Source organism: Variovorax sp. YR750 (genome assembly GCF_900109805.1).
Taxonomy (GTDB): Bacteria; Pseudomonadota; Gammaproteobacteria; order Burkholderiales; family Burkholderiaceae_C; genus Variovorax; species Variovorax gossypii.
In genome coordinates, this window is sequence record NZ_FOBJ01000024.1 from 1 (window position 1) to 55,843 (window position 55,843).

Sequence of the window (55,843 nt, forward strand, 5' to 3'; positions counted from 1 at the left end):
TTATGTCGATGCCTGAACATTCCCGCACGTTATTGCACCGGATACCTGGGAGATGTCGGAACTGCGCCGCCATTCGGCCCGATGGATTTCGCAGGCTGGTTCGAGGCTTTCCTGGGCGACCGTTGGTACACCTTCGATGCGCGCAACAACGTACCTCGCATCGGCCGCGTGCTGATTGCGCAGGGACGGGATGCCAGCGACGTGGCGTTGTCCTGCACCTTCGGTCCGGACAAGTTGGACGGCTTCAAGGTCTGGTGCGACGAGATCCAGTGAACAAGAAAAGTGCGCGACGAATTTTCGCTGTCTCACCCAGGCTCTCCGAGCGCGGATGCGGCGGGCTCGCACCCGCCATCTACCTCGGGCCCGCCAGTGACCAGATCGTCGCGCCCAGGCGCATCAGGTCGGTCGCTTCCTGTTGAACGCCCTCGCGCGACATGTCCAAGCGGGCGACTTTCGCCGCGACCAGCGATACCGCCTCGTCTGCGGGAAGTGCCCCGCCAACGCGAGCCATTTCCACGATCTTGAGCATCACGTCCGTCTGGTTCATGGCGCAGACACCTTCCTACTTGGGCTGCTGCTGGCGACAGATGTTTGCACCCGTGGTTGTCAGCTGGAGCGATCCGCCCAGCCATTCGAGCCAAGACCATGAGACCAGATCGTCGATCACAGCCTCATCGATTTCGCCCGCACGCCGGCGATGCAGCAGATCAGCCACGTGGGGCAGATCGGCGCGAAGCGCTTCCTGCCGGGGGAGGGAGAGAAGCGCTTGAGTCATGCCGGTCCTTCATGCGAATGCATGCGGGCCAGCCTAACACTCGAACGCCGCCTGCGAGACACGAAAACCGTCGCCTCCTGAAATCACCTACACTCGTCGCATCGACTGCGGCGTGCTCGTTGCCTCAGTCCTTGATTGACACCTCGCGGCAGTCGCTGGCCGCACAGGCCTCACCTCCCCGACAAGCTGACCAATCCCCGTCGCCCTCGGCAGAGCGTCATTCTCCTCGGCGAGCTTCATCGTCGGTCCGTTCAATAGGGCATCCTGCGGACCGTTCCCGTTTCCTCCACGGATTCACTCCGCGTGCCTGACCAGTCCAGTGCTGGCACGCACACTTGCGCGCGCGCCCCAAAGCAACCGCCCGCTCCATCACATGCAGACTCCACAGGCCCACGAGGTGGGCAGATACCTCGTCACCCCAATGACCAAACTCACCGAGACCGGGCAATACGCCGCCTCGGTTTCCATCCGTCGAGGCATGCATGACCGGGTCTTCCGGCTCATTCCGCGCTTCGACAACGCCACGCATGCGGCGCGCTACGCATTGGCGCAGGGCCGCCACTTCGTGCTGAACAACCAATTGGCCTGAGCGTCTCGCCAATCATTGAAGGAGCGTCGTGGGCAACCCGCGCGCTCAACGTCATGGAGGACATCTGTCAGCGGTCTGCCGCGGTGAGAGTTTCGCGGGTACTCTCTGTCACCGAACTGGCACGCACGGGTTCGGGTGAAAACGACCTTCAAGCTACGGATCTACACGGCTTCCGACGCAAGGGCAGGGCCCGCCTGGACAGGCAGGATGCCTCGATGGACGCTCGCGGCTCTAGCGAGAGCTAGCGCCTCTTCATGACCATTGGCAATGTTCGACCTGGTCTCAAGCCTGGTTAGATCGAACAACCCGGTGCGATCGTCGCACCCTCGATGCCATGGCGTTTCAATGCTTGCGACACGAACCCGGCAGCCTTGGCCTCCTCGATGAATTCGCCCAGCAGGTACGCAGCCAATTGGCCTCGCGCCTTGGGCAAGCCCATGGCTTGCTGTATCAGCATGAAGCGCCCCGGTAACAGGCGCAGGCCCGGTACACGCCTCGCGTCGGATTCCAATTGCTGCCGCACTCCTGCAGCCACGTCGAGATCCATCTCCAGAAACACGTCGACCACCGTCGGCGATGTCGGGGCACGAACAATCTGCGCGTGCTGGAGTTCACGGGTCAGGAACAGATCGTATGCACTGCCTTTGCCGACAGCGACACGAACGCCAGGTTGGTCAACCGACGCGCCATCCAGGATGGTCGAGGCCTCTCGCACGAGGTAGCAGCCCTCGATCAAGACGTAGGGCGCCGTGAAATGGATGCCCTGTCCACGCAACGGGTCGACGGCAAAGAATCCGATGTCCGCCTCCTGACGCTCCACGATGGACACCGCCTTACCTGCGCCGTCCACCACGATCAGTTCCAGGTCGACCTCCAGCCGATTGGCGAGCAGTTGCGCGAGGTCCACCGAGACACCCCGAGCGGGCTGGCCCGCATCCTGGCGAGCCAGGATGGGATTGCCCAGGTTGATGGTTGCGCGCAGCACACCGGTGGGTGCGAGCGCCTCTGCGTCATGTCTCGAATAGCTCACGGCTTCGCCCCCAGGGATTGGAGAAGTTCGCGACTTGTCACCGTTCGCCACGATGCCGTGCGCCTCGGCGCGTGACCGGTCATGCCGACCGGTCGCCCGGCACGAACACTTGCCCGTCCATCAGCCGGCGTGCGCTGCGGCTCATGAGCGCCTTGGTGACGGTCCATGTTCCATTGGCTTCCACCGCCTCCGCCCCCACGGTCAGCGCGCCGGAGGGGTGACCGAAACGGACTTCCCTGCGTTGCCTCTCGCCGAGGACGCGCGCGACGAGCGTGCCGGGGATCGCAGCGGCCACCGCGATCGCCACAGCGCCGGTCCCCGTCATCGCATGGTGCAGTTTGCCCATCGAAAAGATCCGCGCGCAAAGGTCAATGTCCGCAGCCGCGACCTCCTTGCCGCTGGATGCAACATAGCCAGCAGGCGGCGCGACGAACGCGAGCTTTGGCGTATGCGGTCGCTTCTCGGTCGCCTCCGCCGCGGTCTTCGCCAACCCCATGGCCACGGTCGCATGGACCCGGATCGCCTCGCAGCGCGCGAGAAGCACCGCGTTGCCGTTCACGGCCGGCTGCAGTTCCGCGCCCGTCAGCCCCAGGCTCGAGGCGTCCACGAAGATCGTCGGATTGCCTGCATTGATGAGCGTCGCCTCGATGACCCCGACACCGGGGACGTCGACGGCGTCCAGCATGCGCCCCGTGGGAAACATGGCTCCGCCCTCACCATCTTCATCGGCGCCGGGCTCCAGGAATTCGAGCTTGATCTCTGCGGCCGGGAAGGTCACGCCATCGAGCTCGAAGTCGCCCGTCTCCTGAACGGCGCCATTGCGCATCGGGACATGCGCGATGATCTTCTTCTGGATGTTGGCCTGCCAGATGCGAACGACGGCCACGCCGTCGGCAGGCGCATCAACCAGTCCGCTCGCGATCGCGAACGGCCCGACCGCAGAGGTGAGATTGCCGCAGTTGCCGCTCCAGTCCACGACCGGGGACCCGATGGCGACGGCGCCGAAGAGATAGTCGACATCGCAACCGGCTTGCGTGCTCGGGCCGACGATCACGACCTTGCTGGTGCTGGAGGTGGCACCGCCCATGCCGTCGATCTGTTTCTCGTACGGGTCGGGACTGCCGGCGACGCGCAGCATCAACGCATCGCGGGCCGCACCCGGGCGTTGCGCGGTTTCGGGAAGATCGCGCGAGGCGAAGAAGATGCCCTTGCTGGTACCGCCGCGCATGTAGGTGGCACGGATGCCGATCTGGGGAGAAGAAGTGCTCATGGTGTTCCTTGAATGAAAACGATGCAGACCGGACTGCCTGCGCGCGCCAATATGCGATGAGGGGTTGAAGTGCCTGGCTCGATGCCGACGATCGTGTCCGCGTCCTCATTGGCGATCAGGGTGCCGGCGAGGATGCCGGCGCCTTGGGGCATGGCCGAGATGAAGCGCGGCACGCGTCCTTGCGCGTCGAACCACGCGGGTGCATGCAGCGTGTGGCGCGTCTCGTCGATCGCCAGCCGCACCACGCTTCCATGGCCACGGTTCGACACCCAGATCGCGGCGTCGGCAGCGTCCAGGACGATGCCCGACCCCGTGTTCTCGCCCACGAAACTCTCCGGGATGCTGGGAATGCGCTGAACCGGCGTCAGGCGTCCGCTCTCCGCGTCGAAGGCAGCCGAGACGATCTGGCTCGTGAGTTCGAAGACGATCCAGGCACGACAGCCCCCGGCATCGAACACCAGGTGCCGCGGGCCGCTGCCGGGCGGGACCTGCAGCGACGCGGCAAGACGCAGGGCACCTGTGGATTCGTCGAAGGCGAGCGTGTGGATGGCATCGCCCCCCTTGTCCGGAACCAGGAGCCATCGGCCCGAGGGATCGAAGACCACCTGGTGAGGATGCGCGCCTTTCTGCTGCGTCCTGTGGGGGCCCTGTCGGTCGGGCAAAGCGAGGCTGTGCACAACGGCGCCCAGCGAGCCGTCCGGCAGGACCGGCAACGACACCACCGTTGCGCTCGCGTAGTTCGATACCAGCAGCCAGCGCCCTTGTGGACTGAAAGCCAGATGCACGGGGTTGCGCCCCTGCGTGGAGTGCGTGCCCCGAAGCGACAGCGCGCCGTCGAGGCCCACCTGGAAGCTGCTCACGGCAGTGCCGTCGCCGTGCACGCAGTAAAGGTTGCGCCCTTGCTTGTCCGCCAGAAGGTACGACGGGTTGTCCCCTGCGACCACCGTCTGCAGATGCTTCCATGGCCCCTCGGGAGTCACCTCGAAGACCTCGATGCCTTGACCGCGCGCTGCGCGCTCCTGCGTGGTGCGGCAGCCCACGTAGGCACGCAGCGCGCAGGCTTCGCGAGTGGGGTACGGATTCGTCTCCATGTCTTGACCGTTCTTTAGATTGAATTATATGATCACTTTAGACATTCGACAATCAGACCGATTGCCGGGGTCCCACCCCACCAGGAGACAACGAGATGAATCCGATTCGACGCAGGAGCCTCCTGCAGGTGAGCGCTGCGGCGCTGCCGCTTTCCGTGGCCGGGAAATGGGCCTTCGCCCAGGACAGGTTCCCCAGCAAGCCCATCACGCTGATCGTTCCGCAGCCGGCGGGCGGTGATGCGGACGTGGTCTGCCGCAGCCTGCAGAAGAAGATGCAGGACGTTCTGGGGCAACCGGTGGTCATCGACAACCGAGGAGGCGCAGGCGGAAACATCGGCACCGCGCTGGGTGCCAAGGCCGCGTCGGACGGGTACACGCTCACATTCGTGAACCAGGGCACCATGGCGCTGAACCCGTCGCTCTATCCGAATGCCGGGTACAAGGTCGAGAGCCTCGCGCCGGTGACCTGGCTGACGTCCATCGACCTGGTCATCGTGGCCCACCCGTCCGTGCCGGCAGGCAACCTGAAGGAATTCCTCGAGCTCGCGCGCAAGGAGCCGGGCAGGCATACCTACGGCACCGCGGGCAACGGAAGCGCCAACCACCTGGCCGGCGAGATGCTCAAGTCCATGGCCAAGGTCGACATCACGCACGTGCCCTACAAGGGCGGGGGGCCGGCGATCATTGCCTTGCTCGGCGGGGAGATCAGCATTGCCGTCGCCTTCCCATTGGCCGCGCTGCCGCACGTGCGCAGCGGCAAGCTCAAGGCGCTTGCGGTCACGGGAAAACAGCGCGCCAAGGCATTGCCCGACGTGCCGACTGTCGCGGAAAGCGGCGTCAGCGGCTACGAGTTCGTTTCCTGGATGGGCCTTGCCGTGCCAAGGGGAACGCCCGACCCGATCATTCAGACCCTCCATGCGGCAGCGGCCGCCGCCCTGAAGGAGAAGGACGTCACGGATCGGCTGTCCGCGGGCATGACCGAACCGGTGGGCGCGGGCCCCAAGGAATTCGGCGACCTCATCAGCCGGGAAGGGGCGCGATGGTCGAAGATGATCAAGCAGTTCGGCATGAAGATCGACTGATCCTTGCTGGCCTAGACTACGCGGATGCCATCGGTGAACGACACTGCGACCGCCCCCGAACTGACCTCGCTGCAGCAGCGCGTCGCGCGCGAGATCGTCGCGCTCGTGCGGCGCGACAACCGCGTCACCGGCGACCACCTGACCGAGGTGCACATCGCGCAGCACATCGGGACGTCTCGCTCCCCCGTGCAATCGGCGCTGCGCCATCTGGCGCACCTGGGGGTGCTGCAGCAGGACGCCAACCGCGGCTATTTCCTGCGTGTCGACGCCAAGCATTGGGACGGGCCCGTGGCGAGCCTGCTGTCGAGCGACGACCCGCTCTACCTGCGCATCGCCGAGGACCGGCAGTCCAAGGAGCTGCCGGACGAGGTGACGGAGGCCGAGTTGATGCGCCGGTACGGCGTGGCCCGCAGCACGCTGCGCAAGGTCTTGTCGCGCATCTCCGAAGAGGGTTGGATCGAGCAGAGCATGGGCCACGGCTGGCGCTTCCTCGCGATGATCGACTCCCCCGACGCCTACGAGGAGAGCTATCTTTTCCGGCAGTTCATCGAGCCGGGCGGGCTGATCGGGCCCTCGTTCATGCCCGTCGCCCACGAGCTCAAGCAGCTGCGCAATGAGCAGCAGCGGATCGTCGACGGCGGCTACCAGACGATGACGCCCATCGAGCTGTTCGAGGCCAACAGCCATTTCCACGAAACCCTGGCCGAGTGGAGCAACAACCGCTTCGTGCTCCAGTCGGTGCGGCGCATCAACCAGTTGCGCCGTCTCGTGGAGTACCGCCAGGCCTCGCGCCGCGGGGCGCGCCACACGCAGGCCTCCGAGCACCTGGAGATCCTGGATGCCATCGAGAAGCAGGACTTCGTGCTGGCCGCCAGCCTCATGAGGTCTCACCTCGACGGCGCGCGCCGCGGCAAGCTGCGCGGCACCGGCGTGTTTTCCCCATCGTCCTCCTAGCACCCCCGGTCCAGACCTGATCCTGGAAGCCCTCCAGCCTGCCCCTCCCCCGGGGCGGCTGAGCGCCGCTGCGCCCCTGGCGGCGACAGACAAGCAAGAAAAGTTACAGCACCGCGCAGGGTTTACCCGCGCCTTTTATTGGTGAAAGTGATTAGAAAATACAATACAGCGAAATGTGCAGCATCGGATTGCACGCATCGCGGCCCCACTCACCCCACGAGAAGGAGACATCCATGCAGCTTTCGATCCGCAAACTGCTTCGCATCGGCACGCTCGCCGGCGCACTCGTCGCGGCCTTGCCCGCGCTCGCACTGGAGACGGTGCGCTTCATGGCGCCAGGCTCGCCAGGCGGCGGCTACGACCAGACCGCCCGCACCCTCGGCAAGGCCATGCAGGAGGCCGGCGTGGCCAAGAGCGCGATGTACGACAACAAGAATGGCGCGGGCGGAACCCTGGGCCTTGCCCAGTTCGTCAACAGCTCCAAGGGGGACGTCAACGCCCTGTGCGTGATGGGCGCGATCATGGTGACCGGGGTCGTACAGAACAAGCCGCAGATCTCGCTGGCCAACGCCACGCCGATCGCACGGCTCTTCACGGAATACAACGTGATCGCCGTGCGCAAGGACTCGCCCTACCGGAGCTTCAACGACCTGATGGCCGACTTCAAGAAGAACCCTTCCAGCGTGAAGTGGGGTGGCGGCTCGAAGGGTTCGGTCGATCACATCGGCACGGCCGAGCTCGCCGGCGCGGCCGGCATCCCTGTATCGAAGGTCAACTACATCCCGTTCGGCGGAGGCGGAGAAGTCGTCTCCGCAACGCTGGGCGGCCACATCACAGCCATCACGGGCGGCTACGCGGAGCTGTCGAAGTACATCGAGGCGGGCCAGTTCCGTGTGCTCGCCGTCGGCGCCCCCACCCGCATGCCGGGCGTGGACGCCCCCACGCTGAAGGAAGCCGGCTACGACATGCAGATCGGCAACTGGCGTGGTGTCTACGGCGCGGCCAACCTCACCCCCGCCCAGCGCAAGGAACTCACGGACGCCGTCCTTGCAGCGACCCGGACCAAGGGATGGCAGGACGCCGTCAAGGCCAACGCCTGGTCGCCCAGTGTGATCACCGGTGACGAGTTCTCGAAGTTCGTCGACGACGAGCACACGCGCCTGCGCACCGTCATGACCCATGTCGGTCTGATCTGACCCTCTTTGCTCCCCTGCCCCGCCAGGGCCCCACGAAGGAAAACGAATGAACCTGAAACCCGAAATCAAGCAACTCGCCCTGGCGAACCGTTCCGTGCGCTACGTGTCGATCGCCGATGTTCCCGGCGTCGACGAACTGCCTTTTTCGCTGCGCATCCTGCTGGAAAACCTGCTGCGCCAGGCCAGCCGCGGCACCGACACCCAGGCGGAGATCGATGCCCTGCTTGCGCGGCGCCTCGGCAGCGGCCTGAGCTTCTACCCGGTGCGGGTCTTCGGGCAGGACATCCTCGGCCAGGTGATGCTGGTGGACATGGCCGGCATCCGAGACGCCGTGGCCGACGCCGGCGGCGATCCCTCCCGGGTCAGTCCGAAGGTGCCGGTGGACGTGATCATCGACCACTCTCTGCAGGTCGACAGCTGGGCCACGCCGGATGCGCGGCGCATCAATCTCGAGAAAGAGTACGAGCGCAATGGGGAGCGCTTTGCGTTCCTGCGCTGGTGCGCCAGCAGCTTCGAAGGTGTGCGCATCGTGCCGCCAGGCAAGGGCATCATGCATCAGATCCACCTCGAGCACATCGGCAAGGTGGTGTGGACCGAGCAGACCGCCGAGGGCGAGCTCGCGATCCCGGACACCTGCGTGGGAACCGACAGCCACACGCCCATGATCAACGGCCTCGGCGTCCTCGGCTGGGGCGTGGGCGGCATCGAAGCCGAGGCTGTGATGGTCGGCAAGCCGGTCGCACTGGCGCTGCCGGAGGTGGTCGGCATGGAGGTCAGGGGCCGGCTGCGCGAAGGGGTGCTGCCGACCGACCTGGTCCTGGCCATCACGCAACGCATGCGCAGCATGGGTGTGGTGGGCAAGTTCGTCGAGTTCTTCGGCAACGGCCTCGATGCACTCTCGCTCGGCGACCGCGGGATGATCGCGAACATGGCACCGGAATACGGCGCGACCGCCGTGTACTTCCCGATCGACGAACGCACCATGGACTACCTGCGGATGACGGGCCGTGAGAAGGACCAGATCGAACTGGTCGAGGCGTTCGCCAAGGCGCAGAAGCTCTGGCGCAGCGAGGCGACCCCATCTCCGACGTTCGACGCGGTCGTGACACTGGATCTCGACGACATCCGCCCTTGCCTGGCGGGCCCTCGCAATCCGGAAGACCGGCTCGACCTCGACACCGTGCCCAGCGCGTTTCTTCAACACCATCAGGAGATCGCGGGCCGGCCGCTCGATGCAAACCGCGCCGTACCGGTCGATGGCGAGAGTTTCTCCCTGCGCGATGGCGCCGTGCTGATCGCAGCCATCACGAGTTGCACCAACACCGCCAACCCCGTGAACATGATGGCCGCTGGCCTGGTTGCGAGGAAAGCCGTCGCGCTGGGGTTGAAGACGCAACCGTGGGTCAAGACCTCTCTGGTGCCTGGCAGCCACGTCACTGCGGCGGTGCTCGAGAAAGCCGGGCTGCAGGACGCGCTCGACACGCTCGGCTTCAACGTGGCCGGATTCGGCTGCACCACATGCAACGGGGGATCGGGGCCGCTGCCCGACGCACTGGTCGAAGCCATTGAGCGGGACAAGCTGGTGGGTACCGCCGTTCTCTCCGGCAACCGCAACTTCGAAGGTCGCATTCACCCCAATGTGCGCGCGGCCTACCTTGGCTCGCCGGCCCTCGTGGTCATCTACGCCTTGACGGGCTCGCTGACTGTCGACGTGACGAAAGAGCCCATCGGCACAGGCTCCAACGGACAGCCGGTCTACATGCGCGACGTATGGCCGACGGCCGTCGAGATCGCCCATGCGGTCGAAGGGGCCTACGAACCCGGGCTCTTCCGCGAGAAGTACGCCGACCTGTTCGATGGCGGCGAAGCCTGGAACGCCCTGAGCGGCGAGCGCAGCGAGCGCTTTGCCTGGCAAGACGCCAGCACCTACGTGCGCCGCCCGCCCTACTTCGAGAACCTGTCGCTCGAGCCTGCTGCCGTTCAGGACATCGAGGGGATGCGACCTCTGGTCATCCTCGGCGACTCCGTCACCACCGATCACATCTCGCCCTCGGGGGCCATCAGCCTCAGCACACCGGCCGCGGATTTCCTGCTGGCCAAGGGCGTCGAGAAGCGCGACTTCAACAACTACACCACGCGACGCGGCAATCACGACGTGGCGGTCCGGGCTACCTTCGCGAATATCCGGCTGCGCAACCAGATCGTGCCCGGTATCGAGGGCGGCATGACGAAGCTGATGCCCGAGGGCATGCAGATGCGCATCTTCGAAGCGGCCGAGGCGTATCTGCGCCGCGATGTTCCGTTGGCCGTCATCGCCGGCAAGAACTACGGTTGCGGCTCCTCGCGCGACTGGGCCGCCAAGGGCGTGGCCTTGCTGGGTGTGAAGGCCGTCATCGCCGAGAGCTTCGAGCGCATCCACCGCACCAATCTCGTGGGCATGGGCGTCCTGCCGCTGCAGTTCGACCCAGGCACCACGGCGGATTCGCTGGGACTCGATGGCAGCGAACTGATCGATATCCCTGCGCTGGCAGGCAACCTTGGCGTGAGCGGTCGCGTAGAGGCTCTCGTGCATCGCGCGAACGGCACGACCACGACAGTTCCGCTGACCATTCGGCTCGACACCGAGGAAGACGTGGCGTACTGGCGTCACGGCGGCATCCTGCCCCTGGTCTGGCGCGACTACGTCCGCGCAAAGCCCGAGGAACAGGTCTCCCATTCGGCCCGGCCGATCCAGGGCGATGCCGCCGAGCCGCGGCATGAACTGCCGGATGCGATGCCTGCCAGCGACGTTCCCAGCTCGGCACAGGGGTGTCCCTGAGCTAGCCGGCGGGAGCCGGTCTCCCGAGCCATTCATTCCTTCGTTCGCCCTCGTCGCGGCGGCCAGGCAGCCGCCGCGGGGGCGACTGCTGCCCATCGAGCGCCCGTCAAGCAGACAAACGCGTCCCGCCTGGCGCGCCCCGATCCGTCCGGGCCTTCCTCATATCGAGACCACACATGCTGACCATCCTCGCGTATTCCATGATCATCGTCTTCATGGCGCTGCTCATGACGGGGCGCCTCACCGCGCTCATTGCACTGATCGTCGTACCGATCATCTTCGCCCTGATCGGTGGATTCGGGGCGGATGTCGGACCCATGGTGATCAACGGCATCAAGGCCATTGCGCCCACCGGCGTGCTGCTGCTCTTCGCGATCCTCTACTTCGGCCTGATGATCGACGTCGGCCTGTTCGATCCGTTGATCCGGCTCATCGTGCGAATGTCCAAGGGTGATCCGGTGCGCGTCATCATCGGCTCGGCGTTGCTCGCGCTGGTCGTTTCGCTGGACGGCGACGGTTCCACAACCTACCTGCTGTGCGTCACCGCCATGCTGCCGCTGCACCGGCGACTGGGCATCAACCCGCTGATCCTCCCCTGCGTCACGATGATGGGCAACAGCATCATGAACATCGCGCCGTGGGGTGGTCCGACCGCACGCGTCATGAGCGCACTGCACGTCGACGCCTCGCAGGTCTTCGTTCCACTCATCGGGCCGATGGCCATGGCAAGCGCGGCCACGATCGCCGTGGCGTGGTACCTCGGAGTGAGGGAGCGCCGGCGTCTGAAGACGGTCGAGTGGAAGCCGGTGCACGCTGAAGTCTCTGCCCTGGGCGGGGAAGTGAACCTTGACGCCGCGCAAGCACCTCACCAAAGCCGAGCGAAGATGGCTTTCAATCTGGCACTGACCCTGGTGTTGATGGCCTGCCTGACGATGGCCGTGCTCCCGTTGCCCTTGCTCTTCATGGGTGCGTTCGCCATCGCGATCTCGGTCAACTTCCCCGCGATCAAGGACCAGAAGGAACGCATTGCCGAGCACTCGGCAAGCGCCCTTTCGGTGGTGGCCGTGATCTTCGCGGCGGGCGTGTTCACCGGGATCCTCTCCGGCACCAAGATGACCGATGCGATCGCGCACAGCGTCATCAACGCGATTCCCGCTTCGGCCGGCCACTACCTGCCGCTGATCACCGCGTTGCTCAGCGCGCCGATGACGTTCTTCCTTTCCAATGACGCTTTCTATTTCGGGGTCGTGCCGATCCTTGCGGAAGCGGCAAAGGGCTACGGCATTGCGCCCGAAATCATTGCACGCGCATCACTGCTCGGACAACCGGTGCATCAGCTCAGCCCCTTGGTGGCCGCCAACTATGTGCTGATGGGTGTGGCAGGCGTCGAATTCGGTGCGCACCAGAAGTTCACCCTCAGATGGGCATTGCTGCTGGTCGTCGTCATGATCGTCGCTGCCGGGCTCTTCGGCATCGTGCCACTTCTCTAGGCTGCGCTGCGGTTCCATGGAGAGTTCGAGTCCCCAGGGATGACGCATATCTGCGCTTCCTGGGCTTCGGAACAACCAGGCTCTCCTGCTTCATCAACCGCTGCACCACCTTCTCGGAGATCACCACGTCCTGCCTGGTGAGCGAAGCTTGCAGCCTGCGGTCGCCGTAACCGCGATGGTTCGATTCAAGGATGTCGGTGATGGATTTGCGCACCGAGAGGTGCTTACCGCCCACCGCCAGACGCGCCCGATGGTAGAAGAAGGGTAAGCGGCCAGGCGCCCCACCTTGAGAACCGAAGCCAAGCCGGAGACCATGCTGTCCATCTAAGTTAGCTGGACATCATCAATGGACGTCAATTCGAAGCAACGGCGCCGTCACAGCGCAGAGTTCAAGGCGCAAGTTCTCGCCGCTTGCGCAGAGCCAGGAGCATCGGTTGCGGTGGTTGCGCTGTCATTCCAGTTGAACGACAACCTTGTGCATCAATGGCGTCGCGGACGCGGGGCGAGTCCAGCTCCATCGGCGATGTCGACGACGGTTGCCGAGTCAGCACCGCAGTTCATCGCGCTGTCGTTGCCCCCGCTACCACCGCCCTCGGCGCCAGCGATCGTTGCGGTTGCTGCCGTCGCTGCCGAGGAGATCCGTCTTGAGTTCAAGCGCGGCGCGATCGGCGTGAGCGTGTGTGACCCGTCTCGGCGGCTGCAGATTGCGCAGCATGGCTTCGCGAGGTGCTGCGTTGATCCGCATCGACGCGCTGTGGCTATGCACGAAGCCAGTGGACATGCGCTCCGGTGCCGAGCGGCTGCTTTTAGCCAATCACGAACTTGCAAATTTCGCGCGAATACTCTCTGAGAAACGCATTTTTGTCGGGCAGTGGCTCCGTTGTATGTGGAGGGGGAGTGTCCATGAATGAAAAGTGGCCTGCCCCTTCTGTGACGCGGACGTCCACGGAAACCGAGTCGGACATCGCACTCGCCATCCATTCGGTTTGGATCGGAGGAGTGATGCTATCCGCCGAACCTACCCACGTCAGGACTGGAACTCGCACCGCATCAAGTGCTGCGGGCGCGCGGAAGAATCCAGTTGGGGGAGCCAAGAGAGCTAGACGAGTCAATCGACCGTCCGATGCAATCAAAATGCGTCGACCTGGTCCTAACCACATTTGAGCTCCCGCCATGGCGACGAGGGTGGCCGCACCAATCGAATGCCCCACACCTATCACCTTCGCCGAGGGCTCAATGAATGCGTCGAGTGCGAGGGAGAGACGTCTTGCGCGGAGAGTCAGTTCGTCCTCGCTTGGGGTAGTCGAAGCAAGCCGCTCGAAATGCGGCGCCACGATCATGCAGCCAGACTCGGCCAATGCGTTGAGGAGAGTAGCGTGACGTTCTGGCTGGCCGCCCGTGCCCACTGCGAAAAGAACCACAGGAGCACCAGTGGCTGCTTCCTGCACCGACACCTTGAATGAATCACCGCCGTCTTGCAGCGTCTGCGTCAGCATCAAAAGTCAGCTCCTTGTCATATGTGGAATCGACAGGGTCTTGCACGATGCATCGTCATCAAGTTCTTGCCCCGTCTCGACCCGCATTCTGCCGGGCCAACGAACGCCGGTCTGGACAGGCAGCGAGAGCTAGCCTGTCGTTGGCATCGCTGTCAATTGGTCAAGGTGGAATGACTGTTCGCTTACGAAGAAGGAGCTACGTGCAAGACCCAATCCCCAACCGCGCGAGGAGATCTGGCAGGCCGTCGCGCTCTCTCAGGGCGCCAATCAGCAGTGTCTCCGGGTTGGTCAGGAGCTGCAGATCGACGCCCAGGCCTTTTTCAACAGTTCATTGGCCTTGTTCAAGAGGTCCCGCTCATCGAGCGTGGGCAAAGGTGATACTCGACAGCCGCCACCTTCTGCGCCTGCGAATACTTCGGTTCACGGCCCGCGTGGGAATACATGAACGACCTCCTGGCAGCCCAAGTTTTTGTCCGCCCCCCGTGGCCCAGTTTTCAGCGCGAGTCAACATGCGCGGCACACCTCGCAAGGGTTCGATCCTCCCTTCGATCTCGGCGAATTTTCTGAGGGCTATCGAACCCGCTTCGGAACATCGCCAATGATGGTTGCGCGCATCATGTGGCGCTCCGAGGGGTAGTAGTCGGACACCGCGTAGTGCTGGACTGCCCGGTTGTCCCAGAAGACGATGGTGTCCGGCTCCCAGTGCACACGCACCTGGTATTCCGGGATCTTGGCCTGACGCACGAGCAGGTCGAACAGCTCGCGAATCTGGGTCGGTGTATCCATGCCCCAATCCGAGCCCAGAACTGCCCGGTAGTTGGCGATGTGCGTGGTGTGGATTTCGTTCACGTACAGGATCAACTCCCCGGTTTCAGGATGGGTGATGACCACCGGATGTTCCACGGAACGATGTCGATCCCGATATGCGGCTCGTTCGTTCGGATCCATCTTTTTGAACAATGCGACATTGATGTCGTTGACTGCCACCATGCTGTCGATCTTGCGCTTGACCTCCTCCGGCAACCCGGCGTATGCCTGGACCATGTTGCAGAAGATGGTGTCTCCTCCAACTTCCGGGCACTTGATGCAACGAAGAATAGAACCCATCGAGGGTTTCTCGTAGAACGCGGTGTCCGAGTGAAAAAGGTTCTCGGCGCCCTTTTTTTCCTTGGAAGCCTTGAGTTGAACAAGCTCGGGGAATTCCGCGTTGGCGGCCAGCAGCGGATTCTGCGTCTCAAGATCACCGAACTTTCGGGCGAACGCCACATGCTGCGCGGCGGAAACAGGCTGACGCCGGATGACCAGCACCCGGAAGGCCAGCAGCAGTGCGCGAATCCTGGCAATGCCGTCGTCATCGAGATCCGGCACAAACAGATCCTGCAACTCCAACCCGAGCGACGGGGCCAATCGACGGGTCTTCCATCCCGAAGGCAATCCTTCGAGAGCGTGCTTCATGGCCAAACTCGATTCGACAGCTGTCCACCGTGAAGCCATCTCATCTGCAATGTTCAATGACATTTGTGTCTCCTTTCAATCTATTGATGCAGTTCAACGAGCGGAATCTTGGGCTCGGTTCGCGCAGTCTTCTCTTATTCCGCAGTTACTCCCGAAACCTTGATGAACTCCTGCCAGCGCGGAACCTCCGTCTCGAGGAAGTTGCGGAACTCCGAGGGTGATCGAACCGCTTGTCTGCCTCCAACCTGCTCGATCAAGGCCGTGTACTCGTCGGTTTGCAGGACGGCCTGCACTGCGTTCCAGATCTCTGCGATCTTGTCCGGCGCGACACCGCTGGGCGCCAGCAGGCCGACCCATGGCACGACATCGAATCCCGGAAGACCGGATTCGGCGATCGTGGGAATCGACTCGAACTTGGGCAGCCGCTTCGCGCTGCTGATGGCCAAGGCCTTGATGCGGCCGCCTTGCAAGAGCGGTGTCGCGGCAGCCACTCCTTCGAAGGTCACCTGAACCTGGCCTGCGGCAAGGGCCGTCAGGGATGGCGCAGCCCCCTGATAGGGGACGTGCACGAACTTCAGCTTGGTACGCCGAATGAACTCCGTCATGGCGAGATGCGAAACGCTTCCGACGCCCGGTGACGAAAAACTGATCTCCCCTGGATGACTGTTCGCATAGCTGACCAGCGACTCAACCGAATCGATCGGCAGCTTGGAATTGACGAGCAGCAGCAGCGGGGTATCGTAGAGCGTCGCGACCGGCTCGAAGTTCTTCAGTGTGTTGTATCTCACGGCCTTGAAGAGGATCGGATTGATCACCAGCGCCGAAGATGCGGAGAAAGTCAGGGTGTTCAGGTCGCCGGTCGACCTGGCAACGTTGCCCAGCGCGATGCTTCCGCTCTGACCCGGAATATTCTCGACAAAGAAATTGCGCTCCAGCCTCCTGCTCAGGGCGGATGCCAGGTATCGCCCCACCGTATCGACGGATTGACCCGGTGGATAGCCGACAACGATCCGCGCCGAACGCTGAGAAGCGTCGCTCGCCTGAGTCTGCGCCTCCGCCCGGCCGGACATGCCGACAGAGAGCAGGCCCATCGACACAGCAGTCCACAAGGACAGGAATCGAAATTTCATCCGTTGTCTCCTTCGTTGCTCAAAGCGATTGCGCCCGAATCACGTGCACGGATCGCGTGCGTCTGCGCTCATTTCGAGACCGTGAAGCCGGTGGCCTTGACGATGGGGGCCGCGTAGCTGCGTTCCTCTCCCATCATGCGGGTCATCGTTGCGCCAGGCACGGCCGCGGGCTCGAGTCCGATCTGATCCCACCTCGCCTGCACGCTCTGGCCCTGCGTGGCGACCAGCAAAGCCGTCCCTGGCTTCTTGAGCAGCTCGCGGGGCATGCCAATGACGCCAAGCATGCGGATCCGTCCACCGCGGCGCAGCTTGAGTTCGCGGCCCGGGAACGTCCGTGCCCAGCGGGATGTGGCCGGCCATGACATCGGAGGCCAGTGGCGCACAGCCCTTGCAGGCCACCGCAACCATAGGCACGCCGGTGGTCTTGAACATGCTCGCGTGCCGCGATCAGCGAGCGAGGCTCAACCACGGAAAGTTCATGGAGGCGAGTCGCACCCGCACCCGAATGGCTTGTCATGGAACAATCATCGAACTGGCGTGAGGACCTCGTCCAATACCGTTTGACTGGGGCGGACATACGAGAATCGTATGGGTACGATCGAGGCCGCCGAAGCGGTGCCACGCCGCATTCAGGACTACGGTCGCGCGCTGGCGGCCTTTGCGCGCGCCCGTCTTCGCCAACAAGCGGTCGACTCGTCTGAAGGTGCTGGTGCACGACGGCATCGGCATCTGGCTCGCCGCACGCCGGCTGCACCAAGGCCGCTTCACCTGGCCCGGCGGCGACTGTGCAGCGGTTGCCAACGCAGCGATCCAGCGACATCGACGACCTGCTGTCCCACGTGTGGGCTTCGCGCTGGGCCCCTGACTGCCAATGGAGAGGCGTCTGCAGGTTGATACCTACATGACCGTCGATACTGTCCGACTATGACCACGTTGGTTCTTCTCCCGGGCATGGATGGCACAGGCACTCTGTTCGATCCGCTAGTCAATGCGTTGTCTGGTGCCGCGTCATTCAAAGTGGTGGCCTACCCGCCCGCGGCGCCAAACGGATATGGCGCCCTTCAGAACGTCGCTGAAGCGGCTCTCCCGGCGGATGAGTCGATCATCTTGCTAGGCGAGTCATTTTCCGGACCCATCGCCATCTCGCTCGCCGCGAAGCATCCGAACCGAATCAAAGGTGTTGTGCTTTGCTGCACATTCGTGCGAAACCCGCACCCCTTTCTGGCGCTGTTTGGCTTCGTGGCAGCGTTGGCACCGATCAAGCAGTTGCCCTTAACCTTCGCCTGTGCGGCTCTGCTGGGGCGGCGCGCGACGCCGGACCTCCGACGCGCATTGGGCGCAGCACTCGCCATGGTCTCAGGAGCCGCGTTCCGCGCTCGGCTCAAGGCCGTCCTTTCCATAGATGTCTCGGCAGACCTGGCAAGAGTGACAGCCCCGATCCTCTATCTGCGCGCCAGCGAAGATCGACTGATACCGAAGCAAGCAGGCAACCTCATCAAGCACCTTCAACCCTCAACGCAGGTCAGAGAGATCGAGGGGCCGCATTGCCTACTGCAAGCAGCACCTGTAGCGGCGGCCCAAGCCATTCGGGAGTTCATGCGCACTGTCGAGCCACAGCCAGCCATGTCAGGCGCGTGAGCACGTCCTTCAGATAGGCGTAAGGATCGTGACCATCGGGTCTTGCCGAGCGGATCGATCACGACGGTCTTGTCGCGGACCATGGCGCCAGTCCCCTCCTTTGGCGATCAGTTGCTCAGCACCGAAGCCTGCGAGCATCGCCTGACAGTCGATCGTGAAGCTCGCACGATGAAGACGTCGTTCTCAAAAAAGTCCGTGGCGATTCAGAAAGCGACGTGCTCGGGTCCCTTCAGCCCCAGCAGCGCACGCGCCTCGTCCGGCGTTGCGATCTCGTGCCCGAGGCTCTCCAACAGCTGGCGGACCTTGCGTACCTGCTGCGCGTTCGATTCGGCGAGCTGCCCGCGCGAAATCAACAGCGAGTCCTCGAGTCCGACGCGCACGTGCCCACCCATCGTCGCGGCGGCCGTGGCCAGGGGAATCTGGCCACCCCCCGCACCGAGCACCGACCACTGGTACGCATCCCCGAAGAGCTTGTCGGCCGTGCGCTTCATGAAGACCAGGTTCTCGAGGTCCGCGCCGATGCCGCCCAGGATGCCGAGCACGAACTGGATGAAGATCGGCGCCTTGAACATCCCCGAGTCCACGCAGAACTTGAGGTTGTACAGGTGCCCGACGTCGTAGCACTCGTGTTCGAACTTGACGCGGTGATCATGTCCCAGCTCCTCGGCCACCATGCCGATGTCGCGAAAGGTGTTGCTGAAGATGTAGCTGTCCGATTCGCGCAGGTACGGTTCTTCCCAGTCGAACTTCCAGTCCTTGTAGCGCCGTGCCAGCGGATGCATCGAGAAATTCATGCTGCCCATGTTCAGCGAGCACATCTCGGGCGAGAAGCGCTTCGCCGGCGCGATGCGCTGCGCCACGGTGTTGCGCAGGCTGCCGCCGGTCGACAGGTTGATCACCGCGTTGGTCGACGCCTTGATCGTCGGCAGGAATCCGAGGAAGTGCTCCGGGTCGATCGAGACGGCCCCGTTGAGCGGATGGCGTGCGTGCAGGTGCAGCACCGCTGCGCCGGCCTCGGCCGCGTCGATCGCCTGGCGTGCGATGTCCTCGGGGCGGTACGGCAATGCGTCGGACATGGTCGGCGTGTGGATGGCGCCGGTGATGGCACAGGTGATGATGGTCTTGCGCGACGGTTTGGACATGGTGCTGGGCTGTCTTTGCGATGAGGTTCAGTGTTCGACCGGCTGGCGCTGCCAGACCAGCTTGATGACGGTCTCGATGCCGTCCTGCATCTGCGGCGCGGTCGTCAGGACGGCGGCGTCCTGCTCGAAGCTCAGGGCGCGACGCAGCACGGTCCCGACCCAGTTCGGATAGGTGGACATGTCCACCGCGTGCCGGACCCAGCCGCCCTCCACGTCGAACCCCCCTGCGTACGCGATGGAGGACCTGTAGGCTTCCGCGCGCTGCGATTGCGGCGCCGCCTGCCGGTCGCCGTCGAGCTGTGCGCGCCCCTCATGGGTGATGAGCGCCATCATCCGCGCGTCGCCGCCGTAGTGAATGACGCCAGCTGGCCGCGCGCCGTAGACGTCATGCAGGCGTTCGCCGCGAGGACCGACGGCATAGGCCTCGCGCAGGAACCAGGTTCCGATCAGAGCATCCGCGTTCATGGAAAAGAAAACTCCAGGGTTGTGGGAAAGTGTTCAGGGCAGCACGGCCACGGCCCGGACCCACCCCGCGGAAGCGGCGTGGATCTTCACGGGGAAGCAGATCACCTGGAAACCCGTGGGGGGCAGCAGGTGCAGGTTGGTCACCTTCTCCATCTGGAAGTAGCCGATCTCCCGGCCCGCCTTGTGGCCCTCCCAGATGAGGGACGCATCCCCGGTTTCGCGGTAGCGCCGCGCGGTGTGACTGAAAGGGGCGTCCCAGGACCAGGCGTCGGTTCCGACGACCCGTACGCCGCGCTCGGTGAGGAACAGCGTGGCCTCGCGGCCCATGCCGCAGCCGGTGTCCAGGTAGTCGTCCTGCCCGTAGCGTGCGCCCGCCGCCGTGTTGACGAGCACGATGTCCAGGGGCTGCAGCACGTGGCCGATGCGCGCGAGCTCCGCCTCGATCTCGTCGGCACGCACCACGTGACCGTCCGGCAGGTGCCGGAAGTCGAGCCGGACCCCCGGCCGATAGCACCACTCCAGCGCCACTTCGTCGATGGTCGCGGCCCGCTCGCCACCGTTCATCGTCGAGGCGTAGTGCCATGGCGCATCCATGTGGGTGCCGTTGTGCGTCGACAAGTCGATGCGCTCGACGGCCCACGCTTCACCGTCGGGCAAGTCCTGCGGGCGCAGGCCGGCGAACGGCTTGGCCAGCGCGGCAAAGGTTTCCTGGTGGTTCTGGTACCGGATCTGCGGGCCGTTGCCCGGACGGTCCACGGACAGGCCATTCTGGATGGCGACGGACAGGTCGATGAGCTGCATTGCGGTCGTGCTGTGAAGTGTCGGGTGGGGCGCCATCGATTCGCCAGGCGCTACTGCTTGCGCAGGCCGATCGCGCGCACCAGTTCGGGCCACGCCTGGTTTTCATGGGCGAGGAACTGGATTGCCGAGGCAACGGAACCGCCGGTCGGCTCGCTGCCGTTCTCGCGCAGCCGCTGGACCATCTCCGGTTGCTTGAGAACCGCATTGACCTCGGTGTTCAGACGGTTCACCACCTCGGTGGGCGTTCCCGCGGGAGCCACCAGCATGAACCACAGGGAGAAGTCGATGCCGGTGAAGCCCTGCTCCTCGAAGGTGGGCACGTTGGGCAGGGCCTCGGCCCTCTGGCGTGTCGATACCGCCAGAGCCTTGACCTTGCCGGACTGGATGAACGGCCGGACGGTGCCGACGTTGTCGCACAAGGCCTGGACGCTGCCGCCGAGCAGGTCGGTGATGGCGGGCGCAGCGCCCTTGTAGGGGATGTGGTTCAGCGCGATGCCCGCGGAGCGCGCGAACAGGCCTGCACAGATGTGCTGCGGGGAGCCCTCCCCGGCATTGGCCATGTTGATCTGGCCGGGCTTGCTTTTCGCGCTCGCCACCAAGTCCTTGAGCCCTTCGTTCGCCATCTCGGGCCCGGTCACGAGCACCAGGGCGGCCGACGACACCTTGGCGATGGGCGCGAAGGCCTTGACCGGCTCGTAGGGCATCTTCTGAAAGAGGCTCTGATTGACCGCCAGCGGCCCCAGCCCCGCCAGGAGAAGGCTGTAGCCATCGGGCTGTGACTTGGCAACGGCGTCGGCGCCGATGGTGCCGTTCGCCCCGCCCTTGTTGTCAACGATGACGGGCTGGCCCAGGCGGGTCCCGAGTTTCTCGGCCAGCAAACGGGCGATGTTGTCGGTGCCCCCGCCCGGCGCATAGGGCACCACCAGGCGGATCGGCCTCTGCGGGTATTGCGCCGCAGCCGGCAGTGCTGCCAGGGCAAGGGTCCACAGGATGCACTGCAGTGCCGGTTTCAACATCTTCATTTCCTTCGGGTGACGACTTGGCCTGAATATTAGTTATTCGACCGACTAAGTAAAAATAGGGCAAACCCTAGCGACGGGGACGAGGCCAGGGTGGGCACTGACAGAGCAGCCGTGGAACACGGGGCGCGGGGCCTTTGCGGCGCCGAGTGCTCGGCCGTTCACGAAGGGCGGGATCGGGTGGGCCATGACCTCCCCTCCGAATCGGTGCGGGAGCTGGGCCGCTTGTTTGTTAGTCTTTCGAATAACTAATAATGGAACGGCCTGCACGGAGCAGGAACATGATCCATCGCCCTCGGGAGGCTGACCGGCCTCGGGCGGACCGCAAAAGTAGCAAAGCCATGGGAAAGAGCATTCATCTCGACAACGCGGCGGCCACCACGGAGGCCGCGGAGTCGTCGCCGCATCGGCGGCGCAAGAGCGACGCGCGGGAAAACATCCTGCGCGCGGCCGAAGGCCTGTTCGCGGAACACGGCTTCACAGGCAGTTCGCTGCGCAACATTGCCGAAAGCGCCGGGGTCAACCAAGGGATGATTCATTACTTCTTCCGCAGCAAGGAGGCCTTGTTCCAGGAGACCTACCTGCACCGTGGCACCCCGATGGTCGAAGAGCGCATGCGACTGCTCGACGCAGAGGAGGCCGCGGCCAAGGGAGCGCCCGTCCCGCTGGAGCGCCTCATCGAGAGCTTCCTGGCACCCGCATTCAAGCTGGCGATGAGCGGTGACAGCGGCCGTGCGTTCCTGCGCATGCAGGCGCACCTGCAGCTCGACGGCACGCCGTTCGCCAACGAACTGCGCCAGCGCCTCTACGACGTGTCGTCGCGCCGGTTCGTGGCCGCTTTCGCACGCAGCCTTGCCGACCTATCACGAGAGGACGTTTCCTGGCGCTTCATGTTCATGCTCGGCAGCTACCAGTACGCCCTGGCGGACACCGGGCGCGTCGACGTGATCTCCGACGGGCTGTGCAGCGGAAAGAACATTGCCGAGTCATTGCGCCAGATCGTGCCCTTTCTCGCCGCCGCCATGCGCGCGCCTGGATTGACCATCGCTTCAGACAAGCCTTCACGCAAGCGCTGACGACCTGCCTGGACTGCTGCCACGGGCATCCCGCCTGGCGTCCTTCACGGCACCTTCATTCAGAGACCGCCACGGGAAGGATGGTGACAAAATCTGTCACTATGCCTTCTTACATTGAGCTTTCCCCAACTCAACCGAAGGAAAGCACCATGAATACCAGCAAGGCACTCGAGATCGTCCAGGTTTACGCCAAGGCGCTCGCGAACAAGGACGTCGAGACCATCGTCTCCATCTCGGCCGAGGATGTCGTCTGTACCTCGCCCATCGGTCAGACCGCCGGCATCGAGCGCTTCCGCGCCTTCCAGGAAGGTTTTGCCAGGATGCTCACGAACCTGACCGTTCTCGCCGTCTACGGCGACGATGAACAGGCCGTCGTGGTTTACCTCGCCGAGACGCACCCGGTGCCGCGCTCGCTCGTGGCGGAGCTCGTCAAGATCAAGGACGGCAAGCTTACATCGACCGATGTGATCTACGACGCCACGCCCTTCGCCGCCTTCATGCAAACGGTTCAGCCTCATTGAGCGGACGGTCCTGCAATGAAGCGAGTTCAATACGACAGGTATGGCGGCCCCGAGGTGATGCGCCTGGCGGAGTTCGACCTGGAATCCCCTGGCCAGAGCGACGTGGCAGTCAGGGTCAGGTTTGCGGCCCTCAATCCCATCGACTGGAAAGTGCGCAATGGCGATCTCAAGATGGTCACGGGAAAGTCCTTCCCGCGCGCGTTGGGGTCTGACTTCTCCGGCACGGTGATGGCCGTCGGCCCGGGCGTCACTCGCTTCAAGCCTGGAGATGCCGTGTTCGGCCTTGCGAGACTCAAGGAAAGCGGTGCGTGCGGCCACGCCGTGCTCACGGATGCGAATTTCCTGGCGAAGAAGCCTGACGGCGTTTCCTTCGAGGATGCAGCTTGTCTCGGCACTCCTGGCGTCACCGCCTGGAATGGTCTCTTCGACAAGGCCAGGTTGAAGCCCGAGGCGCATGTGTTCATCAACGGCTGCACCGGGGCGGTTGGAGAAACAGCCGTTCAGCTTGCACGGATGACAGGGGCCAGGGTCTCGGGCAGTTGCAGCGCTCAAGCGATGCCACGTGCCCATGCACTGGGTGTCACGAGCGTCTACGACTATCGAGCAACCGACTTGGCAACTATCAGCGAGCGCTTCGACGTTGTTTACGATACCGCGGCCACGATGACGAGCGCCGTCGGCCTCGGGATGCTTCGTGAGGCAGGTGTGTTCCTGGACATCAATCCGACGCTGGGCAAGTTCATGCGCTCCATGTTCGATCGCAGGCTGAAGCCGATCATCTGCAAGGCGAGAGCGGACATCCTCGATGGCCTGGCGCGTGCTGCCGCAGAAGGAAAACTGCGGCTCCCGGTTGCCAAGACCGTGCCGCTGAGCGAAGCCATCCGCCTTGTCACCGAGCTCCAACAAGGGCACAAGCTGGCCGGCAAAGGCCTCGTTGTGATGGATTGACATGTCCCGCAGCCAGCGGTTGTTCGACCTCATGCAGGTGCTGCGCCGACACCGTGGAACGGTGTCCGGCGAAGTGCTTGCCAGCGAGTCAGGCGTGTCGCTGCGCACGATACGAAGAGACATCGCCACGCTGCAGTCGCTCGGAGCGGACATCGACGGTGCCCCGGGCGTCGGCTACATCCTGAGGCCGGGATTCCTTCTGCCCCCGCTGTCATTCACCGAGGAGGAGCTCCAGGCACTGGTCGCGGGCGCACAGTGGGTCAGCCGCCAGACGGACGATGCGCTCGCCTTTGCCGCTCAGAATGCGCTCGCCAAGATTGGTGGTGTGCTTCCCTCCGACATGCGAAGGATGCTGGATGACGACGCGCTCTACATCGCCCGGAAGAGAGAAGACACGTCGGGTCTCGACCTGGCAAGGATCCGTCAGGCGATGCGCGACCAGTGCAAGATGCGCATCGGCTACACCGATCAGGCTGGTGCAGCTTCGCAGCGGGTCATCTGGCCGATCATGCTGGGCTTTGTCGAGTCGCGACGGTTCATCGCGGGATGGTGCGAACTGCGCCAGGATTTCCGCCTGTTCCGCGGCGACCGAATCACAAAGGTCGAATTCCTGCAGGAGCGCTATGCCGGAAATCGCCGCCAGATGGTCAAGGAATGGCGCGCGCAGGTCGAACGTGAACGCAGTCGCCGTGATGGCGTTTAGGCGGCGCTTGCTCATCTGGTGGGCTGGTAGAACCCTGCCGCATCGCAGGTACGCCACCAGCCCCAACCAGGAAATAGCAGAGTGGGCGAAAAACATTCTTCACCGACATAGGACTAGCAGTCCGAGGGATGAGCAAGTGGACTGTAGCGCCGCTCGTCCGCTCGAAATTCGACGGACGACATCTCGAAACAGGGCTGATGTGCGACGCTGAGCAGCTGGCGAAGGTGACCTGATAAGCAAGACTCTGATCGCGTGCCTTTGGCAAATCGGTTCGACTTCTGTGCACGCTGACTTGGCGCGGAACGTCGCGTGGGTAGCGAACATTGAACGGCTCATCTGCCCCACAACTACCCCCGATGGTTTGCCCAAGATGTGAACAAGGCGAGATTGCCGCAACGGCAATCAGATGCAATGGCGCTGGGCTGTTCGTTTGCGAGGAGTGCGAGGCTACTTGGATCGTCGAGTCCGAGATTGGGGCGAGGCCCTTCGTGGACCTCGGTACCCATATGCGAAGCTTGGGACTCGCACCAACCCGGGATGAGCTTGACGCCCGAGCTCCATAGGTTCGACCCGGCCACGACCGATCATTCGCCGATCCAGCAAAATTCGGCTGAAAGAAGCCGCTTGAAAAACCCTCAACAAGAATGCTCACGGTAACACTACGCCCGCAGAAGGACTTCCCCACCGATGACTTGGTCACTGTTCTACCGCTTCGACGATGAGGTCCCCACGAACTTTTACGAACTGCGCCAATTCGGCAACTCGCTGTGGACCGCGAACGGCAAGGTGCACACCATGGGGCACTCCCTGGTCGCCGAGTTCGCAAGTCCCGAAGCCGCAAAGGAAGCCCTCGTGCAGCGAAGCAACGAGATCGAGGCGCAGGGCTACAAACGAGTGCGCCACGGCATACACGATCCCGCTCGAATCGACTTCCCCTTACTCACTACAGAGATTCGCGAAGGTGCTCGCCACACCTTTCAAGCCATTCGCGCGGCCCATCCTGACAAGACCATCCGCCTTTTCGCGCTTGGCAGCGATGACGGTGCGATGACCATCGTCCATGCTGCCAGCGATCTCTCTTTGGGCGCTCCGGGCGACATGGACGATGAAAGCGAGGTCTGGAGCTCCGCCGAATGGCCCTACACGGAGGGCGGTGAGTTCCTCGACATCGCTTACCGCATGATCCTGTCATGCCACCGCAGCGACTTGCCTTGCGATGTTGAATTCGACGTCTTGCATGCGGGTCTCTTCGAGGCCTGCATTGCCGCGATGGAGCAACTTGACCGTGAAGGTTTCTTCGGCACGGGCGACGCGCGTGAAGAGGTTGTTCTGCTATGCCAAAGCGAGGGCAACGAGGATATGGAAGGCTCGATCGGAAGACTCAACACTTCGCGCGTGGTGGGGCGACTCGAACGTTGGATCAAGCTCTGCCAATGAGCTCAGATTAAGAGCTTGGCGGATTGCCGGATGACCCTGAGGCTTCGCCTGAGTGATCGCTTTGCGAAGTTTCCAAGATAGAGTCGGCCAGAACCAGTCGTTCGACCGCGCTTGAGAATGCGGCCGCAAGCGGACATACGATTTGATCTTCTAATAGGGAATGGAAATGCCAACAATCGCCTTCACAGCGCCTGCAACTGTGTTTGACTTTCGCCGCTCGGATGATGGCGAAGTTGTGGAGGATCTCGGACTACTCCAGACTCTTGATGGCCTTGCCTACACCGACGAAGAGTTCTCAGATTACCTCGCAGACGATGATCGAACACGAGGGCTCGCAGCACTGGGTGTTACGGGTGGCGATCTGACCTTTCATTTTTCGGGAACTGGGCTGGAAGCGTGCACCATCTACTCAACTCCGCGCGCGCTGAACGCTGTGGAACTCGGCGCGCTCTGCGAGTACACCATCGGCCAATGGAGCGATGGAATCGGGTCCAACTTTTTTCAGGAAAGACTTGCTGAAGGCCTTGCCCCTCAAGTTCTCCTTCCTGACTCGCGCATGGTTCGTGCTGAACAGTTTGCCTAGACACCACAGATTGCGCCGCTCACGGCCAAGACCAGACGTTCGAGTTGCCGCTGGTTAAGAAGCAATCCGACAGTGCATAGCCTCATGAAAATTGCCTTCCTCGCCGCCGTAGCCGTCGCAATAGGCGGATGCGCTGTTTCAGCCCGTGCGGACACCGCTCGGCACTTGCAGATGACCTCTGGAGGGCGGCTACTCGCCCAAGTTGACATGTTGGATGACAACCTATGCGCTGCCTTCCGAAGCCAAATGCAGGAACGCTTTCGGGCCGGTATGGCTGCAACATGTGGAGCGTCGAACGAAGGACTAGAGTTCCACGCGGTGCTGAAAATGTCTGGAGCGCCACGCGACAGTGATGCCTACTTTCCCTCGCAAGAAGCCTGCGACGGCTTCACCTTGGCAATTTCTCGGGGATCGTTCGCAACCGTAGTAGACCGCTGCCGGCAGCGGTAACAAACCCTGAATTCCGTATGAAGCTGTACCTCGCGTGCCTCGTCATTCTTTACGCCCTTTCCGGCTGCGCGACCAACGGACCGGTTGAGATGTCCACCGAAGGCCTCGGGAGCAACCAGGTAGCGACGCTCACACCTGCCCAGATGCCAGCGTCCGTGCTCATCAATATCGACAGAAAAAGGCCGGGCAACTGTTTTACCAACTGCTCGTTCTATCGCCCTGTGCGCATCTTGGCTGGCAAACACAAGATTGAGATGCAGGTGATGCTGCCCTCGCCGATCTTCAAACAGGATGGGCCGTGGATTCCGCCGGAGCACGTCGCGGCGGCGAAGAAGCTGAGGTCAACAGCCTCGTCTATCTTCACAACAGCCTTTTGGCTGGACGAACAGGAACTCACTTTCGAAGCCGGCAAAAACTATCAGTTGAGGTATGGCTACCTGAGCAGGAGCGACCACTCCCCTTACATCTGGTGGGTGGTGACCGACGCAGGCCAGCCAGATGCCAGCGCAGCAACAGCGGCTGATCGCAAGTGAAGCAGTTGCCCGGGCCTCGCGATGCCGCAGTTCCCCCTTGCCTTTCATGACGCATCATGTCGGCAAGCGGCCCATCAAGGTCATCGATTGACTGCCTGCTGCCGCGGGCTGGGCACGATCAGCGCTGATTCGAATCATCGTCTGGGCGGAACAGGCATCAACCGCTTCTTCATCTGCAACCTTCCCCCTGCCTGAGCGGCGGCTGGTGCGCTGCATCGACCCGCCGAATCCGCCCTTGCGCCACTGCGATGGGATCCTTCGCTGGACAGCAAATCTCGCAGCAGAACGAAGCCATCTGCGAGATGCAGCGAGGGATCCGCGCGCAGGGAACATCGACACGGTAGTACTTGCTTCCGACATTCCCGATGCCAACCGCGGGTTGAAACTTGCGGCATGGCGGAAGCGGGTTTAGAAGGCAGAGCACAAGCTTGGTTTGTGGCTCGCACGGAGCCGAGGGAGACCCAAGGAATGACCCGCAGCTTCATCGCCCACAGCGAACTGGGCGAGCGCCTGAAGTTCCGCTCCATGACCGGACAGGAACGGATCTCCTCACTCTTCGAGTACAGGGTGCGCCTGATCAGCGACACCTCGGACATCGCTGCCAAGCGCTTGCTGGGCAAGGACATGAGCATCGAGGTGGACCTGGCCACCGAGTTGGGAGGGGCCGGCAAGCGCTTTCTCAGCGGGCAGGTCACGCAGTTCACCTACGTCGGCAAGGACGACGGCGACATGCACATCTACGAGGCGGTGCTGCAGCCCTGGCTGTGGTACGCCACGCGCCGCTCCGACTTCAAGATCTTCCAGTTCAAGACGGTCCCCGAGATGCTGCACGACGTGCTGGGCCGCTACGGCTTCACCATCGTGGACAAGTTCAGCGGCAGCTACCGCACCTGGGACTACTGCGTCCAGTATGCGGAGACGGACTTCAGCTTCGCGAGCCGCCTGATGGAGCTCGAGGGCCTCTACTACTTCTTCGAGCACGCGCGGGGCGGCCACAAGCTCGTGCTGTGCGACGCCATGGCGTCGCACGTCAGCCTGGCCCACGGGCCCGCGAAGATCCCCTACCACGCCGGCGTGCTTGCGGCCCAGGTCCTCGAGCAGGACTTCATCGACACCTGGGGCCACCGCGAGGACATCGCCTCGGGCCACTTCGCAGCGGACGACTACGACTTCAAGAAGCCCAACGCCGAGATCGACACGACGCGACAGCAGCCCGCGGGCCACGAACGGGACCACTACGAACTCTACGACTGGCCGGGCGGCTACACCGAGATGGGCGACGGCGAGAACTACGCGCGCGTGCGCGTCGAGCAACAAGGCGCGCGGCGCGAGTTGATCACCGGCCACGGCAACCTGCGGCACCTGGCGCCGGGCTACCTGTTCGAGTTGACGCGCCATCCGCGATCGCAGGAGAACCGGCGCTACCTGATCGAAGCCGTCACCTACGACTTCCAGGAAAACGCGCTGCGCCAGATCGGCGCCGCCGATGCGGCCTATGCCGAGGGCACCAGCGGCACGAGCTACCGCCAGACCTTCGAGGTCCTGCCCGACAGCGCCAGCTACCGCGCCGCGCGCATCACGCCCAAGCCGCGCACCACCGGCCCGCAGACCGCCGTGGTGGTGGGGCCCGCGGGCGAGGAGATCCACACCGACGAGTACGGCCGCATCAAGGTGCAGTTCCACTGGGACCGCTACGGCAAGATGGACGAGAACTCATCGTGCTGGATCCGCGTCTCGCAGACCTGGGCCGGCAGCAACTACGGCACCATGCACGTGCCGCGCATCGGCCAGGAGGTGATCGTCGACTTCCTCAACGGCGACCCGGACTACCCCATCGTCACCGGCCGGGTCTACAACGCGGCGCAGATGCCGCCCTGGGAGCTGCCGGCCAACAAGACCCAGTCGGGCATCCTCACGCGCTCTTCCCAGGGAGGAACGCCGGGCGACGGGATGAAGGACTCGCCCGGCACGGCCAACGCGCTGCGCTTCGAGGACAAGGCCGGCCAGGAGCAGCTGTGGCTGCATGCGCAGAAGGACCAGCTCACCGAGGTCGAGCACGACGAGGACAAGTGGGTCGGCAACGACCGGCGCAAGACCATCGACCGCGACGAGTTCAACACGATCCATCGCGATCGCACCGAGGTCGTGGACCGCAACGAGAAGATCAATGTGCACGGCTGGCGCACCGAGGAGGTCGACCAGGACGAGACCATCACCATCCATCAGAACCGCGTCGAGCGGGTGGACCTCAACGAGACCATCTCCGTCGGCCGCTTCAAGATGCAGACCGTGGGCATGGGGTACACCCAGAACGTGGGCCTCTTCAAAATCATGTCTATCGGCGTGAGCTACATGGAAAACATCGGCGTGACCATGATGACCAATGTCGGCGTCGACCAGACCCTGAACGTGGGCCAGACGCAGACTGTGCGCGTCGGCGATGCGCGCGACACCGTGGTGGGGCGTAACGATTCGCTCGCGGTGGGTGACACGCTGCGCATGCACGGCCGCAAGGTCGCGATCTCGGCCGACGACGAAATCACGCTGAGCTGCGGCGCCAGCACCATCCGCATCACGGCGGGACGGATCGAGATCCTCTCGCCCCTCGACAAGCTCAACTGCTAGGAGTCACGTCCCCATGAGCGGTAAACCAGCGGCGCGCATCTCGGACAGCGTCTCCGGCGGCAAGGTCGTCAGCGGATCGGGCACGGTGCTGATCGGCAGCCAAGGTGGCGTTGCCTGCTCGGAGTGCCCGGGCGGCGTCACGGTCGGCAACCCGGTGAGTCCCTCGCTGGGAGCCAAGGTCCTCATGGGAGAGCCCGAACTGGACTTCGCCCTGCCCGGTGCGATGCCGCTGGTGTGGCAGCGCCAGTACAGCAGCTACGTCAACCCAGAGCACGGCGCGCCGTGCGGTCCGCTGGGACATGGCTGGACCTTGCCGGGCATCCTTCGCATGGAAGCGGGCGAGGAGGCCTGCCGGCTGATCACCGGCATGGGCCGAGTGGTTACCTTTGATGCCTTGCCTGAGGGCGGGTCAATCTACAGTCCGAGCGAGGACCTGTGGCTGCTGCGTGGCGCCAATCGTCCTGGCGACGCGGCATGGACGCGCGAGGCGCGCTTCCGGCGTGTGCTCGCCGAGTTCGGCGCCGATCCGCACAGTATCGTGGTCACCAACGGCCAGGCGCAGACCTTCTGGGTGCTGCAGGCTGCGCAGACGCATTCCGAAGCCAGCGCGGGCACGCACTACCTGCTGTGCCACCAGCAGGACCGCTTCGGACGGTGCCAGAGCTTCCAGCGCGACGAGTTCGACCGTGTCACCGGCATCGTCGACGGCGTGGGGCGCCGCTACCGGCTGAGCTGGCGTCAGGTGCACGCGCCAGTGGCGGCACAGGGGCTGTGGCACGCCGACTGCGGCTGGCGGCTGACTGGCATCGAACTGGCCGAGGATCCGCTGGTGACCGATCCCGCGGAATCCGTCATGCTGGTGCGCTACAGCTATTCGCCTGATGGCGACCTGCTGACCGTGCACGACCGCGCGGGTCGGCTGGTGCGCGAATTCGCTTGGCAGCGGCACCTGATGGTGGGTCACCGATACCTGGGCGGTCCGCGCCACACCTACCGCTACGAAAGTCTCGATCCTGGCGCGCGCGTGGTCGAACACTTCAATGAGGAGGGCCTGAACTACCGCTTCGACTACGAGCTTACGCCCACTGGCAGGCAAACGCGCGTCGTCGACAGCCTGAGGCGCGTCGAGGTCTATCGCTTCGAGGGTGAGGGAGGCCTGTCGAGGCTGGTGGAGCAGGTGCGCGCGGATGGCAGCCGCCTGGGTTATGCCTACGATGCGGCGGGCCGTCTCGTCGAGGCCATCGACCCGCTGGGCGCAGTGACCCGACTGCGCTACGACGGTCAAGGGCGCGCGTTGGGCAGCCAGGCGCCGGATGGCGGGCATTCGTTGCTCGAGTACGACGAGGCGACCGGCCTTCTCGTGCAGACCGTTGACGCGGCCGGACGCGCCACATGGATGGAGCACGACGAGTGGGGCCGTCTGACGCGCGTTACGCGGCCGAACGGGCATGTGGAGCGCCGAGAGTACCCCTCGCCCGAGGCGGCTCCTCTGACCTGCGAATACCCCATTTTGCTCGTCGATGCGAAGGGCGGCGCTACCCGACTCGCCTGGAGCGCCACGGGTCAGCTCATACGCCGTACCGATTGTTCGGGTCGAACCAGCGAGGCGCAGTTCAATGCACGCGGCCTGACGATGCAGCAGACCGACGCGCTCGGGCAGACCACCCGCTACGAGTACGACGCGGCGGGACATCTGGCCGCCGTGCACCATCCCGACGGCGGCACCACGCGCTACCGTCGCGACACTGCAGGGCGTATCGTGCGCATCTTGTTGCGCGAAAAGGGAGCGGAGCAGGACATCGGCTTCGCCTACGACCTCTGGGGCCGCGTCACACAGCGCTGGCAGCGCGGACTGGAAGTGCGCTTCGCCTACGATGAGGCCGGTCGACTGGTGCGACTGACCAATGAGAATGGTGCCGTGAGCCGCTTCGCCTGGGACGCGATGGATCGGCTCGTCGAGGAGAGGGGCTTCGATGGTCGCCGCCAAGCCTTCCACTACGACGCGGCCGGCCGGCTCGTCGAAGCCTCGGATGGCAGGGATCGTGATGAGTTGCGCACCCGCTACCTGTGGGACGCACTAGGCCGGCTGAGCGAGATTCGTGTACCCGCCACCGCGCACAGTTCCGCGCGCATCGAGCGCCTGCAGTGGAACGCCGCCGGACAGCTCATGGCAACGCGCAGCCACCTGCGCGATGGCGAAAGCGACGAGGCTGGGCCGCTGCTGGCCGAGGCGCTGATTGAGCGCGACGCCGCGGGCCATCTCGTGGCCGAGACGCAGCGCGTGTACGACCTCGCACCGTTGACTCCCGGCAAGCCGACTGGAAGCACCATCGCCTTTGAACACATCATCTCGCACACGCTCGATCCGCTCGGAAACCGCGAGGCCAGCCTGCTACAGGATGTCGGTCGGCTCGACTATCTGATGTATGGCGCGGGCTACTTGCACGGCCTGCTGCACAACGGCCGCGGCGTCCTGGACATCGAACGCGACGGCCTGCACCGAGAGATCCGGCGCCGGCTGTTGTCGCCTTCGGGCAGCAGCGTGCTCGAAGTACAGCGCCAGTGGGATCCGCGGGGGCGTGCGCGAAGCCTCGACATGGCCGGGCTGCAGCGCCGGGATGCGGCCGGCGAAGGCGCGCCCGTGTCCCTGGTCGGTCAACTCACACAGCGGCGCTATGACTACGACGACATAGGCCAACTCACGGCAATCCGGTCGCCGGGCGGCGATACGCTGTTTCGCCACGACGCGGCCGGGCGGCTGATTGGTGCAGCGGGCATGACCAGCGCCGAGCGGCGCTGGCGCTTCGATCCGGCTGGCAATCGCCTGCCGTCTTTGGACGACACACGGCTGCAATTCGAGCTCGCGCACGACGACAACGGCTGGGCCGCCGAGGTCCGCAGCCGCTGGCGCGATCAAGACTTCGATTTGCTCAACCGCGAGGAACCGCGACCGTCCACGGCGCGGTCGCTGGCGGGCATCGTGCGCTGGCACGACAATCGCGTAGGCCACGGCGACGATGCGGTGTTCGCCTACGACAGCCGCGGCAACCGGGTACAGTCGCTGCGACGCGATGGCCGGCGGCTTGTGCTGCGCTATGACGGCGCCAACAGGCTCGTCGAGTCGCACGCGACCGAAGCGGATGGAAGCGTGATCGTCAGCCGCCATCTCTACGACGTCCACGGTCGTCGACTGACCAAGACGGTGAGCGAACAGACCCCAGGCAAGGCGGCGCGAGAAAGCCGCACCTTCTACGGCTGGGACGGCGACCACTTGGTGCATGTGGAGCACTGGAGCCCGGAGAGCGAGCGACAGGTGGTCCACACGGTGTATGAGCCGGGCAGCTTCACGCCGCTGGTGCAGTTCAGCGCCGCAGGCGGCGCCACGCCCACGGGACTGGCGGCCCTCGCGGCGCAGGCGCGCGACCCGCGCATGCAGCAGGCACTGCACGAGGCTTTCGATGCCTTGCCGCTGGACATGCGCGAGCGCATGGACACGCAGGTCCGCCAGATGCTACGCGACGGGCTGCCCGCATCGGCGCAAGCACTCGAGGCCTTGCCTGTCGCAGATGACACGCGGTCAGTCGCGGTGCGCCACTATCACTGCGACTACCTAGGCACGCCACAGGCGCTGACGGACGAGCGAGGCCGGCTGGTATGGATGGGCCGCTGTGATCCCTGGGGCAACCTTCTGCAGGAATTCAACCCGCGCGGCATCAGCCAGCCCATCCGCTTGCCGGGCCAGCACTACGACGCGGAGACCGGGCTTTGCTACAACCGGCACCGCCACTATGACCCGGACATCGGCAGCTACGTCAACCAGGATCCGATCGGATTGACCGGCGGTATCGCGCTCTTCAGCTACGCCCAACAGAATCCGGTGCAGTTCTCCGATCCAATGGGGCTCTATGCCTACGCCGGCACGTCGACCTCGGGGCTCGACGGCGCACCAGTGCAGGGCCCCCTGTCCGGCGGCGCGCAGAACTGCCCAGACTGCGTGCAGGTGGCGGATGCCAAGAGCACCGCTGCAGCCTGCTTGGTAGGCATCTTCCTCATTTTTGGATTGCCGACCGGCGGCCGGACCAACTTCCCGGCGCCACCGCCGCGCCCGGTACGCGTGGAGCAGGTACAAGAGCCGAAGAAATGCGTATGAAGAACGCGCGGCCCGCTTCGTTCACGCACTTCGTGGGGGCGCAGTACGCCTCCCTGCAAACGACCGTCGCTGTGGACCAGGCAGGTATGCTGTGAACGTCTGGCCGTTCCGCCTTGACCAGGGTTGGAGCCTGCGATCATCAGGAGGCGGCCGAGCATCCGACGAAGGCGACGCACTCCGCGAGGTTGAGGCGGCCAGCAGCAGGTACTTCTCGGCATCGGTGCGCCTGCTTCGACGCTTTCGGCGAGAAGACAGGCTTTCGGACAATGCGCGCGAGGAAATCATGAATCAGTGCTTTGCGGGCGGCGACTACAACCATAAGCAACAGGCCGGCAACGTCTGGAACGCCTACAAGAACTGCGCAGGCACGCCATGAGCGGCCAAGACCTCGACGAGGAATCCCTGTGCAGCCGGGTACTGGAAGCCTTTCCCGAGGAACGGCTGGCGGCGCAGTGCCATGCCGAAGACGCCTCCCTGGGCTTCGACGGCCAAGGCATCGCGCGCCTCAACGAGCAGTTGGGCGGCAGGCGCTGGACGCAGTTCGACTGGCCGGCCATCCTCGCGCTGCACCTCGATGCGTGGCAGAGCATCGCGCAGCTCGAGATCGAGGCCTACCGGCGTGTGTTTCCCTCGCTGCTGTCGTACATCGCGGGGCCCCGCGAGGACTTGCTCTCAGAGCACTTCATCGAGATGCACCTGAACCTCGGCAATGTGTTCAGAGCAGAAGAGCCCGGCTTCCTCGCATCCCTGGACGACGCGCAAGCCGGATGTGTGGCACTGGTGCTCCTGTCGCGCGTCGAGAAGAAAAGGCAATGGCGCCTGTGCCAGGATGCGCTGGACTCCTACTGGGGACTGTTCGTGCCCGAGGGCGAATGAACGCCGGCCGGTGACCGTCGGCCACCCTCGCCCTCTCCATTCAGGAACTGCGCCCAACTGCCGATCATGCGCACCTCGCACCTTGGAGTCGGCATCAACAGCCGTGGACGCTGCTGGCGCTCGGCCCGAATCCCCCTCCACCGCCGAGTTCGAGGACGCCGCGCGGGCGCTGGCGATGGATCTGCGCGTCGTGCATGTGGCGCAGCCGGCGGACCCGGCCCGGTGGCGCTGGACATCATGGGCGGCAACGTGGACTGCGGCTTCATTGTCGCGTCGGTGGTTCTGCCTCATATCCAGAGCGGCCGGCTGCGCGCCATCGCGGTTTCCGGCAAGGAAAGATCGGGCTTGCTGCCGACCGTTCCGACGGTGGCCGAAAGCGGCCATCCCGGCTTCGATGCGACCTTCTTCGAGACCTTGATGGCCCCCTCCGGTCTTCCCGCACCCACTGTGGACAAGATCCAGCGCGACGTCCGTACGGCCCTGCAAGCGCCTGCCGTGCGCGCCCGGCTGGCCGAGATGGATCTGCGCGTCGAGGCCAACTCGCCTCAGGATGCCCAAGGCCGCGGTCGAGAAGACTTTGCTAAGTGGGGCGTCATCGCGCAGAAGACCAGGGCTGCAGCTGGATTGAAGCGCGAGTTCCGCCTCGGGCAGGAGGCGAACTCTGATGTACCGCGTGCGTGACACTGCAGCACGGACATGTCTTGATGCGAAGGCCGGAGAATCCGGTACATCCAGTGCGCGCTGCCAGGCCTCGTCACTGGCCGGGCTTGATGTGCCGGGTCTCCAGTTCGCGCCGAGTCTTGGCCAGTTCCTCAGCCAGCAACTTCTCGTCTGGCAGCATGGTCTGGTATTCAGCGGCCAGCACCTTGTTCGGCAGTCCTTCCAATGCGTAGCGGGCTTCCGCAGCTCCCTTTTCCGCGCACATGATCAGCCCCACTGGCGGGTTCTCCCCGGGCTTCATCCAGTGCTCTCGGGCGTAGTTCAGATACAGGTGCATCTGCCCAGCGTCGGCATAGCTGAACTTGCCGACCTTCAGGTCGATGACCAGCAAGCACTTCAGTCGACGATGGAAGAACAGGAGGTCGACACGAAACCAGCTGTCGTCGATGCGCAGCCGCCGTTGGCGCCCGACGAAGGCGAAATCGTCACCCAGCTCCAGAAGGAAGTCCGCCAAGTGCTGGATCAAGGCGCCCTCCAGATCGGATTCCGAATATTCGTCCTTGAGATTGAGAAACTCCAGCACGAAGGGGTCCTTGATGGCCTGTTCAGGCGTGAGTGCGTCGGCGGACTCGGCGACCGCGCCCTTGGTCAGCATGGCCGCCTTGTCGGCAGACAGCGCGGTGCGCTCGTAGAACTGGCTGCCGATCTGGCGGTCCAGTTGCCGCACGGACCAGCCTCCCCGCAGGGCCTCGGTTTCGTAGAAGGCCCGGGCCTGCGAGTTTTTGACCGACAGCAGACGCACATAGGCCGACCAGGGGAGAGGGAACGCCTGGGCGATCGACAGCAGGTCGGGCAAGGCCCCAGACACCGTCTGGAGTTTCTCGGGAAAGGCCGATTCTCCAGACGGTGTCTGGGGAATCCGGCGTGCGCGCGATGGAGTGGACGGCGGCCGCTGGGGCCGAGACGAAGGCCAGGCGGTATAGAAGAGCCGCATCTGCCACAGGTTCTGCCGGCTGAATCCTCGGCCAAATCGTGCCGAGAGGTCCGCTGACAGGCGCTCGATGAGTGCCTCGCCATAGGCGGCTCGTTCTTGTCCACCCTGCTCGAACTCGACGACCCGACGGCCGATCTCCCAGTAGGTGGCCGTCATCAGCGCGTTGACGCTGCGCGCGGTCGCCTGGCGGGCCGCCTCCAGCAGCGAGACGATGTCCGCGTGCACGCCACCGTAGCCGGCAAGCTCAGGCGTGGTCGCCGTCATGCGGGCACCCCGGACGAGGAGATTCCAGCCTCCCCTTCAAGACCTCCGCAAGTGGCACCGTCCGTAGCCACCGGGACGACGCCCCTCCTGAAATGCTTCATCGGAGGTCTCCATCGCCTTGACATAGCCGGTCATCTTATCAACAGGCCCGAGCCGCCCTTGCACAACCCCGAGCGCTCGCTGCCCCACGTGCCCGCCGACGCAATGACGCTGATGCGCGGAGAGAAGGCCGCGCGCCACGCCGATGCAGGCGTTGTCTGCCTTGAGGTCGCGCTCGGCCTGCAGGATGTCGAGGCGGCGCTGCAGCAGCTCCGAAGGCAGGCCCTGCGGCACGGGTGGGCCTGCACTCCATCTTGCTGCCCCGCAACGCCCATCGGCGGCCGGCGACCGCTCTTGCCGTTCGAACAACATCTGCACGGGCCCGCGCGGCGGGCGGTACTGCTTGAGCGACACGGGGGCGAAGAGCTATATCCGGCGATAGGACACGAAGGCTTGCGAGCGGAACCGGCAGCCGAGAGCTCGAAGCCGCATCCGTGTTGTAGATCGCCACCGCCCCGACGTCTAGCACCGATCCAGTCCCTGTGCTGGGGGAGCATCACCTTTTCGACCCATTCATCAAGGCTTGATAGATCGTTGCGCCGGGCCAGGGCAGGCGCTGCTGACTTCTTGACCACGCGAGGTGCACGTGCGCGACACGGCCCGAGCCATCGCAAATTTCGAAGAGCGCATCGTCACCGTTGCCGCGAGCGAGAAGCCGTACGGGAAGCCCATACATGCAATGGCCGATCGGCATCTGGCCTCGAGCTGCTTCTTGAAGTTTTGCTGGAACTGCTCGCCGAGATTCGGCCCACCGCCTTGGGGCCACCCAAATCCAACCAGCGCTTGGGATTCTCATAAATCCATGATTTATAAAGAAAAAACACCATCTCTAAAATCAACCAGATGGATGTTCAGGCTCGCATTCTTCAAGCGCTACGCCCTCGAAGCGATGGCGTGGTCCTGCGCTCCGACCTCAGCTCTCTGGGCAGTGCCAGTCAGGTGTCTGCCGCCTTGGCCGAGCTCTGTCGCAAAGGCTCCATATCGCGTATCGAACGCGGCGTGTACGCCCTGCCCACGAAGTTGGCTTCACAGGGCAAACAAGCTCTGCTTCAATCCGCCCGTAAGCGGCAGGCGGACGCGCGCCAAGCTACATCCACGAGGGAAAAGCTCAAGGCTCAGAGAATCACGGCTGTTTCACGACACGTGATGGCGCTGGCCAAGCGCGTGGGCGTTTCGTACGTTCCGACTTTCAGCGATCGCTGGGTTGCCAGCGTCACCAAGCTTGCTGGGGACGACATCGCAAGCGATTCAACCGACGACCTGCTCGTGGCGCTCGCGCGCGCCGGCAAGCTGTCACCGGTAGACATGACAAAGATGGTCATGGCACATCACCGTGCACTCAAGGCACATGTTTGATCCATTCGGGGACTTTGAGACAGCCGGATATTTGCGCAACTCGCATCAGGATAAGGACCTCGACATCGTCAAGGTTGCTGAGCACGCACTGTTTCGCGCGCAGCTTCCAGAGGCGCTCGCGTACCTCTCCCGACGCGAGCGGATCGGGTATGAAGACTTTCTGGAAGTCCACCAACTGCTTTTCAGCGCCCTGTACCCATGGGCCGGAACAGACCGCGCCGAACTTCTGCCCGAAAAGGCCGTCCCGAAGGGTTCGAAGACTTTCAACTCTACGGCTCTCAGGCCCCGCTCACGCTGTTGACCAACCGTGAGGGTGCCTGGGCAGTCTTTCCGCCCCACTTGAGCGGATGGCGACGGACATCGAGCTCGTGCGCAGCGCTGCCCTTTGACTGCACGAACCTGGTGGGGCTGCCGCGCGGCAGCACTCGACCAATGCCCCAGGAAGGCATTGAGCATGGAAGCCATCAGGCGAGCACCGATGGAGCAAACTGGTTGCGCAGGTGACGCGCCATGAAATCGCGCGCTTCGCCGGCAGACACGGGCTTGCACAGCCAGTAGCCCTGGGCCTCGTCGCATCCGTGGCTGCGCAGGAACTCGAGCTGGGCGGCGGTCTCGATGCCCTCGGCCACGACCTTCATCCGCAGCCCGTGGGCCAGCGTGACGATGCCGTCGATGAGTGCACGCGCATCTGCATCCTGCGAAAGGTCGTTGATGAACGAGCGGTCGATCTTGACCGTCGACAGCGGAAAGTGCTTCAGGTGGGACAGCGAGGAGTAGCCCGTTCCGAAATCGTCGATGGCGAGGCCGACGCCGATGTCCCGGATCGTGCGCAGCAGTTCCACCGCCTGCTCCGGGTTCGCCATCATCGCGCTCTCGGTGATCTCCAGCTCCAGCAGTGACGGATCGAGCCCCGAGGCATCCAGGACGGCCTTGACGTCGGCCACGAGCGTGCGGCTTTCGAACTGCCGCGGCGACAGGTTGACGCTGATCAGCACCTGCGGCAGACCGTGCTTCTGCCAGGCGAGCGCGTCGGCGCAGGCCTGCTCCAGTGCCCACCTGCCCATCGACACGATCAGGCCGAGCTCCTCGGCGATCGGGATGAACTGCACCGGCGGCACCATGCCCAGAACCGGATGATGCCAGCGCATGAGCGCTTCGACACCGACGATGCGCTGGGTCTGCAGGTTCAGCTTCGGCTGGTAGTGCATCTCCAGCTCGCCGCGCTCCAGGGCGCGGCGCAGTGCGCTCTCCAGCATCAGTTGCTCGGTGCTCTGCGCATTCATCTTGGCCGCGTAGAAGCGGTAGGTGTTGCGGCCTTTTTCCTTGGCGTGGTACATCGCGGTGTCGGCGTTCTTCAGCAGCGCCTCGGCATCGCCGCCGTTCTCCGGATAGATGCTCACGCCGACGCTGGCGCTGACGTGCAGCTCGCGCCCTTCGATGACGAAGGGCTCGGCGCAACAGTCCAACACCTTTTCGGCAAGCACCGCGGCATCGTTCGCGCTGTCCAGGTCCTCCAGCAGCAGCACGAACTCGTCACCGCCAAAGCGCGCCACGACATCGGTGCCGTTCAGCAGGGCCGCCAGGCGTTCGCCACAGATCCTGATCATCTCGTCGCCCGCGCCGTGGCCCAGGGTGTCGTTGATGTGCTTGAAGCGGTCCAGGTCGACGAACAGCACCGCGAACTGCTTCTGGCTGCGGTTGCTGCGCCTGATGGCGCGCGCGAGTTCGTCTTGCAGCGCCGCGCGGTTAAACAACCCCGTCAGCCCATCGTGGCTGGCCATGAAGCGCAGGCTGCGCTCGGCGAGCTTGCGCTGTTTGTACTGGGCGATCTGCAAGGCGATCACGCGCAGCGACTCCAGCGTCTCGGCCTCCGCAACGGTGGGGCTGGAGCTGAAGAGTTCCAGCGCCATGGTCGCACTGGCGGCAACCATGGGCACGATGAGGCCGGTGGTCAGCCCCGCGTCGCGGGCCATCGCGTCACGGGCGAAATGGCCCGTAGAGGCCTGCGTGTCGACCCGCACGACGCCGGTCTTCCAGGCACGGCCGAGCGAGCCTTCGCCGGGCCGGTACTCGCGCAGGCGGCTGTCGCGCACGAACCGCGTCACTGCCGAGTCCTTGTCTTCGGCATGCCAGGCGGCATCACAACGAACCAGGCCGTCCTCGCCCACGCTCCACAACGCGCCGCAGTCCCAGCGCAGGTCGGTGCATATCGCCTCCAGCGCCAGCCCCATCACCGTCTCGGCCCTGCCGTCGCCGGCCAGCAGCCGGGCGATCTTGTACTCGAGCTTCTGGCGCAGCGCATCCTTGCGCGGCTGCGTGGCGTCGCGCACCGTGCCACGCACCAGCGTCTTCCCATCTTCCTCGGTCGACTGTGCAATGACGTGGAGCCAGCGTTCGGTGCCATCGGGCAGGCTCAGGCGGTGCTCGAATTCGCTGCGCTCCGTGGAATGGAAGACCCGCGCGATCTGCCGGCGGACTGCGGGTCGTTCCAGGGCCGGCACGCGCGACAGCAGCGCGTGCAGGTCCGACGGCGCGGGATCGTCCCCGAAGCCCAGGATGCGCTGAGCTTCTTCGGAGCATTGCAGGGCCCCGGTTTCGGGATCGAGGGTCCAGCTGCCCAGACTGGCCAGCTGCTGTGCGTCCTTCCATTGGCGTTCACTGACGCGCAGGTGGCTGGTCATCTCGTTCGCCAGGACCTGGGCCCGGCTGCGCGAGGTGGTCAAGGAGAAGATGATGCCGGCCAACAGCATGCTGGTCGCCAGCCCTCCGAGAACGATGGACCACGGGACGGCCTTGTCGAGCGGGCCGAAGACCTGGTCTTCGTCCTGCTCGACCTCGACCAGCCACGAATGGCCACCCAGTTCGAAACCGAGCGAGCGCTGGAGTCGGTGTGCCGGCGAAGTGGCCGCAACTGCGGGCTTCGCCAACGCGGCACTGTCGAACAACAACTGCTGCTCGCTGAATGCGGTGGGTGGGACGAACCGGGTCTCGATGCGCGTGCCGATCGCTGCCTTGCCTGGCCCTGCGTCGACCAGGCGCAGCCGCAGCGTCCGCACGGTATCGGGGCTGACCACGTCGCGCAGCACCCCCGCGATGCTGAAGCCCGCGCCCACCGAACCGATGTAGGCACTGCGCCGCTGCTCGAGCGTATCGAGCGGCATTTGCGGGCGATAGACCGGCAAACGCATGGCCAGTCCGATGTCGGCCTCGCGCCCCGGGAGGCGAACCTTGCGCCCGGAGGTGACCAGCCCGCCTGTGTCACGCCCCTGCTCGAGCGCGCTGCCTCGATCGGACATCGCACCGAGGTCATTGCCCAGCAGCATCTCGTTGCCGGCCTGGGGTTCGATGTAGACCAGCGGGTAGTAGATGTCCCGCTCGCCGGGCGGCTTGATGGCGAAGCTGGAGGCCACGCCGGCACCGAGGCTGGCATCGCGGCGGACCTCCTCTTCGAAGGCCTTCTTCTTATGGGCCGCGATGGAGGGTGCGTAGGTGACAGCCTGGAACCCGGGGTACGCGCTCGCCAGGTTGAGCCCCGCGACGTAGTCCCTGAAGTCGCTTCGCGTCACGTCCTCGAGGGTGTTGAATCGCGCACGCAGGCCGATCAGCACGGCAATGTAGTCGTCGAAGCGGGCTTCGACCTTCTGCGCCAGATCGAGCGCAGTGGCGTCGAAGCGTTCCTGGGCGTTGCGTCCGATTTCCTGATGGGCAGAGATGCCGAGTGCAACCGACAGCGTCGCGCCGATCCCAAGAATCGCCAGCGAAAGGCGAACCTTGACCCAGATGGACATTGACATGGGACTCGCCCTCCGTCGCTGGCTCAGGCCATTGCATCGTTGCCGCAATATATCGGGCCAATACCGCAGCGTCACGCAATTAGTTACGAGGATGTCAAAGCCTTGTCCGGAGGGCTTGCTGCAAGCCAGAAGCCTTAATGCTTAATTCAAACGCACCGAGCCTTGCACCTGGCCAACGAAAGCATGCGGCCCTCTTGAACACGAGAGACAACCATGCACCACAACGGCACCGCATGTGGAACTGGATCCACCGCGGCCGCCACCTGCCGACGCATGCAGGCGATCTCCCCAGCAGCGCCATTCAAGAAGTGGATGGATGCGCTGCGGCACAGACGCGATCGCGACCTTGCGTCTTGGCCTGGTAGAGGGCCTTGTCGGCGGCTTCGATCAGTTCCTTCGACTGCCCGCTCGACACGGAAGGCCTCAGCGCCTCCACACCGGCGCTGAGCGTCACAAAGCCGTTGGCAGCACCCGCATGTGCAATTTTCAGGTCGCGCACTGCGCTGCGGATTCGCTCTGCCAGGCCAACCGCCCCCTGCACGTCGGTGTGGGGCAGCAGCACCGCCAACTCCTCCCCGCCATAGCGCGCCGCCAGGTCCCCCGGTCGCCTGGACGCCAGCGCGGCGACCGTGCGTCCGATCTTCTGCAGGCATTCGTCGCCCGCCGCATGACCATAGATGTCGTTGTACTGCTTGAAGCAATCCACATCGATCATGATCAGGGCCAGCGTGCTTGCCTCCCGGACCGCACGGCTGAATTCGGTATCCAGGGTGACGTCGAACTTTCGGCGGTTTGCAAGCCCGGTGAGCCCGTCTTCCATCGCGAGCGTATTGAGGGTCTGGTTCAGCGTCTCGAGTGCATCTCGCGCCCGCCGCAGTTCCGCCTCCGTTTGAATCTGCAACTCGAACTGCTTGACCAGCCGCCACCCAACGGCCGCCACAACCAACACGAGCAGAACGACGCCTCCCGAATGCCACAGCGTATCGCGCCACCAGCCGGCGAGGATCTCCTCCTTGGAAAGGGACGCGGCAACGAACAGCGGATAGTTGGGAAGGCGCCGAAAGCTGTTGAGCCGCAGGACGCCGTCCTGCGCAGACCGGATGTAGGCAGTCCCCACAGGCCCTTGCGAACGATAGGCTTGAAAGAGCTCGCTACCTCGCATGTCGCGCCCGACCACGCTGGGGCTGTAGGGCCGACGGGTGATCATGGTTCCGTCTTCGCGTATCAGTCCCAGGGCGCCCGCCTGCCCGATGTCGAGGCTGTCGAAGAACTTGCCGAAGAAGTCGATCCTGATCGTTGCAAGCGCGACCCCGGCAAAGCTGCCATCGGCATGGTTGATGCGCCGCGAAATGGGAACGAGCAACCTGCCATTGGTCCGACTCTTCACCGGCACGCCGATATGGGACCCGCGGCTCGTGCTCGCACGATGGAATTGGAAGTACTCCCTGTCGGCGTTGTTCAGGTTCTGCGGCCAGACCTGACGGGAGTTCGCGACCCAGTTGCCAGCCTCGTCATAGATGTGAAGCCCATCCAGCTGCGGGAGTTGGGCAACGCGTACCGCGAGAAAGTCGCGAAGCCGCGCCACCTCGGCGGGCCCCGTCCCATCGGATTCGATCCGCTCGACGAGTCCGACCAGCACCGTATCGGCCAGCCTGATCTGATCGTCTGCCTGCTGTGCCATCGCATGTGCGAGGTTCGACGTCGCCACGCTCATCTGGCGCAGGTGGAGCTGGCGAGACTGCCAACTGTTCCAGCCATCGATGGCGACCAAGCCCAGGCACACGATGGTCACGAAGATCACCGTCCTGGTCGTGATGGAGGGTCGTCGCAGCACTGCTTACCCTAGCGGTGAGAAGGCCATGCACGGACTTTGACACATTCATGGCAACTTGTAGCCCCGTGGAACGCAGGTCCTGCGCTCGCGGGTTCCATGTCCGCGGCGCACGATGGTCAGCGCATAAGTGGATAGCGTTATTTTTACGAGCCACAACCCACGCATCAGCCGTCCGCGCCGTCTCCACTGATCCATCCTTGAAGCGAACGCATCGCATGTGTTACGCAACTGGGTTTGGCAAGGCATGCATGGCGAGATAGACTGAAACCGCGAGCAGTCCCGATGATTCCTCCTCCCTCCCTTGATCTCCATTGCGAACTCAAGGCTGCAGGACTGTTCTTGGCCCGCCGCGCGCGGGCCTTTTCTTGCTGCGGCCCTTGTGCAGCCTTTCGGCTGACTGCCGCATACCGGCAAGTTCGAGGTTTCCCCAGCAAAGCAGATCACGAGCCCGCATGCGCAAGCGCACCCATCGCAAACCCGTCACCGGCCTGGACCCTTATCAAAAAGCGCTCTTCCGTCGTGCCTGGGAGGCAGACAACGTCAGGGCAGGCATTCACGCGTTCATCGGAGAGGACGCCAAAGCGCTGACCCAACGCGCTGGCAGAGTCATCTATGCGGTCGTCGCCGGCTGCGAGCAGGCTGGTATCCCGGACGATGATCCCGATGTCCGGATCCTTCACGATGCGGGCCGGGCGATTCTGGAATTGAGAGGACAAGCCGAGATCGGCGATCAGCACAGAAAGCGGATCATTTCAGGACTTGCAGCAGGTGAGCGGCTGCTGCCTCGACTGGATCCGGCGGCCGTTCGTGGCGCCGCGCTTGAACTGGCCAAGGCAAGCAGCGACAAGGAGTGAAGTCCAGGCGATGTGCGCGGCGCAGTTCAGCGCACGTTGCGCTCTCGTACCAATCGCAAACGCCGACGAAGGCATCGTGGGAACCATCCCCATCCGGAATGCCGCAGAGCGCAGAAACCGGGGAAGACCGCATGCGTGGTACTCCCAAGTTTTCTGAAAGCGGAGCTGCTGAGCAGTACCAAAGGATACGGGCAGTTCACCTACTTGGTCCTCGTGCGAGAACCCTGTACGGTCCTCAACAACCTGCTCGCGCCCGACACGAAGGACGCTGCAGGAGTGAGCGGCACCGGCCGGCAACACCCCACCCTGGACGCAGGCACAAGACACCTACGACGACAATGCCCCTACGCAGCTTCTCCATCGCGATTCTGGGCATGGACGAAGAATCCCAAGCGATTCTGCAGAGACACCTGGGCTTGCTGGGGCATCGGTCCGCGGCCTATGCCGCTGCGGCCGACCTGCTGGCAGCCATGGGCACGGCGGATTCGCTTGACCTGCTGTTGCTGCGCCCTCAGGACAGGGAAACATACCAGAGCCTCTGTGCGGCTTGCAATTCGCTGAACACGCCTGCGCTGCTTGTCTTGCACGACGGCGAGTGGCCGCATCTGTTGCCCGAGACCGAGGACTTCATTGAAGTCGATGCCATCGAATGGAATCCCACCCATTCGATCGAACAGGAACTGAACTGGAGAATGCAGCAGCTGTGGTCCCGTTCGCGCTCGCCGAAGCCCGCGAACAAGGCAAGGAAAGAGAGAAACAGCTGGGGGCCCTACAAGTTCCTCCTGGACTCCCGGACTGTCCTGAACCGCGACCACGCCATTGCGCTCTCGTCCTTCGAATTCACCCTCGCACTCGAACTTTTCCGCGGCCTCGACCACATCCTGACGCGCGATTGGCTGATGCACCGGCTGTGGGCCGACAAGCCCCGCATGCCGGATCCGAGGACACTCGACGTCTACGCGACAAAGGTGCGCAGGAAACTTGAGCTGACCCCCGAGAATGGGTTCGTGCTGCATGGCGTGTACAAGCAAGGCTACCAACTCATCGCCCTCCCCCAGGCGCCGGCAGGCGCAAGCGAGACCTCGGCCTGATCACGCGCCGAACCTTCTCGTGCTGTCGCGGCACGTCCCCTGATGCAGGGATTCGGCGGCGCACCAGCCAGTCGAAGATGCCGATGACGTCCTCCTTCCTCGCCATCGACACGAACATCTGTCGGCCCGAACCATCGAACCGTTCCGGCGACGGGCAGGCAAGGTCCCAACTGCTGCTTCGCTCCTTGCAGAAGGACCGCACGTCCTGTGCATTGACGCCCGAGCACCACGTGCACGGCAACTGGGAGTCTCTCGATCGCCCAAGAGAGATGGCGTCGATTGAGTTCCCGCGGTGCTCTCTACGTCGTCTACTTCCGCGCTTTCTCGATTTCCGCCATCAACTCCTTGACGGTGGCTTCGCCCACGGACGCCGAGTACTTGTCAATCACCGGCCTGACCTTGGCGCGCAGCTTGGCCATTTCTTCCGGAGGCAGTTCCGAGACGGTCATGCCTGCTTTTTTCAGCGCGTCAAGCGCACTGTCGGCGGCGCCACGCGAGGCCTGGCGCTGGAACGCCGTCGCTTCGGCCGAGGCTTCGGTGAGGATCTTCTTCTCCTCGGCGCTCATGCCATCCCATGTCTTCTTGCTGACCAGCAGCGCCTGCGGGTTGTAGATGTGCCGGGTCTGGGTGATGTGCTTTTGCACCTCGGCGAACTTGGACGACAGGATGGTGGTGTTCGGGTTCTCCTGCCCGTCGACTGCCTTCTGCTCGAGGGCTGAATACAGCTCCGGGAACGGCAGCGGCGTGGCGTTGGCGCCCAGCGCGCCGAACATGTCGATGTAGATCGGCGACTGGATCACGCGGATCTTCAGGCCCGCGATGTCGTCCGCCTTGGTGATCGGCCGCTTGCTGTTGGTGAGGTTGCGAAAACCCAGGTCCCAGTAGCCCAACCCGTGCAGGCCCTTATCCTCCAGCTTGGCCATCAGCTTCTGACCGAAGGGGCCGTCAGTGACCGCATCGGCCTCCTTGCCGCTGTTGAACAGGAACGGAAAGTCGTAGGCCGCGAACTCCTTCACCTGCGCCGAGAGGATGCCCGCGTTCAGCACCGTGAGCTCGACCGTGCCGCCCTGCAGCGCCGACACGGTCTGCAGGTCACCGCCGAGCACGCCACCCGCGAACAGCTTGACGGCGATCTTGCCGCCCGACTTGGCGGCGACCAGATCGGCGAACTTCTGCGCGCCCTGTGCCTGGGGGTGACCGGTCTGGTTCTGGAACGCGAACTTGAGCGTGCGCTCCTTGACCTGTGCGACCGCACCTGGCGCGGCAAGAACAGCCGTGGCGGCCACAGCGGCCAGCAACAGCTTGCGAATCGGATTCTTCTTCATGGCAGTTGTCTCCTGGTGATGCAAGTCAGGCTCTCTTCTTGAACAGCGCCGAACCGCCGCTGGCGCGTGCGACCTCCTCGGCCGCACCGAGCAGTGCCGGCCCCAGTGCCTCCATGCGCTGCGGCGTCAGCCTGACCGCGGGCCCCGCGATCGTGACCACGCCGATCACCGCGCCGTTGACGGAGAAGACGGGGGCGGCCATGGCGGTCATTCCCGGTGCAAAGACCTCGTTGATCATGCTGAACCCACGCTGGCGAGCCGCCTTCACGTAGACCATCACCGCCTTGAGCGTGGTGGGTGCCTTCGGGCCGAAGTCCTCCGGCTTGCCCAGCCCCTTCTTGGCCACCAGGGCCATCGCATCGTCCTCGCTCATCGTCGAGAGCCAGGCATGTCCCGCGGCGCTGCACGACAGCATGACCGACAGACCCATGTCCGGGTCGTAGCGCAGCCCGTGGGTGGCCCCTTGCGCCTTGGCCACGAAAGTCAGGTCTTCGCCGTCGACCACCGCCAGGCGCACCAGCTCGCCCGATGTGGCGGCAAGCTGGTCCAGCAGCGGCTGGGCCACATCCACGATGCCTGAATTGCTCAGGAACGACAGGCCGACGGAGACGAGCTTGATGGTCAGCACATAGTGGCCGTCGGCCAGGTTCTGCCGCACGTAGCCACAGCGAATCAGCTCCGTCAGCAGTCGGTGCGATGCGCTCAGGGGGATCTTCAGTTCACTGGCCACCGTGGACAGTGCAACGCCCTGCGGGTGTTCCGCCAGATATTCCAACACTTTGAAGCTGCGTCCCAGCATCTCGCTCATTTCATGTCTCCCGGTTCAACCGCGGCTGCTCGTCTTCCGCGACGTTGTCACTCTATCAGATCGCGGGAAGGGATTTCCATAATGGAAAGATTTTCCGGAAAACTCAGAATCGCGGCAATCAGTCCTTTCTGCCTTCCTCTGGAGACCTCAGTGAAACTTCTTCGTACGCTTGCCGCCGCCGGCCTGTGCATCGGCCTTGTCGCCCCGACCTGGGCCCAGCAGGAACGGGTGATCCGCTTCGGCCATCTCAACAATGCGGACCATCCGGTGAGCTTCGGCGTGAAGCGCTTCGCCGAACTGCTCGCGGCCAAGAGCAGCGGCAAGATGAAGGTGCAGGAGTTCCCGGCCTCCCAGCTCGGCAACGAGATGCAGCAGCAGTCCGCACTGCAAGGCGGGGTGCAGCAGATGTCGGCGCCGGCCACCACGTCGCTCGCGGGCATCGTCAAGGAGTTCGGCCTCGTCGACTTTCCCTTCTCCGTCAGCAGCTTCGCCCAGGCCGACGCCCTGCTCGACGGCCCCCTGGGCCAGGCCCTCATCGCCAAGCTGCCCGACAAAGGCCTCGTGGCCCTCGGCTACTGGGACCTGGGCTTTCGCAACGTCACCAACAGCAAGCGCCCCATCGGCAAGCCCGAGGACCTCGAGGGCCTGAAGATCCGCGTCATCCCCAACCCCGTGTTCCTGGAGACCTTCAAGGCCTTCAAGGCCAACCCGGTGCCGATGCCGTTCGCCGAGCTCTACGGCGCCCTCGAATCCAAGGCGGTCGACGGCCAGGAGAACCCGTATTCGGTGATCCTGTCGAACAAGTTCTTCGAGGTGCAGAAGTTCGTCAGCGCGACGAACCACGTGTACGCCGCCAACATCGTGCTCGTCAGCAAGAAATTCTGGGACTCGCTGTCCCCCGCCGAGCAGAAGATGATGCACGAGGCCGCCGACGAGGCGCGCGGCTACCAGCGCCAGGTCAGCCGCGCGGCGGCCCAGAAGGCCGTCGGTGAACTGCAGGCCAAGGGTGCCCAGTTCAACGAGGTGAGCGCAGCCGAGCAGGTGCGCATGCGCGAGATCGCCAAGCCCGCGATCGACAAGTTCGCGGCCCAGTACGACCCCGCCATCGTCAAGCTCTACAACGACGAACTCGCCCGCATCCGCAAACAATGACCGCGTCGACCACGCCAGAAGCCACCTCCATGAAGATCCTCGTCCTCCACGGCCCCAACCTGAACCTGTTCGGGCGCCGCGAACCCCACATCTACGGCAGGACCACGCTCGCCGAGATCAATGCCCGGCTGCAGGCGCTGGCCGGCGAACTCGACGTGACGCTGGAGACCCTCCAGTCGAACCATGAAGGCGACCTGATCGACTTCCTGCATGCGCACATCGACGACGCGCAGGGCGCGCTGGTCAATCCCGCAGGACTCACGCAGCACGGTGTGCCGCTGCACGATGCGATCAAGGCCATGCCGTTCCCGACCATCGAGGTGCACATGTCCAACATCGCCGCGCGTGAAACCTGGCGCGCCCACTCGATCATCTCGCCGGCGGTCAAGGGCACGATCCAGGGGCTGGGCCCGCAGTCGTACCTGGCCGCCCTGCGCGCGCTGGTGGAGATGCACAGGCAGACCGAAGCGCAGGCCGCCGCATGAGCCACTGGATCGACCGGTGCTGCCGCGGCATCGAGGCACTGATCGCGGCCGCGCTCGCGGTGATGGTCGTACTCGTTTTCGGCAACGTCGTGCTGCGCTACGGCTTCAACTCCGGCATCACCGTGTCTGAGGAAGTCTCGCGCTGGCTCTTCATCTGGATGACCTTTCTGGGCGCCGTGGTCGCCCTGAAGGAGCACGGGCATCTGGGCGTGGACATGGTGGTGCAGAAGCTGCCGCCCCTGGGCAAGAAGGTCTGCCTGGCCGTCGGGCACGTCGTCATGCTCTACATCGTCTGGCTGCTCTTCCAGGGCAGCGTCGCGCAGGCGCGCATCAACTGGGACGTGACCGCGCCCGTCACCGGCGCATCGATGGCCATCGTCTATGCCTCGGGCGTGGTCTTCTCGGTGCTCGCCGGCCTGATCCTCGCGCTCGACCTGCTGCGCCTGCTGACCGGGCGCATCGCCGAGAGCGAGCTCGTGATGGTCCAGGAGTCGGAGGAAGCCGTGCAGCTCCAGCAGATCCTCGGCGCGAAGGACGACGCGCAGGGAGTACGCCGATGACCATCCTCGTCTTCGTGGGCACCCTGCTGCTGGCCATGGCGATGGGCATTCCCATCGCGTTCTCGCTGCTCGCCAGCGGCGTGGCGCTGATGTGGCACCTCGACCTGTTCGACGCACAGATCCTGGCGCAGAACGTGATCGGCGGCGCCGACAGCTTCCCGCTGCTGGCCGTCCCCTTCTTCATGCTCGCCGGCGAGATCATGAACGTGGGCGGCCTGTCCAAGCGCATCGTCGACTTTGCGCTCGCGCTGGTCGGCCACGTGAAGGGCGGCCTGGGCTACGTGACCATCATGGCCGGCTGCCTGCTGTCGGCGCTCTCCGGCTCGGCCGTGGCCGACGCCGCCGCGCTCACCGCGCTGCTGCTGCCGATGATGGTGAGCGCGGGGCACGACAAGGCACGTGCGGGCGGTCTCATCGCGGCCACCGGCGTGATCGGCCCGGTGATCCCCCCGAGCATCGGCCTCGTGATCTTCGGCGTGGCCGCCAACGTGTCAATCTCCAAGCTGTTCCTCGCGGCGATCGTTCCCGGCCTGCTCATCGGCGGCGCCCTGTGGATCACCTGGGCATGGCTCGTGCGGCGCGAGAAGATCGTTCCGCCGCCGCGCAAGTCCTCGGCCGAGATCGTTTCGGCCTTCCGCAAGGCACTGTGGGCGCTCATGCTGCCCGTGATCATCCTCGTGGGCCTGCGCATGGGCGTGTTCACGCCGACCGAAGCGGCCGTGGTGGCTGCCGCCTACGCGCTTTTCGTGTCGACGGTGGTGTACCGGGAAATCACGTGGAAGGATCTCTACGGCATCTTCGTGAGCGCGGCCAAGACCAGCGCCATCGTGATGTTCCTGATCGCCGCGGCCATGGTGAGCGCCTGGCTCATCACCGTGGCCGACCTGCCATCAAAGGTCGTCGGCCTGCTGCAGCCCTTCATGGGCAACCCGGTCCTGCTGATGGCAGCGATCATGGTGCTCGTCATGGTCGTGGGCACGGCGATGGACATGACGCCGACCATCCTGATCCTCACGCCGGTGCTGATGCCGATCGTCAAGGCCGCCGGGATCGATCCCGTGTACTTCGGCGTGCTGTTCATCATCAACAACTCGATCGGACTGGTCACCCCGCCGGTGGGCACGGTACTGAACGTGGTGGCCGGCGTCGGGAAGATCTCGATGGACGATGTCACGCGCGGCGTGGTGCCCTTCATGATCGCCGAGTTCGCGATCCTGTTCGTGATGGTCGCGTTCCCGCAGTTGGTCATCGCGCCCGCGCGATGGTTCGGGGGCTGAGGCGGTGGCGATGTCCAGCTCTCCCGGCCCGCGGTGGCGTGGCCGCGTCGGCCTCTGGGTGCTCGCGCTCCTGACACAGTTGCCGGCGGCTGCGCAGGATCCCGAGCGCGAGGTGCTGCCCGAGCAGCGCCAGGCGCTGGCTTTCGTCTCGCCCACGGGCCTGACCCCGCTGGGCGGCAAGCTGATCTTCAGCGCCTTCCACGTCGAAACCGGCCAGGAGCTGTGGATCACGGACGGCACCCGTGCCGGCACAGCGATGCTGAAGGACATCCGCCCGGGCTTCCGGGGCGCCTTCCCCGCCGGCCAGACGGCGTTCAAGGGCCACGTCTATACCGCGGCCACCGATGGCGTGCACGGCATCGAGCTCTGGCGCACCGACGGCACCGCCGCGGGAACCTCCCTCGTGGTCGACCTGCAGCCGGGCGAGGAAGGCGCGCTGCCGAGCGAGCTGACGGTGTTTCGCGATGCGCTGTACTTCACGGCCAATGACGGGCGTTCGGGATTCCAGTTGTGGAAGACATCGGGCACCGCGCCCACTACGGTGCGCGTGTCCTCGATCGACGCCGGCCCGCGCGCGGTGGCACGCCAGCTCACGGTGGCCGGGCAGCGTCTGTTCTTCACCGCGACCACGCGCGAGCACGGTCACGAACTCTGGGTCAGCGAAGGCACGCCCGAGAGCACGCGCATGGTGAAGGACATCCGGCCCGGCCCCGAGGATGCTGGCATCCAGAACCTGACGGCGGCAGGTGATGATCTCTACTTCACCGCCCACGACGGCGTGCACGGCATCGAGCTGTGGAAAAGCGACGGCACCGCGCGCGGCACGCGCATGGTGAAGGATCTTCGGCCCGGTTCCGAGCCCTCCCGACCGATGCACCTGACCGCGGTCAGCCGCACCCTGTACTTCGCGGCCGACGACGGCGTGCATGGCCTCGAGCTCTGGAAGACCGACGGCACCGAGCGCGGAACGACGCTGGTGAAGGACATCCGCCCGGGGCCGTCGGGCGCCATCTCGAGTCCGATCGCGGCGATGGGCGGCCGGCTCTACTTCGCCGCGACCGACGGCGCCTCGGGCGCGGAACTCTGGCGCAGCGACGGGACCGCGGCAGGGACCGTGCTGGTCAGGGACATCGCTCCAGGTGCGGACAACGGGTCGCCCGCACGCTTCTCGGTCACCGGCTCCCGCCTCTGGTTCTCCGCCAACGGCGGCAGCGCCACCGGCGTCGAGCCCTGGACCAGCGACGGCACACCAGCCGGCACGCACGCCGTCGCGGATATCGCGCATGGCGCGCGCCATGCGATGCCCCAGGGCTTCCGCCGCCTGGGCAGTTCGGTGCTCTTCGTCGCCGACGACGGCAACGGCAACGAACGCCTCTGGGCGCGTCGCAAGGACGCCCGGGTGGCCCTGATCGGCGACCCGCTCAGCCAGCGCCTGCGCTGATCCGCATGTCCGCCACGGGCCCGCAGGCACCGCCGAAGGCCTGCGTGACCGCGTAGTCGTACAACGCCTGTCGCATGGCTGCCGCGAGGGCCGGGTGCGTGGGGTCGTGGCCGGCGCCCGGCACCCACCGCAGGATGGCCCGCCCCTGCAATGCGAGCGCCAGTGCCTGGGCGCCCTGCGGCGGGCACAGGAGGTCCTGCGTGCCATGCACGATCAGCGTGGGAACCGCGGGCAGTGCAGCGCAGCGCTGAAGGAGCGTGGGCGCACGCAGCCAGCATCCGTGTCTCAGGTAGTGGCTCTGCACGCGGTAACGCCGCACCAGTTGCTGCAGCGTCGCGTCGTCGGGCCGCGGTGCAGGCTTTCCCGTGGCCATGCGTTGCTCCCACCCGGACCACAGCCCTGCCATCCGGCACTGATGCTCCGGGCTTCCATGCGCGAAGACCTCCGCGACCACGTCCGTGATCGGACATCGCCGCCGCCGCGCCTCGTTCCACAGGATGCGCCATTCCGGGTCGCCGTGGCGCACGGCCAGCGCGAAGACATCGTGGATGTCGCTGGCACGCGCAAGGAACACATTCCTGAGCAGCAGGCCTGCGACGGCGCCGGGCTGGTCCAGCGCATGCGCCAACGCCAGCGTGGCGCCCCAGGAGCCGCCCACCACCAGCCACCGGTCGATCCGAAGGTGAGCGCGCAGGCGCCGCAGGTCGTCCAGCAGGTCGGCGAGCGTGTTGGCCGCGATCGCGCCCGCGGGCGTGCTGCGCCCCGCCCCGCGCTGGTCGGGGCAGATGATGCGGTAGCGCGACGGATCGAATCCGCGGCGCAGCACAGGCGAACTGCCCGAGCCCGGTCCGCCGTGGAGCACCAGCGCCGGCAGGCCCGCCGGGTCGCCATGCTCCTCGACATGCATGACATGTCCGCCGCCCAGCGGCAGCCGGTGGATGGTCGGCCGAGGACCCACTGTCACGCGCGGGCCGCGTCAGGCCTGCGCCTGGGCATTGGCGTCCGTGCGGAAGACCAGGTCGCCCGATCGCCGGGCGCCCGGTACGAAACGGATCGGCGCACCGCCGATGTCGCGCACATCCGCCGCGGCCGCGACCATGGCCTGGACCTCCGCGTGCCGCGGACTCTTCGGGCAGACCGGGTCCGTGGCAGTGGCATCGCCGGTCAGCAGGAAGGCCTGACAGCGGCAGCCACCATGGTCCTTTTCCCGGTCGTCGCAGCTTGCGCAGGTGCTGCTCATCCAGCCGGTGCCGCGGTAGGCGCGGAAGGCCGGACTGTCGTGCCAGATGCTGCCGATGGTGTGCTCGCGAACGCTGGGGAAATCCAGCCCGGGCAGCATCCGCGCACTGTGGCAGGGCAATGCCACGCCGTCGGGCGCCACCACCAAAAATACGCTGCCCCAGCCGGCCATGCAGGGCTTGGGCTTCGCCTCGGCATAGTCGGGCACCACCCAGAGGATCTTCATGCGCCCCGCCAGACGCGGCCGGTGCGCCTCGACCACCGCTTCCGCGGTCGCCAGCGCCGCGCGGCTGGGCATCAGCATCTCGCGGTTGCGCCATGCCCAGCCGTAGTACTGCACATTGGCCAGCTCCAGAAAATCCGCCTCCATGGATTCGGCCATCTCGATGATGCGGCCGACGTGCGGCAGGTTGTAGCGGTGCATCACGCAGTTCAGCACCATCGGATAGCCCAGGTCCTTGATCGTGCGGGCCACGCGCTGCTTGAGGTCGAAGGTGCGCGTCGAACTCAGGAAGTCGTTCAGCTCGCGGCTGGAGTCCTGGAACGACAGCTGGATGTGATCGAGACCGGCCTTCTTCAGCGCCTGGGCGCGCTGCGGCGCGAGGCCCACGCCCGAGGTGATCAGGTTGGTGTAGAAGCCGAGTTCGTGCGCTGCCGCGACGAGCTCCTCGAGGTCCTCGCGCACCAGCGGCTCACCGCCCGAGAACCCCAGCTGGACGGCCCCCATGGCGCGTGCCTCGCGGAAGACGCGAACCCATTCGTGCGTGCCGAGTTCGTTGCCGTAGCGCGTGTAGTCCACGGGGTTCGAGCAGAAGGCGCAGTGCAGCGGACAGCGATAGGTCAGCTCCGCGAGCAGCCACAGCGGCGGTTTCACAGCGGCAACGCGGCGGCGCTCACCGGATCCAGTGGCGTCCACGGGCCTGCTCCAGGAACTCGAGCACGTCGGCACGCAGATCCGGTTCGCCGAAGGTGCTCTCCAGATCGGCCACGAGCGCCGCGACCGAGGTCTTGCCATCGCAGCGCTTCAGGATTTCCGCCGCCGGCTGGTTCAGCCTGATCATGCCCTCGGGAAACAGCAGCACATGGCACTGCTGGGCCTCTTCCCACTGCATCCTGTAGATCGTGCCAAGTGCCGGCTGTGCGCTGTCGGTCCATGCGCTCATGGCTGCTGCTCCTTCGGAAGATGATCGGGATAGGCCTTCTCGATCGCGTCGAGCATGGCCCAGAGGATGTCCAGCTTGAAGCCCAGGATCTGCAGGGCACGGAC

Annotated in this window: 55 protein-coding genes and 3 pseudogenes (1 of these 58 cut by a window edge); 31 read left to right on the forward strand and 27 right to left on the reverse strand. The window is 64.6% G+C overall.

The annotated features are described in order from the left end of the window. A partial coding sequence (locus tag BMY35_RS34620; protein ID WP_143080699.1) for a transglutaminase-like domain-containing protein occupies positions 1-273 on the forward strand: 273 nt, incomplete at its 5' end. Between the two features lie 79 nt (positions 274-352). On the opposite strand, the gene BMY35_RS34625 is transcribed toward BMY35_RS34620, so the two are convergent. Both BMY35_RS34625 and BMY35_RS34630 read right to left on the reverse strand, forming a co-directional pair. Continuing rightward, positions 353-547, reverse strand: coding sequence for a hypothetical protein (locus BMY35_RS34625; protein WP_093209269.1), 195 nt, complete (start codon positions 545-547; stop codon positions 353-355). A 15-nt stretch (positions 548-562) separates the two neighbouring features. After that, entirely contained in the window at positions 563-775 is a 213-nt protein-coding gene (locus BMY35_RS34630) for a hypothetical protein (protein ID WP_093209272.1), read from the reverse strand. A 421-nt stretch (positions 776-1,196) separates the two neighbouring features. On the opposite strand from BMY35_RS34630, the gene BMY35_RS34635 reads away from it, so the two are divergent. Further along, a complete protein-coding gene (locus BMY35_RS34635) occupies positions 1,197-1,364 on the forward strand; it encodes a hypothetical protein (protein ID WP_338067643.1) in 168 nt (55 codons plus the stop codon). Between the two features lie 292 nt (positions 1,365-1,656). On the opposite strand, the gene BMY35_RS34645 is transcribed toward BMY35_RS34635, so the two are convergent. The 3 genes from BMY35_RS34645 to BMY35_RS34655 form a co-directional block, all read right to left on the reverse strand. Further along, positions 1,657-2,394: an ABC transporter substrate-binding protein gene (locus tag BMY35_RS34645; RefSeq protein ID WP_093209280.1), complete on the reverse strand. Its 738-nt coding sequence runs from the start codon at positions 2,392-2,394 to the stop codon at positions 1,657-1,659. A gap of 79 nt (positions 2,395-2,473) precedes the next feature. After that, the gene (prpF, locus tag BMY35_RS34650) at positions 2,474-3,664 is read right to left on the reverse strand and encodes a 2-methylaconitate cis-trans isomerase PrpF (protein WP_093209282.1); all 1,191 of its coding nucleotides are present in this window, start codon (positions 3,662-3,664) and stop codon (positions 2,474-2,476) included. Further along, a complete protein-coding gene (locus BMY35_RS34655) occupies positions 3,661-4,755 on the reverse strand; it encodes a lactonase family protein (RefSeq protein ID WP_093209285.1) in 1,095 nt (364 codons plus the stop codon). Before BMY35_RS34655 ends, prpF begins: the two co-directional genes overlap by 4 nt. Before the next feature lie 95 nt (positions 4,756-4,850). Between BMY35_RS34655 and BMY35_RS34660 the strand changes: the two genes are divergently transcribed. The 5 genes from BMY35_RS34660 (at position 4,851) to BMY35_RS34680 (ending at position 12,295) form a co-directional block, all read left to right on the forward strand. After that, positions 4,851-5,837 (forward strand): Bug family tripartite tricarboxylate transporter substrate binding protein, encoded by a 987-nt coding sequence (locus BMY35_RS34660; RefSeq protein WP_093209287.1) that lies wholly within the window; start codon positions 4,851-4,853, stop codon positions 5,835-5,837. A gap of 33 nt (positions 5,838-5,870) precedes the next feature. Next, positions 5,871-6,791 (forward strand): GntR family transcriptional regulator, encoded by a 921-nt coding sequence (locus BMY35_RS34665; RefSeq protein ID WP_240652204.1) that lies wholly within the window; start codon positions 5,871-5,873, stop codon positions 6,789-6,791. 233 nt (positions 6,792-7,024) lie between these two features. Next, on the forward strand, positions 7,025-7,987 hold the full coding sequence (locus tag BMY35_RS34670) for a Bug family tripartite tricarboxylate transporter substrate binding protein (protein ID WP_093209292.1): 963 nt from the start codon (positions 7,025-7,027) through the stop codon (positions 7,985-7,987). A gap of 46 nt (positions 7,988-8,033) precedes the next feature. Continuing rightward, complete coding sequence (gene acnA, locus BMY35_RS34675) at positions 8,034-10,805, forward strand: aconitate hydratase AcnA (protein ID WP_093209295.1); 2,772 nt, start codon at positions 8,034-8,036, stop codon at positions 10,803-10,805. Between the two features lie 176 nt (positions 10,806-10,981). Beyond that, positions 10,982-12,295: a CitMHS family transporter gene (locus BMY35_RS34680; RefSeq protein ID WP_093209297.1), complete on the forward strand. Its 1,314-nt coding sequence runs from the start codon at positions 10,982-10,984 to the stop codon at positions 12,293-12,295. Positions 12,296-12,326: 31 nt separating this feature from the next. Here BMY35_RS34680 and BMY35_RS34685 read toward each other — a convergent pair. Continuing rightward, positions 12,327-12,566: pseudogene (locus tag BMY35_RS34685) on the reverse strand (IS3 family transposase); the annotation flags it as partial. Between the two features lie 75 nt (positions 12,567-12,641). Between BMY35_RS34685 and BMY35_RS39160 the strand changes: the two are divergent. Continuing rightward, a pseudogene (locus tag BMY35_RS39160) lies at positions 12,642-12,782 on the forward strand (transposase); the annotation flags it as partial. A 93-nt stretch (positions 12,783-12,875) separates the two neighbouring features. Here BMY35_RS39160 and BMY35_RS38965 read toward each other — a convergent pair. From BMY35_RS38965 to BMY35_RS34705, 6 genes and pseudogenes are all read right to left on the reverse strand, one after another. Beyond that, on the reverse strand, positions 12,876-13,076 hold the full coding sequence (locus BMY35_RS38965) for a hypothetical protein (RefSeq protein WP_256230459.1): 201 nt from the start codon (positions 13,074-13,076) through the stop codon (positions 12,876-12,878). Between the two features lie 25 nt (positions 13,077-13,101). Continuing rightward, positions 13,102-13,791 (reverse strand): alpha/beta hydrolase family protein, encoded by a 690-nt coding sequence (locus BMY35_RS38065; protein ID WP_143080802.1) that lies wholly within the window; start codon positions 13,789-13,791, stop codon positions 13,102-13,104. A gap of 186 nt (positions 13,792-13,977) precedes the next feature. Beyond that, positions 13,978-14,148 (reverse strand): annotated as a pseudogene (locus BMY35_RS39165) (IS3 family transposase); the annotation flags it as partial. Positions 14,149-14,361: 213 nt separating this feature from the next. After that, a complete protein-coding gene (locus BMY35_RS34695; protein WP_176947680.1) occupies positions 14,362-15,246 on the reverse strand; it encodes a TauD/TfdA dioxygenase family protein in 885 nt (294 codons plus the stop codon). 134 nt (positions 15,247-15,380) lie between these two features. Continuing rightward, the gene (locus BMY35_RS34700) at positions 15,381-16,376 is read right to left on the reverse strand and encodes a Bug family tripartite tricarboxylate transporter substrate binding protein (RefSeq protein ID WP_093209305.1); all 996 of its coding nucleotides are present in this window, start codon (positions 16,374-16,376) and stop codon (positions 15,381-15,383) included. 68 nt (positions 16,377-16,444) lie between these two features. Further along, positions 16,445-16,660: a type 2 periplasmic-binding domain-containing protein gene (locus BMY35_RS34705; protein WP_093209308.1), complete on the reverse strand. Its 216-nt coding sequence runs from the start codon at positions 16,658-16,660 to the stop codon at positions 16,445-16,447. A gap of 374 nt (positions 16,661-17,034) precedes the next feature. Here BMY35_RS34705 and tnpB point away from each other — a divergent pair, with 374 nt between their 5' ends. Together tnpB and BMY35_RS34720 are read left to right on the forward strand one after the other, a co-directional pair. After that, positions 17,035-17,241 carry an IS66 family insertion sequence element accessory protein TnpB gene (gene tnpB / locus BMY35_RS39170; RefSeq protein ID WP_218153037.1) on the forward strand — a complete coding sequence of 69 codons (207 nt, stop codon included), beginning with the start codon at positions 17,035-17,037 and terminating at the stop codon, positions 17,239-17,241. A gap of 59 nt (positions 17,242-17,300) precedes the next feature. Beyond that, on the forward strand, positions 17,301-18,014 hold the full coding sequence (locus BMY35_RS34720) for an alpha/beta fold hydrolase (protein ID WP_176947681.1): 714 nt from the start codon (positions 17,301-17,303) through the stop codon (positions 18,012-18,014). Here the strand turns inward: BMY35_RS34720 and BMY35_RS39175 are convergent. From BMY35_RS39175 to BMY35_RS34740, 5 genes are all read right to left on the reverse strand, one after another. After that, positions 17,971-18,069, reverse strand: a complete 99-nt coding sequence (locus BMY35_RS39175; RefSeq protein ID WP_126472319.1) for a transposase domain-containing protein — start codon at positions 18,067-18,069, stop codon at positions 17,971-17,973. The genes BMY35_RS34720 and BMY35_RS39175 overlap by 44 nt on opposite strands. Positions 18,070-18,217: 148 nt before the next feature. Next, positions 18,218-19,156, reverse strand: coding sequence for a 3,5-dioxohexanoate:acetyl-CoA acetone transferase (locus BMY35_RS34725; protein ID WP_093209313.1), 939 nt, complete (start codon positions 19,154-19,156; stop codon positions 18,218-18,220). Between the two features lie 27 nt (positions 19,157-19,183). Further along, positions 19,184-19,621, reverse strand: a complete 438-nt coding sequence (locus tag BMY35_RS34730; RefSeq protein WP_093209317.1) for a lipocalin-like domain-containing protein — start codon at positions 19,619-19,621, stop codon at positions 19,184-19,186. A 33-nt stretch (positions 19,622-19,654) separates the two neighbouring features. Then, a complete protein-coding gene (locus BMY35_RS34735) occupies positions 19,655-20,422 on the reverse strand; it encodes a cyclase family protein (RefSeq protein ID WP_093209319.1) in 768 nt (255 codons plus the stop codon). A gap of 50 nt (positions 20,423-20,472) precedes the next feature. Continuing rightward, entirely contained in the window at positions 20,473-21,438 is a 966-nt protein-coding gene (locus BMY35_RS34740) for a Bug family tripartite tricarboxylate transporter substrate binding protein (RefSeq protein WP_176947682.1), read from the reverse strand. Positions 21,439-21,722: 284 nt separating this feature from the next. Here BMY35_RS34740 and BMY35_RS34745 point away from each other — a divergent pair, with 284 nt between their 5' ends. The 12 genes from BMY35_RS34745 (at position 21,723) to BMY35_RS34795 (ending at position 36,024) form a co-directional block, all read left to right on the forward strand. Beyond that, the gene (locus BMY35_RS34745) at positions 21,723-22,517 is read left to right on the forward strand and encodes a TetR/AcrR family transcriptional regulator (protein ID WP_176947683.1); all 795 of its coding nucleotides are present in this window, start codon (positions 21,723-21,725) and stop codon (positions 22,515-22,517) included. Between the two features lie 149 nt (positions 22,518-22,666). Beyond that, positions 22,667-23,038 (forward strand): nuclear transport factor 2 family protein, encoded by a 372-nt coding sequence (locus BMY35_RS34750; RefSeq protein ID WP_093209327.1) that lies wholly within the window; start codon positions 22,667-22,669, stop codon positions 23,036-23,038. Positions 23,039-23,053: 15 nt separating this feature from the next. Then, the gene (locus BMY35_RS34755; RefSeq protein ID WP_093209328.1) at positions 23,054-23,986 is read left to right on the forward strand and encodes an NAD(P)-dependent alcohol dehydrogenase; all 933 of its coding nucleotides are present in this window, start codon (positions 23,054-23,056) and stop codon (positions 23,984-23,986) included. 1 nt (position 23,987) lies between these two features. Continuing rightward, on the forward strand, positions 23,988-24,689 hold the full coding sequence (locus BMY35_RS34760; RefSeq protein ID WP_176947684.1) for a helix-turn-helix transcriptional regulator: 702 nt from the start codon (positions 23,988-23,990) through the stop codon (positions 24,687-24,689). Between the two features lie 687 nt (positions 24,690-25,376). Then, a complete protein-coding gene (locus BMY35_RS34770) occupies positions 25,377-26,126 on the forward strand; it encodes a DUF4303 domain-containing protein (protein ID WP_240652205.1) in 750 nt (249 codons plus the stop codon). A gap of 166 nt (positions 26,127-26,292) precedes the next feature. Then, complete coding sequence (locus BMY35_RS38080) at positions 26,293-26,709, forward strand: hypothetical protein (RefSeq protein WP_143080803.1); 417 nt, start codon at positions 26,293-26,295, stop codon at positions 26,707-26,709. A gap of 467 nt (positions 26,710-27,176) precedes the next feature. Continuing rightward, positions 27,177-27,692 (forward strand): hypothetical protein, encoded by a 516-nt coding sequence (locus BMY35_RS34775; RefSeq protein WP_093209336.1) that lies wholly within the window; start codon positions 27,177-27,179, stop codon positions 27,690-27,692. A gap of 468 nt (positions 27,693-28,160) precedes the next feature. Beyond that, the gene (locus tag BMY35_RS34780; RefSeq protein WP_093209338.1) at positions 28,161-30,317 is read left to right on the forward strand and encodes a type VI secretion system Vgr family protein; all 2,157 of its coding nucleotides are present in this window, start codon (positions 28,161-28,163) and stop codon (positions 30,315-30,317) included. A gap of 13 nt (positions 30,318-30,330) precedes the next feature. Then, positions 30,331-34,467, forward strand: a complete 4,137-nt coding sequence (locus BMY35_RS34785) for an RHS repeat-associated core domain-containing protein (RefSeq protein WP_093209340.1) — start codon at positions 30,331-30,333, stop codon at positions 34,465-34,467. A gap of 91 nt (positions 34,468-34,558) precedes the next feature. Then, positions 34,559-34,843 carry a hypothetical protein gene (locus BMY35_RS38085; protein ID WP_143080804.1) on the forward strand — a complete coding sequence of 95 codons (285 nt, stop codon included), beginning with the start codon at positions 34,559-34,561 and terminating at the stop codon, positions 34,841-34,843. Beyond that, positions 34,840-35,343 (forward strand): hypothetical protein, encoded by a 504-nt coding sequence (locus BMY35_RS34790; RefSeq protein ID WP_093209343.1) that lies wholly within the window; start codon positions 34,840-34,842, stop codon positions 35,341-35,343. Before BMY35_RS38085 ends, BMY35_RS34790 begins: the two co-directional genes overlap by 4 nt. 222 nt (positions 35,344-35,565) lie before the next feature. After that, positions 35,566-36,024 (forward strand): tripartite tricarboxylate transporter substrate-binding protein, encoded by a 459-nt coding sequence (locus tag BMY35_RS34795; RefSeq protein ID WP_177213780.1) that lies wholly within the window; start codon positions 35,566-35,568, stop codon positions 36,022-36,024. Between the two features lie 73 nt (positions 36,025-36,097). Here BMY35_RS34795 and BMY35_RS34800 read toward each other — a convergent pair whose 3' ends face one another. Further along, positions 36,098-37,261: a PDDEXK nuclease domain-containing protein gene (locus BMY35_RS34800; RefSeq protein WP_093209347.1), complete on the reverse strand. Its 1,164-nt coding sequence runs from the start codon at positions 37,259-37,261 to the stop codon at positions 36,098-36,100. Positions 37,262-37,297: 36 nt separating this feature from the next. Then, positions 37,298-37,594, reverse strand: coding sequence for a hypothetical protein (locus BMY35_RS39080; RefSeq protein ID WP_176947636.1), 297 nt, complete (start codon positions 37,592-37,594; stop codon positions 37,298-37,300). Between the two features lie 609 nt (positions 37,595-38,203). Between BMY35_RS39080 and BMY35_RS34810 the strand changes: the two genes are divergently transcribed. Together BMY35_RS34810 and BMY35_RS34815 are read left to right on the forward strand one after the other, a co-directional pair. Next, positions 38,204-38,716 carry a type IV toxin-antitoxin system AbiEi family antitoxin domain-containing protein gene (locus BMY35_RS34810; protein WP_093209350.1) on the forward strand — a complete coding sequence of 171 codons (513 nt, stop codon included), beginning with the start codon at positions 38,204-38,206 and terminating at the stop codon, positions 38,714-38,716. After that, positions 38,709-39,017 carry a hypothetical protein gene (locus tag BMY35_RS34815; protein WP_093209351.1) on the forward strand — a complete coding sequence of 103 codons (309 nt, stop codon included), beginning with the start codon at positions 38,709-38,711 and terminating at the stop codon, positions 39,015-39,017. Before BMY35_RS34810 ends, BMY35_RS34815 begins: the two co-directional genes overlap by 8 nt. Positions 39,018-39,180: 163 nt before the next feature. Here BMY35_RS34815 and BMY35_RS34820 read toward each other — a convergent pair whose 3' ends face one another. Next, a complete protein-coding gene (locus BMY35_RS34820) occupies positions 39,181-42,585 on the reverse strand; it encodes a bifunctional diguanylate cyclase/phosphodiesterase (protein WP_256230467.1) in 3,405 nt (1,134 codons plus the stop codon). A 226-nt stretch (positions 42,586-42,811) separates the two neighbouring features. Further along, positions 42,812-44,344 (reverse strand): sensor domain-containing diguanylate cyclase, encoded by a 1,533-nt coding sequence (locus tag BMY35_RS34825; protein ID WP_093209354.1) that lies wholly within the window; start codon positions 44,342-44,344, stop codon positions 42,812-42,814. Between the two features lie 452 nt (positions 44,345-44,796). Between BMY35_RS34825 and BMY35_RS38095 the strand changes: the two genes are divergently transcribed. Both BMY35_RS38095 and BMY35_RS34835 read left to right on the forward strand, forming a co-directional pair. Beyond that, a complete protein-coding gene (locus BMY35_RS38095; RefSeq protein ID WP_143043012.1) occupies positions 44,797-45,198 on the forward strand; it encodes a hypothetical protein in 402 nt (133 codons plus the stop codon). A 338-nt stretch (positions 45,199-45,536) separates the two neighbouring features. Next, positions 45,537-46,289: a winged helix-turn-helix domain-containing protein gene (locus BMY35_RS34835; protein ID WP_177213781.1), complete on the forward strand. Its 753-nt coding sequence runs from the start codon at positions 45,537-45,539 to the stop codon at positions 46,287-46,289. Positions 46,290-46,597: 308 nt separating this feature from the next. Here the strand turns inward: BMY35_RS34835 and BMY35_RS34840 are convergent, their stop codons facing one another. Both BMY35_RS34840 and BMY35_RS34845 read right to left on the reverse strand, forming a co-directional pair. After that, positions 46,598-47,614: a TRAP transporter substrate-binding protein gene (locus BMY35_RS34840; protein WP_093209359.1), complete on the reverse strand. Its 1,017-nt coding sequence runs from the start codon at positions 47,612-47,614 to the stop codon at positions 46,598-46,600. Positions 47,615-47,639: 25 nt separating this feature from the next. Beyond that, on the reverse strand, positions 47,640-48,422 hold the full coding sequence (locus BMY35_RS34845; protein WP_093209360.1) for an IclR family transcriptional regulator: 783 nt from the start codon (positions 48,420-48,422) through the stop codon (positions 47,640-47,642). Positions 48,423-48,572: 150 nt separating this feature from the next. Here BMY35_RS34845 and BMY35_RS34850 point away from each other — a divergent pair, with 150 nt between their 5' ends. The 5 genes from BMY35_RS34850 to BMY35_RS34870 are packed head-to-tail and all read left to right on the forward strand — an operon-like array spanning position 48,573 to position 53,337. After that, a complete protein-coding gene (locus BMY35_RS34850; protein WP_093209362.1) occupies positions 48,573-49,574 on the forward strand; it encodes a TRAP transporter substrate-binding protein in 1,002 nt (333 codons plus the stop codon). A gap of 29 nt (positions 49,575-49,603) precedes the next feature. Beyond that, complete coding sequence (locus BMY35_RS34855) at positions 49,604-50,059, forward strand: type II 3-dehydroquinate dehydratase (RefSeq protein ID WP_093209363.1); 456 nt, start codon at positions 49,604-49,606, stop codon at positions 50,057-50,059. Further along, positions 50,056-50,619: a TRAP transporter small permease gene (locus tag BMY35_RS34860; RefSeq protein ID WP_093178832.1), complete on the forward strand. Its 564-nt coding sequence runs from the start codon at positions 50,056-50,058 to the stop codon at positions 50,617-50,619. The genes BMY35_RS34855 and BMY35_RS34860 overlap by 4 nt, the downstream gene beginning before the upstream one ends. Further along, the gene (locus BMY35_RS34865) at positions 50,616-51,896 is read left to right on the forward strand and encodes a TRAP transporter large permease (protein ID WP_093178834.1); all 1,281 of its coding nucleotides are present in this window, start codon (positions 50,616-50,618) and stop codon (positions 51,894-51,896) included. Before BMY35_RS34860 ends, BMY35_RS34865 begins: the two co-directional genes overlap by 4 nt. Positions 51,897-51,906: 10 nt before the next feature. Next, complete coding sequence (locus tag BMY35_RS34870) at positions 51,907-53,337, forward strand: ELWxxDGT repeat protein (protein ID WP_093209365.1); 1,431 nt, start codon at positions 51,907-51,909, stop codon at positions 53,335-53,337. On the opposite strand, the gene BMY35_RS34875 is transcribed toward BMY35_RS34870, so the two are convergent. The 4 genes in view from BMY35_RS34875 to pqqC are tightly spaced (at most 12 nt apart) and all read right to left on the reverse strand, a layout consistent with a single transcriptional unit that may run on beyond the window. After that, the gene (locus tag BMY35_RS34875; RefSeq protein ID WP_256230476.1) at positions 53,318-54,301 is read right to left on the reverse strand and encodes an alpha/beta fold hydrolase; all 984 of its coding nucleotides are present in this window, start codon (positions 54,299-54,301) and stop codon (positions 53,318-53,320) included. The two genes, BMY35_RS34870 and BMY35_RS34875, sit on opposite strands and share 20 nt — an antisense overlap. Positions 54,302-54,313: 12 nt before the next feature. Beyond that, a complete protein-coding gene (gene pqqE, locus BMY35_RS34880) occupies positions 54,314-55,492 on the reverse strand; it encodes a pyrroloquinoline quinone biosynthesis protein PqqE (RefSeq protein WP_240652207.1) in 1,179 nt (392 codons plus the stop codon). Further along, positions 55,470-55,739 carry a pyrroloquinoline quinone biosynthesis peptide chaperone PqqD gene (gene pqqD / locus BMY35_RS34885; RefSeq protein ID WP_240652208.1) on the reverse strand — a complete coding sequence of 90 codons (270 nt, stop codon included), beginning with the start codon at positions 55,737-55,739 and terminating at the stop codon, positions 55,470-55,472. The genes pqqE and pqqD overlap by 23 nt, the downstream gene beginning before the upstream one ends. After that, positions 55,736-55,843, reverse strand: partial view of a pyrroloquinoline-quinone synthase PqqC gene (gene pqqC / locus BMY35_RS34890; protein ID WP_093209369.1) — the 3' portion only. 621 nt of this gene lie beyond the right edge of the window; 108 of the gene's 729 nt are visible here — the last part of the coding sequence; its start codon lies beyond the right edge, outside the window — the gene reads right to left on this strand; it ends in the stop codon at positions 55,736-55,738. The genes pqqD and pqqC overlap by 4 nt, the downstream gene beginning before the upstream one ends.

Excerpts from the sequence above, each read along its gene's own strand:
- BMY35_RS34630 (WP_093209272.1), bottom strand. The coding sequence starts at position 775 with ATGACTCAAGCGCTTCTCTCCCTCCCCCGGCAGGAAGCGCTTCGCGCC.
- BMY35_RS34815 (WP_093209351.1), top strand. The coding sequence starts at position 38,709 with ATGTTTGATCCATTCGGGGACTTTGAGACAGCCGGATATTTGCGCAAC.
- BMY35_RS34720 (WP_176947681.1), top strand. The coding sequence starts at position 17,301 with ATGACCACGTTGGTTCTTCTCCCGGGCATGGATGGCACAGGCACTCTG.
- BMY35_RS34695 (WP_176947680.1), bottom strand. The coding sequence starts at position 15,246 with ATGAAGCACGCTCTCGAAGGATTGCCTTCGGGATGGAAGACCCGTCGA.
- BMY35_RS34840 (WP_093209359.1), bottom strand. The coding sequence starts at position 47,614 with ATGAAGAAGAATCCGATTCGCAAGCTGTTGCTGGCCGCTGTGGCCGCC.
- BMY35_RS34705 (WP_093209308.1), bottom strand. The coding sequence starts at position 16,660 with ATGCTTGGCGTCATTGGCATGCCCCGCGAGCTGCTCAAGAAGCCAGGG.
- BMY35_RS38065 (WP_143080802.1), bottom strand. The coding sequence starts at position 13,791 with ATGCTGACGCAGACGCTGCAAGACGGCGGTGATTCATTCAAGGTGTCG.
- BMY35_RS34670 (WP_093209292.1), top strand. The coding sequence starts at position 7,025 with ATGCAGCTTTCGATCCGCAAACTGCTTCGCATCGGCACGCTCGCCGGC.
- BMY35_RS34660 (WP_093209287.1), top strand. The coding sequence starts at position 4,851 with ATGAATCCGATTCGACGCAGGAGCCTCCTGCAGGTGAGCGCTGCGGCG.
- BMY35_RS34755 (WP_093209328.1), top strand. The coding sequence starts at position 23,054 with ATGAAGCGAGTTCAATACGACAGGTATGGCGGCCCCGAGGTGATGCGC.
- BMY35_RS34635 (WP_338067643.1), top strand. The coding sequence starts at position 1,197 with ATGACCAAACTCACCGAGACCGGGCAATACGCCGCCTCGGTTTCCATC.
- BMY35_RS34865 (WP_093178834.1), top strand. The coding sequence starts at position 50,616 with ATGACCATCCTCGTCTTCGTGGGCACCCTGCTGCTGGCCATGGCGATG.
- BMY35_RS34785 (WP_093209340.1), top strand. The coding sequence starts at position 30,331 with ATGAGCGGTAAACCAGCGGCGCGCATCTCGGACAGCGTCTCCGGCGGC.
- BMY35_RS34790 (WP_093209343.1), top strand. The coding sequence starts at position 34,840 with ATGAGCGGCCAAGACCTCGACGAGGAATCCCTGTGCAGCCGGGTACTG.
- BMY35_RS34680 (WP_093209297.1), top strand. The coding sequence starts at position 10,982 with ATGCTGACCATCCTCGCGTATTCCATGATCATCGTCTTCATGGCGCTG.
- BMY35_RS38095 (WP_143043012.1), top strand. The coding sequence starts at position 44,797 with ATGCGCAAGCGCACCCATCGCAAACCCGTCACCGGCCTGGACCCTTAT.
- BMY35_RS34760 (WP_176947684.1), top strand. The coding sequence starts at position 23,988 with ATGTCCCGCAGCCAGCGGTTGTTCGACCTCATGCAGGTGCTGCGCCGA.
- prpF (WP_093209282.1), bottom strand. The coding sequence starts at position 3,664 with ATGAGCACTTCTTCTCCCCAGATCGGCATCCGTGCCACCTACATGCGC.
- BMY35_RS34625 (WP_093209269.1), bottom strand. The coding sequence starts at position 547 with ATGAACCAGACGGACGTGATGCTCAAGATCGTGGAAATGGCTCGCGTT.
- BMY35_RS34735 (WP_093209319.1), bottom strand. The coding sequence starts at position 20,422 with ATGCAGCTCATCGACCTGTCCGTCGCCATCCAGAATGGCCTGTCCGTG.
- BMY35_RS34845 (WP_093209360.1), bottom strand. The coding sequence starts at position 48,422 with ATGAGCGAGATGCTGGGACGCAGCTTCAAAGTGTTGGAATATCTGGCG.
- BMY35_RS34725 (WP_093209313.1), bottom strand. The coding sequence starts at position 19,156 with ATGTCCAAACCGTCGCGCAAGACCATCATCACCTGTGCCATCACCGGC.
- pqqD (WP_240652208.1), bottom strand. The coding sequence starts at position 55,739 with ATGAGCGCATGGACCGACAGCGCACAGCCGGCACTTGGCACGATCTAC.
- acnA (WP_093209295.1), top strand. The coding sequence starts at position 8,034 with ATGAACCTGAAACCCGAAATCAAGCAACTCGCCCTGGCGAACCGTTCC.
- BMY35_RS34770 (WP_240652205.1), top strand. The coding sequence starts at position 25,377 with ATGACTTGGTCACTGTTCTACCGCTTCGACGATGAGGTCCCCACGAAC.
- BMY35_RS34700 (WP_093209305.1), bottom strand. The coding sequence starts at position 16,376 with ATGAAATTTCGATTCCTGTCCTTGTGGACTGCTGTGTCGATGGGCCTG.
- BMY35_RS34655 (WP_093209285.1), bottom strand. The coding sequence starts at position 4,755 with ATGGAGACGAATCCGTACCCCACTCGCGAAGCCTGCGCGCTGCGTGCC.
- BMY35_RS34780 (WP_093209338.1), top strand. The coding sequence starts at position 28,161 with ATGACCCGCAGCTTCATCGCCCACAGCGAACTGGGCGAGCGCCTGAAG.
- BMY35_RS34740 (WP_176947682.1), bottom strand. The coding sequence starts at position 21,438 with ATGTTGAAACCGGCACTGCAGTGCATCCTGTGGACCCTTGCCCTGGCA.
- BMY35_RS34835 (WP_177213781.1), top strand. The coding sequence starts at position 45,537 with ATGCCCCTACGCAGCTTCTCCATCGCGATTCTGGGCATGGACGAAGAA.
- BMY35_RS34730 (WP_093209317.1), bottom strand. The coding sequence starts at position 19,621 with ATGAACGCGGATGCTCTGATCGGAACCTGGTTCCTGCGCGAGGCCTAT.
- BMY35_RS34800 (WP_093209347.1), bottom strand. The coding sequence starts at position 37,261 with ATGACGGCGACCACGCCTGAGCTTGCCGGCTACGGTGGCGTGCACGCG.
- BMY35_RS34745 (WP_176947683.1), top strand. The coding sequence starts at position 21,723 with ATGATCCATCGCCCTCGGGAGGCTGACCGGCCTCGGGCGGACCGCAAA.
- BMY35_RS34810 (WP_093209350.1), top strand. The coding sequence starts at position 38,204 with ATGGATGTTCAGGCTCGCATTCTTCAAGCGCTACGCCCTCGAAGCGAT.
- BMY35_RS34750 (WP_093209327.1), top strand. The coding sequence starts at position 22,667 with ATGAATACCAGCAAGGCACTCGAGATCGTCCAGGTTTACGCCAAGGCG.
- BMY35_RS38965 (WP_256230459.1), bottom strand. The coding sequence starts at position 13,076 with ATGTCCACTGGCTTCGTGCATAGCCACAGCGCGTCGATGCGGATCAAC.
- BMY35_RS34775 (WP_093209336.1), top strand. The coding sequence starts at position 27,177 with ATGAAGCTGTACCTCGCGTGCCTCGTCATTCTTTACGCCCTTTCCGGC.
- BMY35_RS34855 (WP_093209363.1), top strand. The coding sequence starts at position 49,604 with ATGAAGATCCTCGTCCTCCACGGCCCCAACCTGAACCTGTTCGGGCGC.
- BMY35_RS34860 (WP_093178832.1), top strand. The coding sequence starts at position 50,056 with ATGAGCCACTGGATCGACCGGTGCTGCCGCGGCATCGAGGCACTGATC.
- BMY35_RS38080 (WP_143080803.1), top strand. The coding sequence starts at position 26,293 with ATGCCAACAATCGCCTTCACAGCGCCTGCAACTGTGTTTGACTTTCGC.
- BMY35_RS34870 (WP_093209365.1), top strand. The coding sequence starts at position 51,907 with ATGTCCAGCTCTCCCGGCCCGCGGTGGCGTGGCCGCGTCGGCCTCTGG.